This window comes from Frigidibacter sp. MR17.24, from assembly GCF_037095655.1.
Classification (GTDB): domain Bacteria; phylum Pseudomonadota; class Alphaproteobacteria; order Rhodobacterales; family Rhodobacteraceae; genus Frigidibacter.
The window spans coordinates 1-57,671 of record NZ_JBAWKE010000010.1 but is presented as its reverse complement, the minus strand read 5'-3'; the positions used below and the strand labels follow the sequence as shown (position 1 = coordinate 57,671).

The window sequence follows — 57,671 nt, the reverse complement described above, 5'->3', positions numbered from 1 at the left end:
GGCGCGTCAGCAGGTTCGCGGTGACCGAAAACCCCTTCTGCTCGATGTAGCCGCGGTTGTCGAAGGCGAAGACCGCCTCGAAGGCCTCGGCGCCCGAGCGCGGGCCCGGGGTCTCGTCGAAGAGCGTGATCGTGCCGCCCACGAGGTCGGCGTCGCCCCCCGGCGCGAGCCGCGTCGCCCCGATCGCGAGCGCGCGGGCGAGCCAGTCGGGATCGGGCAGGCAGTCGCAGTCGAGAAAGCAGATCAGTTCGGGGCCCTCGGCGCCGCCGGTCTCGGCCACGCCGCGGTTGCGCGCCTCGGCCGCGCCCTTCTTCGTCTCGGTGACGAAGCTGACGGCCGGATGGGCCGCGCGCAGGGCCGCCAGCGCCTCGGCCTCGGCCCCGGTCGAGCCGTTGTCGACCACGATCGCGGCCACCTGCGGCGCCGCGGCCAGTTGCGGGGCCAGCGCCGAGAGGCAGCGCCCGAGCCGGGTGCTGTCGTTGTAATGCGGGATGACGACGACGGCGTCGCGACCCTGGAAGGCGGTCATCGTCCGGCGCGCTCCATCACCGCGCGCAGCGCGCCTTCATAGACCGAGAGCTTCTCGCGCCCGAGCGCCAGCGCCGCATCGGCCTCGGCCTTCAGCGTGGCGCGGTCCTCGAAGGCCTGCACGATCTTGGCATGGATCGCCTCGCCCGGCTCGGCGGTGCAGTCGACGGTGCGCCCGTAGCCGAGCGAGCCGAACATGCCCGCGAACTTGCGGCTGTAGGCCATCGGCATCACCGGCACGCCCGAGGAGAAGGCGGCGATGCAGGCATGCATCCGCGCGCCCATGAAGAAGTCCATCCCCGCGATGTAGCTCTTGGCCTCGGAGGGCGAGGCGAAGGCCGGGGCGAGGTGCAGGCCCGGGATCTCGTCCGCGAGCTTCGCCGAGGCGCGGTAGTCGTCCTCCATCGACATCGACACGCCCTCGGGGACGATGACATGGGGCACGAGATGCACTTCGCAGCCCGCGGGATGGGCCTGGAAATGCGCGATCAGGCCGCGGATCAGGCCCGGGTAGTCCATCGTCAGCCCGAAGTCGTTCTTGCCGGAATAGCCGCCGTTCAGCAGCAGCCCCGAGACGTTGATGCCGACCTTCACCGGCCCGCCGGGGGCGCGGGGGGCGGGCGGGTCGTAGGGCAGGCGCAGCGCCACGTCCGAGGCCTCGATCACCTTGGCGATGCCCATCTTCTTCGCGGCCTCGGTCGAGAGCCTGTCGCGGCTCGCCACCACCGCCGCGCGCCGCATCGTGAGCCTGGCGAGGAAGGTCGAGAGCGGCTTGGTGAAGGGCCCCACGGTCTGGGGCGCCATCACCAGCGGCGTGCCGGCCATGTGGGTGAGGAACTTCATCACGAACATGCGGTTCAGCCGGCCCGCGCCGTAGATGTCGGCGAAGCTGTCGCCGGCGCCGATGTCGATCACCAGGTCCGAGCGGCGGGCGAGCGCGAAATAGCCCGAGGGGCTTTTCAGGAACCTGCCGTCGAGGTCGATCAGCCGGATGTCGGGGCCCGAGACGTAGCTGTCGCGCTTGTCCTTGAAGTCGACGACGGTGATCTCGATCCCGCGGCCGATCTCGCGCCCGAGGGCGCGCAGGATCTCGATCTCGGAGATGGTGAGGGCGCCCACGCCGAGATTGTCGGAGCGGGTCGAGTGCATGATCAGGCAGATACGGATCGGGCGCATGGGTCCTGTCGGTTGGGGCAGAGCCTGCGGCCGGCGGGGCCTGGCCCCGGGCGTCGGGAGGAACTCTTCGGGCGACAGAACAATGCATGTGCAGCATGGCGTCAAGGCCGCGGGCGCGCGCCCGGCACAGGCGGTGCCCGTTTCGTCATCGAATTTTCGCTCGTTCGTTGCTTTCTTGATCTCGGCGGGAGAGAACGTTCGGCGAAAAGCTCATGGCATTGGGGGCTTGTCTGCCCGATGCTATGCATGTGCTGGCTTTGCCGGCGCGCCGGCAGGCGGGCAGGCACAGGAATTTGAGACCAAACGGATTGGATCTGTCATGAGCAATCGGCCCCCGCGCGGCTCTGCACTCTTTCTCGATGCGGCGACGCTGATCCTCGCGACCTGCCTTGCGCATCTGCCGCTGCTGATGGGCGTGATCGCCCAGGCGACGGACCATTTCATCCACTACCGCTGGGCCAGCACCTTTGCCGACAGCCTGGCGGCCGGGGTGCTCAGCCCGTCCTGGGAGGCCGTGAGCCGCGGCGGGCTCGGCGATCCGGTCTTCGTCTACTACGTCCCGCTCTACTATTATCTCGTCGCGCTGCTCGACCGGGTGACGGGGGACATCTGGCTGGCGATGCGCATGCTGCTGATCGGCATGAGCCTGCTGTCGGGGCTGGGTGTCCTGGTCTTCTCGCGTCGCTGCGGCCTCGGGTTCTGGACCGCGCGGGCGCTGGCCGGGCTCGCGGTGCTGGCGCCGATGCCTGTGGCGGTGGGCGAGCTGCTGAACTCCTATCCCTGGACCGTAGCCTCGGGGCTGCTGGTCTTCGTGGTCATGGCGCTGGTCCGGGTGCTGGGCGCGGAGGGGATGCCGCGGGCACGCGACCTCGCGCTGCTCGCGGCGCTGTGCGGGGCGCTCTCCTGGCTGCACAGCCTGACGACGCTGACCTTTGCCTTCGTGCTGTTCTTCGCCTGCGCCGCAGACTGGGCGCTGCACCGGCTGCGCTGGCGGCTGGGACTGGCCTATCTTGCCTGCGGCGGGGCGCTTCTTCTGGGCATGCTGCTGTCGGCCGCGAATTTCTGGCCCGCGGTCTCGGCCTTCGACCTGGTCACGCCGACGGCCTTCCTGAAGACGGTGAACGTCGCCTGGGACAACAGCTTCGCGCTGCCGGTGCTGACGCCTGTCTACCGCTCCGCCGTCAGCTACATCACCCCGCTCGGGATCGGGATGGTGCTGGCCGCGCTCGCCGCCCTCGCCTGGCGGCTGCGGCCGCTCGGCCGGGCCGAGCGGCTGCTGCTCTGGGCCGCGGCGATCGGCTTCTTCCTGAGCATCGAGCCGTCCTATCCGGTCTGGGCGGTCTTCAAGCCGCTGCAATACGTGCAGCGCCCGTTCCGCTTCCTGACCCCGACCGTGGCCTGTCTTGTCGTGCTGGCGCCGCTGCTGCTGGCGCGCTGGTCGCGGCAGGGACGCCCCGTCGCGGCGGCTCTGCGCGGTTTCGGGTCTGCCCCGGCCGCGCTCCTGATGCTGGGGGCCTGGGCGCTGACCGATGTCGCGCTGCATGCGCGGCTGATGCAGCAGGCGCTGCATGATCCGCAGACCTATTTCGCGGCGCCGACGCCGGCCGTGCGCGCCGAGTTCTACGAGACCCCGGAACATCTGCTGCGCGGCGCGGGCGATGGCTGGAAGGCCTTCCTCGAGGCCGGGGGGTGGCCGGCCTATTGCGCAGAGGCTGGGGCGGAGTGCAGGGCAGAGCCGGTCTCGCCCGAGCACCCGGTCTGGACGGTGACGCTGTCGGCGCCGCAGCGGTTCCGCCTGCCGATGATCGCCTTTCCGGCCTGGCAGCTTCAGGTGGACGGAGAGTCTGTGGCACTGAACTGGGCCGAGGGGGTCGGCCTTGTCGAGCTGGACCTGCCAGCGGGTACCAGCCGCATCGAGGCGGTCTGGGCGCCGCTGCCGCAGCAGTCCGCGGGGCGGATCATGAGCCTCGCAGCGCTGGCGATCCTGGCGCTGCTGGTGATCGCGCCGGGGGTGATCGCCCTGCGCTCGCGCAAGGCGGCGCTTCCGTCGGGCAGCACGCCCACGGCGTGAGATCGCCACGACGGGCGGCTGGGACGGGCGGCTCGCCGGAGCTTCCCGTCCGCGGCCCCCGTCCGAACACCAGACACGACCCTCGGGACCGGTCCCGGGGTGGCTCAGGCGCGGCGCAGGACTGCCTCGACAGGACGGCGGGCGGACTGGGCCGCCTGGAAGGTCTCGGGCAGCTCGCCCACGGCGATCATCATCACGATCACCTCGCTCTCGGGAATGCCGAGCGCGGCCTTGGTCTTGCGGTCGTGCTCGGGGGCGGCGTTCCAGGCCAGCATGCAGCTGCCGTAGCCCTGGGCATGCAGCGCATAGACCAGCGCCATGGCGAAGATGCCGCCGTCGACATAGGCCTGGTGGCGTTCGCCCGCGCCCGAGAAGCACTGCAGGTCCGAGGTCACGACAAGGCCGTAGCCGGCCGAGGCGCCGAAGCCCGCGTTGCCGGGCTGGTACTGCAGCGCGTCGATGGCATTGGCGAAGGCATGGACCCGCGGACCCTGGCGGTTGCAGGCCGAGGGCGCGCGCTGGGCGCGGCGCACCGCCTCCTCGATCACCGCGGCCGGCACCGGGCCGGGGCCGAACTGGCGCATCGAGTGACGGGTCTCGAAGAAGGCCGCGCCGGTGCCCGCGACCGCCTCGAGGATCTCGTCCCGGCTGCGGGTCCGGGTGCCGCCCAAGGCGCAGTGCTGCTCGACGCTGCCGGCGGGCAGGTGGCCGCCCGAGACCCGGGCGCGGGTGCGGCGCAGCCAGTCCTCGAGCCAGGGCGAGGCGGCGTCATGGGCCGCGTTGAAGCGCTGGTAGCTCTCGAGGCTGCCGATCGCCGACAGGATCAGCGGGGTCGCCGGGTTCTTCGCCAGCCAGTCGTCGATCTTGCGCGTCAGGTGGCGGATCTTGACCTTGCCGAAGCCGGGGCGCGGTTCGGCCAGGCACAGGCCCTTCTCGACGCCGTGGTACATCTTGACGATGGCGTTCTCCTGCTGGGCGCGGGCGCGATCGGTGCGGCCGTCGTGGGAATGGCGCAGGAAGGCCAGGCTGTCGAGCCAGTTGTCGCGCAGCAGCGCGCAGAAGAATCTCGCCCGCACCACGCGATGCCACAGGTGGCGCGCCGTGCGCTGGGCGGGAGCGGGCAGGGCGGCATGAAGGGAGGAGAGGGACATCACGTCAGGCACCCGACTGTTTGCTGTTGCAGAAACGTCGGCAATCGGGGGGCAAAGATCAAGTCGCTAGTTCCCGCTGGCCGTGAACCGGCGCCAGGGCGGCGCCGGCTGGCGGCCGTCCAAGCTTGCTGCGGCGCGGCGGTGCGCTATGGTCGCGGCGACTGGGTCCAAGGGAGAACCGGGTGCTACGTTCCGCCGTCCTGCTGTTGTCGAGCAATCTCGTGGCCTCTGTGCTGCTTCTGGCCCGCAACCTTCTTCTGGCCCGTCTGGTTCCCGTGGCCGACTACGGGATCGCCTCGACCTTCGCGGTGGTGATCGCGGTGATCGAGATGATGACCCAGCTGGGGCTGCAGCAGCAGATCGTGCAGTCGAAGGACGGCGACGATCCGCGGCTGCAGGCGGTCCTGCAGGGCTTCCAGCTGATCCGGGGCCTGATCGCCGGCGCGGTGCTGGTCGCGATCGCGGGGCCGGCGGCGCAGTTCATGGGCGTGCCCGGCGCCACGGCCTCGTACCGGCTGCTCGGCCTGGTGCCGGTCCTGAACGCGCTGGTGCATTTCGACATCTACCGGCTGCAGCGGCGGATGGTGTTCCTGCCGCAGGTTCTGTCGACCAGCCTGCCGGCGGCTCTGTCACTGGCGGCGCTCTGGCCTCTCGCGACGGTCGCGGCCGATTACCGGATCCTGCTCTGGGCGATCCTTCTGCAATATGCCGCGATGGTGGTGATCTCGCATCTGCTGGCCGAGCGGCGCTGGCGGCTGGGCTTCGATCGCCGGATCATCGCCGAAAGCAGCCGCTTCGGCGCGCCGCTGCTGATCAACGGCATCCTGCTGTTCGCGGTGTTCAACGGCGAGCGGGTGATCGTCGGGCGCGAGCTGGGGATGGAGGTGCTGGCGATCCTGTCGATGGGCCTGACGCTGACGCTGACCCCCACTCAGGTGCTGGCGCGCAGCGTCCAGAGCCTGTTCCTGCCGCGCCTGTCCTCGGCCCGCCCGGCCGCCGGCGCGGAACCTGCCACGGCGGGGGGGCGCTCCTGGGGGGCGGCCTTCGACCGCCTGGCGCTGGCCAGCTTCCAGCTGCACCTGCTGCTGGCACTGGCGGTGATCGTGGCGGTGGCGGTCCTGGGGCCGCCGGCGGTGCTGTGGCTGTTCGGCGAGAAATATGCGGCGCTGCCGCCGATCCTGATCTGGCTCGCGATCCAGCAGGGGCTGCGGCTCTATCGCGGCGGGCCGACGACGGTGGCGCTGGCGCGCGGCCAGACCGGCAACGCGATGTGGGCCAACCTGCCGCGGGTGGCGCTGATCGGGCTGGCCTGGTGGTGGCTGGTGCAGGGCGCGGGCCTGCTCGAGGTGGTGCTGCTGGGCGTTCTGGGCGAGGCGGTGGGCTGCCTCGTGGCCTTCGCGCTGGTGCGCCAGAGGCTGGGGGTGCCGCTGCTGCCGCTGCTGCCCTCGACCCTGGCCGCGGTGCTGGTCATGGCGCTTGCAGGCGGCGTCGCCAGCCCCGAGCTACGCCCCGCCGCGCTCTCGCCGCTCTGGTTCGAGGCAGGGGTCGTGCTGGCCTTCCTCGCGGCGCTGGCCTGCTTCCGGCCGCTCTGGCGGGTCGGGCTGCGCCGCCGGCGCGCCGAGGGCCGGCAAGCTTGAGCCGACGGGCCTGAGCCGCCGGTGCGGCCCGGCTCCCCGGCCTCAGGCCGGGGCCGGCAGCGCGCCGACGAAGCCGGTGCCGTCGTCGGGGATCGCCCGGCCCAGCAGGTCGAAGCCGAAGGGCGCCATGCCCGCCGGCAGCCGCATCACCTGCGAGCCCGTCACCAGCCGGTAGTCGCCGCCCCCCGCATTGCCCGCGGTCAGGCTCTGGTCGCTGACGAAGCCCGCCGCGGTCATCTGCGCCTCGCCTGCGCCTCCCCACTGGCTGAGCGGATAGTCGGTCTCGCGCCGCCAGCTCTCGGGGCCGAGCCAGGCCTGGCTGGCGGCGCCGCCGTCGAGCGCGAGATTGCCCAGCGAGCTGACGTGGAACACCGCCGGCCAATTGCCCACGGCATTCGGATCCTGGGCGAAGGCATCGGTCTTGCAGGCCGAGCGGCTGTAGATGTTGAACCGCCGCGCCCCGTCCTTCGGGGTCGAGATCCCGGCCTGGTCGTTGTAGAGCCAGTTCACCCGGCCCTCCTCGTTCAGCGCGGGGCTGGTGTTCATCGTCAGCAAAAGCCCGTGCACCTCGGTCGCGTCGCCGTCGGCATAGGCGCGCACCGCGCCCTGCGCGGTGGCGGTGCCGAAGCGTTCGATCACGTTGCCCGCGACCGAGAACACGCTGTCGGGCGCCCCGAGGTCGGTGGTGCCGATGCCCATCAGGAAGCCCGTGGTGCTGGTGCCCGAGACGATGTTGAAGGCGAAGGCCCCGCCCTCCATCGACAGGGTCTGGCCCGAGGCCGGCGTGCCGATCTGGTCGGTGCGGCTGGCCAAAAGCGTCGAGAGCGCGTTGTTGCCCGAGACCGTCAGCCCGCTGCAGCCGAAGGCCACCATGTTCTTGGCGTTGCTGGCATAGGTCATCGCGACGCCGGTGCGGCCGTTGGGCTGGCTGCAGCCGATGAACCAGCACCGCCCGGTGTTGCGCAGCCAGTAGTTCAGCTCGGCCACGCCATTGGCGTCGAAGGCCACGCGCTCGAAGCACAGGCTTGCCGCGACGGCGGTGTTGTGGCGGATGATCGAGCCCGCCGTCGCCGACTGCCGGCGCAGGGTCAGGTCGCGGAACACCACCCGGTCGGGGACGTTGTTGGCCGATTTCGTCGCCGAATTGTCGGTCAGCACCGTGGTGGCGCGCTGCGCCGGATCGGCGGCCTCGTAGACCAGCGGCCCGCCCGGCGTGGCATAGCCGCCGCTCTCGGCGCTGCCCGCGCCCAGCACGTAGACCCCCGGCTGCAGCCGCACCACCCCGCCCGAGACATGGCCGGCCAGCGCGTTGATCGCCGCCACCGCCGCGCCGGTGGTCAGGAACGGGCTCGCGGCCGCCGTGGCCGGGTCGGTGCTCGCGACCCCGGTCGCGTTGCTGCCCGCGGGCGAGACATAGGCCAGGGGCCGCGCCGCCAGCCGCTTGTGCACCGTCATCGTCGCGCGGCGCAGGTGCGGGGCGGGATGGCCCATCACCGACAGCTGCTGCGCCGGGCCGCGCCAGGGATAGAGGATCACGTCGAGCGTCACCGGCCCCTCGGCCAGCGCGGTCAGGTCGGGGGTCCATTCCAGGCAGGGCACCGACAGGCCCGAGACGGCATAGTCGGCCTTGCCGAACGCGGCCATCGCGGTGACCTGCGCGCCCTGCGCGTCGGTGGCGATCAGCCGGGCGGCGGCGACGGGGCGTCCGGCGCGGCCGTGCAGGTGGTCGACATAGGCGCGCAGCACTGGCAGGTTGCCGGTCTCGGCATGGTCGGGCTGCAGCCAGACGAAGGCCGCCTTCGGATAGGGCCGGGTCGAGAGATTGTCGCCGCCCTCGACCAGGTCGCCCTGGTAGACGAAGTCCGACAGCCCGACCGGCGAGACCGCGCCGCCGGTCGCTGCGCTGCGCGCGAGCGGCCAGCTGTCGCCGCCATTGTCCCAGGCCGCGTTCCAGGGCGCGCGGATCTCGCTCAGCGGGCGGACGAGGTCGTCGTAGCTGCGGGCGAGGCCGGCGGTGTCGAAGCCCGGGCGGCGCACGCTCAGCGCGGCGGCGTCGCTGTCGGGATCGAAGGCCTGGCGCGTGCCCCAGGTGCCGGGGACGGCGGCGCCGGCGAGATAGAGATCCGCCCGCCAGCCGTCGGCGCGCACGCTGGGGCGCGGGGTGACCGGCACCGGGGGGCCGGGCGGCAGCTGGGGCAGGGGGCGCGCAGTCTGCAGGCAGATCGCGAGTTGCAGCATGAAATCCTCCGGTTTGCGCGCGATTGTCATCGGATGGACGCGCAACTGGCGCGGGAATCCGCGGGGAACCCTTGCCTTGCCGGACAATCGCTGCAGGATAGCATGCGATCTGAACCTTGTCGGAACCCTGCGCCGGCGAACGCCTTGATAGGGGTCCGGCAAGATCCCGGTGACGCAACACGGAGCGCGGCATGCGACAGCACGAACAGAGGCAGATCCCGCTTTGGTCCCGAGGAAGCAGGATGCGGCCTCTGGGATCGATCGTGATGCTGCTCGTCGTCCTTGCCGCCCTGCCCGCCGCAGCCACGATCGCGATGCCCGGCCCGGTCCTGCCGATCAGGATCGACGCTGCCGCCGACACGGTCGATGTCGCCGATGCCGCTGCACTGCAGCGTTTTCTGAAAGATCCGGGGCGGCTCGGGGGCAAGATTTTGTTGCTGGCACCGGGAAACTACGGCGCGCTGGCGGAGTCTGGTCTTAGCTCGCTGACGCTGCGGTCCGCGGATCCCCGCAACCCTGCCGTCTTCTCGGAGGTCTCCCTGCGGGACGCGCGCGACGTCACCTTCGAGAATATCACCGTGAAATATGACTTTGCCGACGGCGACAAGGCGCACACCGTGGCATTCTCGATTGCGGGCGGCGAGCGGATCATATTGCGGGGCATGACCCTGACCGGGGATCTCGCCCGGAGCGTCGATCCTTCCGACGACGGATATCCCACCGGCTTCGGCCTGCGCGTCCGCGGCGCCAAGGGCGTGACCGTCGAGGACAGCCGGATCTCGATGTTCTTTCGGGCGGCCCTGTTCGGCGACAGCGACGATGTCGTGTTCCGCCGCAACGACGTGCATGACATCCGCATGGACGGGCTGAATTTTGCGGCGATCCAAGGTGTCGAGATCGCCGACAACTGGATCCACGACTTCCGCCGGTCACTGACCTCCAAGGATCATGCGGACATGATCCAGTTCTGGACCAACAAGACGAAGCGGCCCTCGACCGACATCGTCATTCGCGGCAACGTTCTGGATTCCGGTGTGGGGAAATACACCCAGTCGATCTTCATGCGCAACGAGGAGGTCGATACCGGCCGCGCCGGGCACGAGATGTACTACCGCAACATCGTGATCGAGCAGAACGTGATCATCAACGCGCATCTGCACGGGATCTCGCTGGGCGAGACGGACGGGCTGACCATCCGGAAGAACACGCTGATCCACAATCCGGTCTCGGACGGTGAGAAGCCGAAACCGAAGCTCTGGCGGCCCCGGATCAACATTCCCGACGCTGCCGTCAACGTCGTGCTGCGTGACAATGCGGCCGCGGGCTTTCCGGACGCGCGGCCGGGATGGGACGTCGGGAACAATCTTGCCATTCAGGACATGACGCGTGTCGATGGCAACTTCTACAGCCTGCTCTTCAGCGATCCTTTTCATCGGGCTGCCGACGGAGTTTCAGGCTATACTTACCTGCCCGACGGTCCGCTCCAGCAGCGAGGCATCGGGGCGGACAGGCTGCGGGAGCCATCGTGAACGGGGCTTTAACGGGTGCCCTGCCCGGGACAGAAGTGACCCGAAGACGGTCGAGAACGAAATGGGCAAGGGTCTAAGGTGACGGCACTCCTCTCCGCCCCCGCTGTCGGGGGCTTCATGCCAGAGGCGATGCGCAAGTCGAGGCGGTTGCACCTCGGCATCGTCGTCTACATCTTCGGGGTGATGGTCCCGATCGGGTTCCCGACCGGGGCTCTGCAGCTCAACGTGATGCGGCTGGTGCTGCTGATCCTCTTCGCGCCGATGCTGATGCGGCTGCTGTCGGGGAAATGCGGCCGGATCCTGCCCGTGGACATCCTGTTCGTGCTGCACATGGTCTGGGCGGCCGTGGCTCTCGGGTACAACAACCCCAACCTCGTGGTGGCGAATGTCGGTTCGGCCGCGCTCGAATTCCTGGGGGGATACCTTCTGGCGCGGGTCTACATCCGCACGCCCGAGGATTTCCTCGCGCTGTCGAAGGGGTTGGCGCTCGCCGTCGGCCTGACCCTGCCGCTTGCCCTCTACGAGACGGTGACCGACCGGTCCCTGGTGATCGAGTTCCTGCAGCGGATCCCGGGCATCTTCACCGTGCACGAGGTCATGGGCTACGAGCGGCGCATGGGCCTGGCGCGGGTCCAGCTTGGCTTCCCGCATCCGATCCTGTTCGGTGTCTTCTCTTCGATGGTGATCCCGCTCGCGCTCATCGCCCTGCGCGGGGCGGTCTCGAACACCCGGCGCTACCTGACCGCGGCGGCGGTGGCGATCTGCTGCTTCACCTCGCTGTCGAGCGGGGCGCTGCTGGCGATCGTGCTGCAGCTAGGACTTCTGACCTGGTCGCTGATGATGGCGCGGTTCGAGGCGCGCTGGAAGATCCTCGTCGGGATCTTCGCGCTGATGTATGTGGCCATCGACATGGCCTCGAACCGCGCGCCGCTGCAGGTGTTCATGAGCTATGCGACCTTCTCGCCGCACAACGCCTACATCCGGCAGCTGATCTTCGAATGGGGCATGGTCAACGTCTGGGCCAATCCCTGGTTCGGCATCGGCCTGAACGACTGGGTGCGACCCGGGTTCCTCGGCGGCAGCGCCGACAATTTCTGGCTGGTCATGGCGATGCGCTACGGCTTCCCGGGAGTGCTGACACTGATGGCGGGCTGGCTCTGGCTGCTGTGGAAGGTCATGCGCGCCGATCTTGGCACGAATGCGTCGCTCAACAACATGCGTCTCGCATGGGTGTTCTCGATGATCGCGCTGAGCTTCAGCCTGGCGACAGTCCATGTCTGGACCGCCACCTACTCGGTGGTGTTCTTCTTCGTGGGCTCGGGCGTCTGGATGATCGGCTACCGACCCCGCGAGGACGACGCGGGTCAGCCGGCCGAAGCCGCGCCGCAGCGGCGCAATATCTTCGCCCGCGATCTGCGCGGCACCGGCTTCGCCCGCCCCGCATCGGCAGCCAGCCCGGTCGTTGCCCTCGCCACAGCTCCGGCCTTCAGCCGGTTTGCCGTCCGGCCCGCGCCGCAGCCGGCCGCGCCCGAATCCCACGACCCTGGGGCCACGGGGACGCTCTTTGCCCGCCCCAGATCCTCTCTCGCCAACGACCGGAGCCCCGATGGCCCTTCCTTCCGACGCCGCTGACCCCAGCCCTGCCGGCCCGCTGCCGGCGATGGGGGTCGTCCTCGTCACCTACAATGCCGCCGACGTCATCCTCGACAGCCTCGAGGGGCTTCTGGCCTCGCCCGGCGTGGCGCTGACCATCGCGGTCGTCGACAACGATTCCACCGACGGCACCGCGCAGACGATCCGCGACTGGGCCGCGGGCCGCACGGCCTATGCCCCGCCCGAGGACCTGCCCTTCGAACTGGCCCCCGCCGCCAAGCCGTTGCCCCTCGCACCCGGTGCCGAGGCGCTCGGGCCCGTCGCGGCCGGGGCGATCACGACGGGGGGGACGCGCCACCGGGTGATGCTGATCGAGACCGGGGTGAACTCGGGCTTCGCCGGCGGCGTCAACCGCGGGCTCGAGGAGCTGGCGAAGCTGCCCGAGCTCGACCGGTTCTGGATCCTCAACCCCGATGCCACCGTGCCGCCCGAAACCGCGCGCGCCTTCGCCACCGCGCCGGGCGGCTTCTCGCTGATGGGCGGGCGGGTGCTGTATCTGGAGACGCCGGACGTGATCCAGATCGACGGCGGCACCCTGCGCCGGCGCGACGGGGTCACCGGCAACATCCACCTCTTCGCCTCGCACAGGGCCACGCCCGCGCCGAAGGTCGAGGACATGGCCTTCATCACCGGCGCCAGCATGGTCGCCTCGCGCGACTTCTACGAGGCGACCGGGCCGATGGCCGAGGACTACTTCCTCTATTACGAGGAGGTCGACTGGGCGCTGCGGCGCGGCGCGCTGCCGCTGGCCTATTGCGCGCAAGGCATCGTCTACCACCGCGGCGGCACCGCGATCGGCTCGCCGACGCCGGGCCGGCCGGCCTCGCCCTTCTCGCTCTACTTCAAGCACCGGGCGCGGATGATGTTCATGCGCCGCCACCTGCCGGGCAGCGTGATGACGGGCCATCTCTTCACCATCGCCAAGGCCGGGCAGTACCTGCTCAAGGGCTTCGTGCCCGAGGTGGGCGCGATGCTGGCCGGGGCCTTCGGCCTCGCGCCGCCGGCCGCGATCCGCCGCCGGCTCTCGCCCGAGGCGCTGCGCCGGATCGGCCGCTGAGCAGCGCCTGCCCGGCGCCCGATCCGCAGGTCGGCCACGGGGGTCAGCGGGCAGTGGGCAGCACCGCGTCGATGTAGCCGCCATGGCCATCGATCCAGAGCGGGTTCAGATGCGACGCGTCCTGGAAGCGGCGCAGGTCGTCGGGACCTCGCAGCGGGCAGCGGCCCTCGGGGCAGAGCGTGGCGAGCGGATCGACCACGGTGATCCCCAGCGGTCCGGACCAGGCGGCCATGAGGTCGCGCGCCGTGCGGTCCGGATCCGACAGCGGTTCGGACAGGGCAGGGCGGCGCCCGCCCAGAAGACTGGCAGGTAGCAGCCGGGTCGCGATCGGCACGGCCTCGGGGGCGCTTACGCTGGGATTGTCGAGCACGAGCGCCACGGTCGTGCCGGCCCGGGTCCAGTCGCCGATGTGCCGGGCCAGTTCGGCCAGCGCGGCCTCGCGCCCTGCCGGGGTGGCCAGCCGCGTCTCGCTCCCGTCGATCCGGCTGAAATTCACCGACTCCAAGAGGTGATAGCGCCAGGCCGCGCCGAGGATGATGCCGTCGTAGCCGTTCTCTCCGGCGCGACGGAAGGCCTCGTCGATCATGGCGTGGCAGGGACGGAACGCGATCTTGCCATAGTCCCATCCCGGTACCGGGAAGCAGCCGCCACCCACGGCGAAGGTCAGTCCGGGCAGGGTCGGATCCTGCCCGACCAGCCGGCCGAGCCGCGAGGCATATTGCGCAAGGTGGGAATCACCGATCAGCAGCAGCTGGGTCGGGCGTTCGGGGTGCAGCACGTAGAACCCGGTGAGGTTGTCGTTGTCCTGCGGCGTGCCGGCGGTCGTGGTCAGATAGTCCCACTCGTTGACGCTCGCCATCGGAAAGCCGGCGAGACGGGGTTGCAGATGCCCACGGATCGCCAGGGCCGAAGTCGCGACGATGGCCAGCATCGCGCAGGCCAGCAGGGCGGGACGCAGAAGGCCCTGGTGCCCAGGCCCCCGGAACGGCCATTCGATCCACCGGAAGGTCGCCTGCGCCAGCAGCACCGACAGCAGCAGGCCCAGGACTGCGTACCAGGCCGGAAGCGTGCCGAGCACGATGCGTCCGAAGCTCAGGATCGGCCAGTGCCAGAGATAGAGCGGATAGCTGATCATCCCGAGCCAGACCGCCGGGCCCGAGGACAGCAGCCCGCGCCCCCACCAGCCCACCGCGACCTGATCCTGCGCCGCGACCGGTCCGGCCCCGGCCGACAGCAGCAGCAGCGTGCCACCGACCGGCAGCAGCGCCCAGGCGCCTGGGAAGGCACTGTTTGGCCCGATCAGCACGAGGCCCGCGACCAGCGCGGCCAGGCCCGTCAGCGCCCTCGCCGTGCGGCCCCACGCCAGCCAGTCGCGGGCGCCCGAGCGCTCGAGCGTGGCCAGGCCGGCGCCGGCCAGCAGCTCCCAGGCGCGGCTCGTCGGCGCGTAATAGGCCCACGCCGGCTCGGTGACGGCGAGATGGGCGGACTGCGCGAAGCTCGCGACGGCCAGCAGGGCGACCATCGCCGGCACCGGCACCCGCATCCTGTGACCGGCGATCAGAAGCAGCGGCCAGACGATGTAGAACTGCTCCTCGATCGCGAGGCTCCACAGGTGCAGCGTGGGCTTGAGCGCCGAGTCGAGATCGAAGTAGCTCGCCTCTCCCAGGAGGCGGACATTCTCGAAGAACAGGGCCGAGGCCGCGACATGGCGCACGAACCAGTAGGCTTCGGGACCGGTCAGCACCCAGCCCCCCCACGAGGCCGGTCGCGGTCAGCACGCACAGGAGCGCAGGGAAGATCCGCAGGATCCGGCGGCGGTAGAATTCGACCAGCAGGCCGGGGCGGCGCTCGGCCAGTCCGCGCAGCAGGATTGCGGTGATGAGATAGCCGGAGAGAACGAAGAACATGTCGACGCCGATGAAGCCGCCCGGAAGTCGGTCCGGGAAGGCATGGCAGATCAGCACCGACAGGACGGCCACGGCGCGCAGGCCGTCGATCTCGGGTCGGTAGGGCTGGCTGTGCAGTGCCGCGGCGCGGCTGGTCATGTCGAATGTGGTCGCGGCCATCGCGGGCGAACTCGTCAAAAGGGGGGATCGGCGGGACCGAAAGGGGGGACCGAAAGGGGGGATCGGAAGGCGGGACGAAGGCTGTCGCAGGAGCCGCCGGAACGGCGTGGCGGAGGGCAGCCTCGCGGCGTCGGGTACAGGTTGTCAAGCCACGCCGGATGCCGGCGGAAGATAGCCTGCGCCGGTGTTTCGCCACGGCCCCGGGCTGGCAATTTCCACCACGGTATCGGCCCGGCAGGGTCATGACCCAGCCCCGAAAGCGCCCCAATTTCCCGCGATGTTGCCCCCAACGGCGAGCCCGCTGCCCGCGCGGCCCGCGATGATCCGGGGAAACATCCATGTCGCATCCCGCACTGGAAGGCTCGCCCTACCGGCGAGCCATTTCTGCCATTCGTCCTGCCCTCTGGATGGCAGCGGTGTTCAGCGCCGCGATCAACCTGCTGATGCTGACCGGCTCGGTCTACATGCTGCAGGTCTACGACCGGGTGATCCCCTCGGGCTCGGTGCCGACGCTGGTCGGGCTCTTCGCGGCGGTGCTGCTGTGCTACGGCTTCCTCGGGCTCTACGACCTGCTGCGCCTGCGGCTGCTGTCGCGCGCCGGCTACCGGTTCGAGCGCGCGCTCGACCGCGCCGCCTTCGCCGGCTCGATCGGGGCCGAGGGCAGCGACGAGGCCGAGGCCGGCCGCCGGCGGCTGGCGCTGCGCGATCTCGCCACGCTGCGCGCCTTCCTCGGCGGCCCGGCGATGCCCGGTCTGCTCGACCTGCCCTGGATCCCGCTCTACCTCGGGATGCTGTTCCTGCTGCACCCGCTTCTGGGCTGGCTGACCGTGGCCGGCGCCGGCGTCGGCCTGGCCTTCGCCCTTGCCGGCCAGCTTCTGGCCCGCGCCCCCGGCCAGCGCGCCGCCCGCGCCGAGACCCAGGCCGAGCTCTTCGCCGAGCAGGCCCGCGGCAACCGCGAGCTGGTCGTGGCCCTGGGCCTCGCCGACCGGCTGACCTCGGTCTGGGCCGGCCACCAGTCCGCCGCCCAGGCCGCCAACCAGGCCGGGGCCGAGCGGGCCGAGATGCTCTCGGCCGCCTCGCGCAGCTTCCGCATGCTGCTGCAGTCGGCGCTGCTGACGCTGGGCGCCTATCTCGCCATCACCCAGGAGATCTCGAGCGGCGCGATCGTCGCGAGCTCGATCCTGTCGGGCCGCGCGCTCGCCCCGGCCGACCAGGTCGTCGGCCAGTGGCGCGCCCTGGCCCGGGCCCGCGACGCCCGTCGCCGGCTGATGGCGACCTTCGGCCGCGCCGCGCCCGCCGCCCGCGCCATGGACCTGCCCGCCCCCACCGGCGCGATCACCGTCAGCCGCCTGACCAAGCTCGCCCCCGCCGCCCATGCCGGCCAGGGCGTCGCCGAGCGCGCGCGCCTGCTCGAAGGGCTCGCCTTCTCGATCGAGCCGGGCACCGTGCTCGCGGTGATCGGCCCCTCGGCCTCGGGCAAGTCGAGCCTGGCGCGGGTGCTGACCGGGATCTGGAGCGCCGACATCGGCGAGATCCGCCTCGACGGCGCCACGCCCGAGCAGTGGGACCCCGAGACGCTGGGCCGCCACCTGGGCTATCTGCCGCAGGTGGTCACGCTGCTGCCGGGGACGGTGCGCGACAACATCGCCCGCTTCGACCCCTGGCTCGAGGATGCCGCGGTGATCGCGGCGGCGAAGCTTGCGGGCGTGCACGAGATGATCCTCGCGCTGCCTCAGGGCTACGAGACCCGCGTCGGCGGGGCCGAGGTGCCGCTGTCGGGCGGCCAGATCCAGCGCCTGGGCCTGGCCCGCGCCATCGTCGGCCGGCCGCGGATCCTGGTGCTCGACGAGCCCAACGCCAATCTCGACCAGGAGGGCGATGCCGCGCTGGCCCATGTGATCTCGACCCTGGCCGCGGCGGGCTCGACCGTGGTGGTCATGGCGCACCGGCCCAGCGTGCTGGCGGTGGCGAGCCACGTCATGGTGCTCAACCAGGGCCGCATCGCCCAGTTCGGGCGCCGCGACGAGGTGCTGGGCGCGCGGCCGCAGGCGGTCCCGTCCACGGGTCCCTCCGCCGTCGCCTCCGCCGGCCCCGCAACCGCCCCCTCCGCCAAGCCGCAAGCGGTGGCCGGGCGTGCCCTCGGCCCGCGCGCCCCGGCGGCGTCTGCGGCCCCGGTTGCCGCGCAGGCCGTGGCACCGGCACCGGCCCCCGCCAAGCCGATCCCGGCCCTGGTCGCCGCGCCCAAGCCCGCCCCCGACCAGCTCCTCAATCAGGCGGGCGATGCCGCCGGGAGCGAGCCGATCAGCTTCGCGCTCGTCGAGCGGGCGCGGCGGGTCAACGCGAGCAAGCCGTCCGCCCCGCGGCCCGAGCCGGTAACGGAATGGGAATGGGATGCGCAGGAAGATCGTGACTCCACTGCCGCCGCCGCCGCCGACCCGGTGCGGCTGCGCAAGGAAGCCTGACCACGACAGCCTGACCACGACAGCCCGACCAGGAAAGCCCGACCAGGAAAGCCCGACCCGATGACCTCGATCTCCGCCCTGCCGCCCGCCTCCGCCTTCACCGAGGCCGCCACCGGATCCGGTTCCGACGCGGTGTCCGATGTGGGGCCGCGCACCGGGCTCGGCCGGCTGGGTCTGGTCGGCGCGGGGCTCAGCCTCGGGGCGCTCGGGGCGCTCCTGCTCTGGGCCTGGCTCACGCCGATCAGCGGCGCGGTGATGGCCTCGGGGCAGGCGACGGTGCGCGGCCAGCCGCGGGCGGTGCAGCATCTCGACGGCGGGATCGTGCGCGAGATCGCGGTGGCCAATGGCGACCAGGTCGCGGCCGGGGCGGTGCTGCTGCGGCTCGATCCCAGCCAGATCGCCGCCAGCCTCGGCATCGCCCGCAGCCAGCTGGCCGAGACCCTGGCCCAGGTCGCGCGGCTGAAGGCCGAGGCCGCGACCCTGGGCGATCCCGGCCGCCATCCCGCCTTCACCCGCGACGCGATCGGCGCGGCCCCCCAGGCGGGCCTGGCCGAGGCCGCCGATCTCGACCGCCAGTTCGCGGCCCAGGCCCGGATCCTCGAGGCGCGCAACGCGGTGCTGGTCAACCAGATCGCCCAGCAGGACGAGCGCATCGCCCAGGCCGAGAGCCAGGGCCAGGGGCTCGAGGGCGTGATCGCCGCGCGCGAGGAGCAGCTGGCCTTCGTCGCGCGCGAGCTCGAGACGCTGAACAAGCTGTCGGACCGCGGCCTGACCCGGCTGACCGACGTTCTCGACGCGCAGCGCCGCCAGTCGGAACTGACCGGCCAGCTGGCCAGCGACCGCGCCCAGCAGGCGCAGCTGGCCGGCACCCGGCGCGACGCCGCGCTGGCCAAGGCCCAGGCCGAGCGCGAATTCCAGGAACAGGTGGTGACCGACCTGGGCGAGGCGCAGGCCAAGGCCGACGAGCTGGCGCTGCAGATCAGCACCCTCGGCGACCAGCTCGACCGGGTCGAGATCCGCGCCCCGGTGGCGGGGATCGTGCACGAGCTTGCGCCCACCGGCACCGGCAGCGTGGTGACCCCGGGCGAGACGGTGCTGCAGGTGGTGCCCACCGGCGAGGGGATCGAGATCGACCTGCGGCTCGAGCCGCGGGCGATCGAGCAGGTCCATCCCGGCCAGCGCGCGCGCCTGGTGCTGCCGGCCTTCGACAGCCGCACCACGCCGCAGATCTTCGGCCAGATCGACCGGATCTCGGCCACGGTCGTCACCGACGAGGCGACGCGCACGAGCTACTACCGGCTGACCGTCTCGGTCCCGCCCGAGGAGCTTGCCCGGCTCGGGACCCGCAGCCTGGTGCCGGGGATGCCGGTCGAGGCCTATCTCGAGACCGGCGAGCGCACGGTGCTCGACTACCTGCTGCACCCGGTGACCACCCAGATCGACCGGATGTTCCGCGAACGCTGACGGCCGGCGGGCCGGGCCCCCGGCCCGGTCGGTGTCGCGACGGAAGGACCGGGGGATCGGGGGACCTGCGGGAAACCGGTTCAGGCTGGGAGACCGGCGAAAGGCCCCTTCGGACCCGTCCGCCGTCCGGTACCCGGCCCGGGATCCGGCTCGGGATCCCGGTCTGGGCCCGGTCTGGGCCCGGGCCGGGTGTCCGGTGCGGGGTGATCTGCGATGTGCGGTCGTCTTGGTCCCCGGACCCGGTTTTCGGCTCTGGTTACCGGTTCCCGTCCCGGTTCCGGTCCTGCACCCTGCGCCGCCATCCGCGGCGCCTCCGGCGATGGCCGCTCCGGGTCGGGCCGGCGGCGGGCCTTTCCTCTCCCCGCCCGACAGGATCGCAGACGGGGTTTTCGGCCTGTTTCGTGACCGGTTTCATGACTGGGGCCCGTGACCGGGGCCCATGATTGGGCCCGTGATTGGGCTCGGGGGAGGGCGCCGCGCCCGTCGGGGAAGGCCCCTTCCCGAGGCGCCAGCCCGGCTCGAGGGCGGCCCGCAGCCCGCAGCCCGCAGCCCGCAGCCGGCAAGCCGCGGGCCCGCAGTTCCCTCGGCGCAGCCTCAGGAGGCCGCAGGAGCCGCCGCCGTCTCCGCGACAGCCTCGGCGCCGGCGACGCGGGGGGCCTGGGCCACCGGGTCCCAGTCCTCGGGTTTCATGCCGCGGTCGGTGATCTTGCCCCAGTTGGTGGTCATGATCCCCGAGCGGATCACCTTGCCCGGATTGCCGACGACGATCGAGCGCGGCGGCACGTCCTTGACCACCACGGCGCCGGCGCCGATCACGGAGTGGTCGCCGACGGTGATGCCGGGCATGATGATGCTGCGCGCCCCGATCTGGCAGTATTTCCCGACATAGGTGTGGGTGTGCTTGCCGGCGATGTGGTCATGGGTCAGCACCACCGCCTCGAACGAGATCGCCGAGCCTTCGCCGACATGCATGCCGCGCGGATAGGTGCGGTCGAGCAGCGCCTTCATCGAGATCAGGGTGAAGGGGTGGATGTCCATCTTCCACACCTTCACCAGATAAAGCCGGCGGATCAGCAGCACGACATCGCGCATCCGGGTCCGGCAGGTGGCCAGGAAGCCATAGTTGCGCACGGCTTCCATGAAGCTGTCGGGATAGCGGCCCGTGTAGCGGAAGGTCATCGGCTCTCTCTCGTTTCAGGGTCCGTCGGCCGGGGACGGCGGACCGGGTGGTCGGACCTGCCCGGCCCGAATCCCGGACCCGCCAGCGGTCCCGCACCCGGCCAGGGTCTGGCGGCGACGATCCCCGATTGACCGGCGGGTGGCAAGCCCGCCCTGCGCGAGCGGCCGCCCCGGGGCACCGCCCTTAGGGTTAATGAAACATTGAAGCCGGGGGCGGAGGATTGTCTAGGCTTGGGTTTTCCCTCCTTTCAAAGGCCGCATTTGCGCCCAGCCCATGCGCGAACTTGCCCGCTAGACACGTCCGACGGCGGCCGTTCGACCCCGGCCCTTCCTCCCGGCATCAGATGAGGCACCCTTCCATGTCCAGCACGACCACGATCCAAGTCTCCACCGCCGCCGAACTGCAGACAGCCCTTGCGAACTGCACCGGCGGCGAGACCATCCTGCTCGCTCAGGGAGACTACGGCTCGTTCACAGTACCCAGGGGATACGGCACCGGCTTCTCCTCGGCTGTGACCATCGCCTCGGCCGATCCCGAGACGCCGGCGGTCTTCTCGGGGATGCGCTTCGCCGATGCGGCGAACCTGACCTTCGACGGGCTGACCTTCGACTACACCTTCCAGGAGGGCGACAAGGAATACACCCAGCCCTTCGCGGTCTTCGGCAGTTCCAACATCACTATCGCCAACTCGACCTTCGACGGCGACGTGGCGAGCGGGATCTCCACCGCGGCGGACGGTTATGGCTCGGGCTGGGGCCTGCGGATCTCGGGTGGTGACAACATCACGCTGTCGAACAATGAGATCTCCGGGTTCATGCGCGGCATTGTCGCCGCCGACGCGACCAACCTGACGTTCTCGGACAACGACATCCACGACCTGCGCATGGACGGGATGAACTTCTCGGCAGTCCAGGGCGTGGTGATCGAGAACAACTACATCCACGACTTCGCCGGCTCGCCCACCTCGGGTGATCACTGCGACATGATCCAGTTCTGGACCAACGGCACGACGGTTCCGAACACCGACATCGTGATCCGCGGCAACGTGCTCGATATCGGCGACGGGACCAAGACCCAGGGTATCTTCATGCGCAACGAGGAGGTCGACCTGGGGCGCGCCGGGACCGAGATGTACTATCAGAACGTCGTCATCGAGCAGAACACGATCTACAACTCGATGGTCAACGGGATCGCGCTCGGGGCGGCGACGGGCGTGCTGATCAGCGACAACACCCTGCTGCAGGTCACCGGCTCGGACGGCGTCGTCGCCAAGCCGACGCTCGGGACAAGTGCGCTGTCGACCGACGTCACGATCACCGGCAACCTGACCACCGGCCTGTCCTCGACCCAGCCCGGCTGGACCGTAGCCGACAACCTCGTGGTGCAGAACACCTCGTCCAACGCGGCGAACTACTACGGTGAGGTGTTCCTGACCTCCTCGCTCGAGGCCGGGGCGACCGGGGCGCATGGCTTCGTCCTGCAGGACGGCTATGCCGGCTTCGGCTCCGATCTTGTTCAGAAGGATCTCCTGACGACTGCCACGGCGCTCTTCGAGGTGACGAAGGATGCCGGCGACAGCTACCGGCTGGTCTTCGACGCCTCGGCCTCGGTCGGCGAGGGCGGGGCGGCGTTGCCAGAGAACGCGACCTACATCTGGACCTTCGGCGACGGCACCACCGCGACGGGCAAGGTGGTCAGCCATGCCTATGGCACGATCGGCAATTACGATGTGTCGCTGCAGGTTCTCGTCGGCAACGCGACGCTCGACACCGCGACGCTCGCTCTCGCTTCGCCGGACACGACTGTGCTACGGCTGGACACGGCCTCGGGGCTGCTCGTCAAGGGCAGCGCGGCGGTCGACGACATGGCTCTGCGCGCGTCTCTGGCCGATGGCGAGGCGATCCATCTCGCCGGCACCGGGATGCCTGCGAAATCCAGCGTCGCGGAACTGCAGACGCTGGTCGGGGCCGATGATTTCACGCTCGACTTCACCCTGCAGGCCACTGCGGCGCAGGCGAACGGCGGTCACCTGTTCAGGCTCTCCAATAGCTTTACTGCCTATGTGACCCCGGCTGGCGCACTCTCGTTCACGCTCACCACCGCCGATGGCCAGGTGAGCAAGGTCGGCTCGGTCGGCATGTCGTTCCTCGATGGTGGCGCGCATTCGGTCTCGCTGGCCTATGATGGCGATGCGGGCACGCTATCGCTGCATGTGGACGGGGTCGACATGGGCAGCGTCTCGGCCGGCGATGGCCTGTCGGCGCCGTACTCGAGCGGCCTGTACTTCGGCAACCCTTGGGGCCAGACCAACTTCTCCGGCGACATCCTGGACTTCAGCCTGTCGACCAACGACATCGGCTATGAAGACTATGCCGGGACGGTGCCGCAGACCGAGGCGCTGCCGATCTGGGCCGTGCAGCCGATCGAGGCGGCACCGTCCTTCGAGGCCATCGAGGCCGCCCCCGTCGAGGTCGCGCCTGTCTTCGACGACTACCATCTCGATCTTGCCGCCTTCACCGGCAAGCTGTCGGGCAATGTCGCGCTCGAGACCGGGGCGGATGGCAAGCTCGCGATCGATTTCGACGGCGGCAGCAAGGCCGTGGCCGATCTCGGCCGGCTGACCCAGTTCGAGCAGAGCGAGCATCTCGCGGTTTCGCTCGACTACAGCCGCGACACCGCCGACGGCAGCTACCAGCGCCTGCTCTGGAACCACATGAAAATGGGCATCGAGGTCATCAACGACGGGCTCTATTTCCGCATCGCCACCAGCGAGGGCTTCACCCAGTACAGGCTCAACGACCTCGGGCTGAACGACACCGACAACCACAACATCTCGGTCTATGCCGATGCCGAGACCGACGAACTGCAGCTTTACGTCGACGGCACCCTCGTGCTGCACGACACCACGAAGGACATCGACTTCGTCGGTGCCGGCGGCCGGGAATGGGGCTGGATGATCGGCACGCCCTGGAACGGCAATTTCGACGGCAAGGTCTCGGGCCTGGCGATCGACGACGACATGCCGATGCCGCAGCTCACCGACCATCTCGCCTGAGGGACCTCTTGCCTGACGGCCGACCCGCCACGGGCCGGCTCCGCGGCCGAACCATCCCGGTCCTGCCAGAACGGCCCTGTCCTGCGGGACAGGGCCGTGTCGCATTGCGCAGGACCGGCGCGGGCGTTCGGAACTGAAAATCAACCCCGGGTCGATCTTCACGGAGAGGGCCGGACTGCCGGATTTCTCGCGAAATGGGCGCTTTGTGTTCAAGTTTTAAGCATTTTTCCGGCCAATTCCCCGAAATCCGGCCAGCCGCGTCACTTTTCCGCTAGGTGGGATTTCGTCGCTGAGGTATCGTCATGGTTGTGCTTCGCAAGCCAATGCGGCGCCTGTCTGGCCTTGTGGCCGGGCGGGTGGTTCATCGCATGCGGTGGCATGTCGTCCAGGCACCTCCGCCTGGGGTCCTGTCCTCTGGAGACCTCTCGATGAAGACGTTCCTCATTGCCATGGCCCTTGCCCTGGCGTCCATGGTCGGGGTTGCCAGCGCGGCGACGGTCACGGCCAACGAAACCGTCACCCTGGCGGCGCCCTTCACCCTCGCGGCCGGGGCGAGCCAATCCCTGACCTTCTCCAACATCGCCGGCGCCCCGCTGACGATCAATGCCCTGAGCTATGGCGCCATCGCGGCCACCGCGGCCGATCTCGCGGGGCTCTCCGTGTCCTTCGGAAGCTCGACGGGCAGCGGTTCGATCACGACGACGACGCTGTTCCCCGGCTTCTCCTTCGCGACCCTGACCGGTTCGGCCAGCGGCTTCGCGCTCGGCACGGGCGCAAGCTTCACCCTGACCTTCAGCCTGGCCGCGGGCGTGAGCCCGGTCTCGGTCAGCAGCTTCGCCTTCCTTGCCACGCCGACAGGCGTCGTGGTCCCGACCGTGCCCGCCGCGGTTCCGCTGCCGGCCGCCGCCCCGCTGCTGCTCGCAGGGCTTGCCGGGCTTGGCCTCGCGGCGAAGCGCCGGCGCAGGCCAGCCGCCTGACCGGGGCGCCTGAACCGGGGCGCCTGAACCGGCCGCATGGCCGGCGCGTCGCATCCTGGCGCCGCATCCTGGCGTCGCGTGCCTCTGAGCCGGCGCTGACCCGAAAGGCCCCCGGAGCGCTCCGGGGGTGTACGTTCGTTTCAGGGCCGGCCGTCCTCGGGGCCTCCGTCACGGGGCCCTTCGTCGCTTGGCCCTTCGTCGCTTGGCCTGCGGCTCAGCTGCGGTAGTAGTCCCGGTACCAGTCGACGAAGCGCTGCACGCCCTCGGGCACCGAGGTCCGCGGCCGGTAGCCGGTGAGCCGCTCCAGAAGCGTGGTGTCGGCCCAGGTCGCGGGCACGTCGCCGGCCTGCATCGGCATCAGGTTCAGCTGCGCCTCGACCCCGGTCGCGGCCTCGATCGCGCGGATGAAGTCCATCAGCTGCACCGGCTCGGAATTGCCGATGTTGACGATGCGCCAGGGCGCCACCGGCGACAGGCTGTCGCCCGCAGGCACGACACCGTCCGCGGGCCGCTCCGGGGGGGTGTCGATCAAGAGCCGGATGCCCTCGACCAGGTCCTCGACATAGGTGAAGTCGCGCTTCATGTCGCCGTGGTTGTAGACGTCGATCGGCAGGCCCTGCAGCACGTTCTTCGTGAACTTGAACAGCGCCATGTCCGGCCGCCCCCAGGGCCCGTAGACGGTGAAGAACCTGAACATCGTCACCGGCAGCCCGTAGAGATGGGCATAGGAATGCGCCATCGCCTCGCCCGCCTTCTTGGTCGCGGCGTAGAACGACATCTGCGTGTCGGCCTTCATCGTCTCGACATAGGGCATCTCGGTATTGGCGCCGTAGGCCGACGAGGTCGAGGCCAGAAGCAGGTGCTCGGGCGGATGGGCGCGCGCGGCCTCCAAAAGCTCCGCCACCCCCACCAGGTTCGCCTCGACATAGGCGCGCGGGTTCTCGATCGAATAGCGCACCCCGGCCTGGGCCGCGAGGTTGATCACGATCTGCGGCCTCTCCTCGGCCATCAGCCCCATCAGAAGGCCCGGCTCCTCGAGCTTGCCCTGGACGAAGCGGAAGCCTTCGGACTGCTGCAGCTGCGCCAGCCGGCGCTCCTTCAGCGCGACCTCGTAATAGTCGTTGAGGCTGTCGAGCCCGATCACCCGGAAGCCGTCGGCCAGCAGCCGGCGGATCAGGAAGAAGCCGATGAAGCCCGCGGCCCCGGTGACGAGCGCGCTGCGCGGGGCCGGTGCGGTGGACGGCTGTGCGGTGGACGGCGGGGCGGGGACATCTGCGGTCATGACGGATCTCTCGGGGGTCTGCACGGAACGGCGCGGGCGCGGGCGTCGGGGCCTTCTGGCCCCCCGCTTCCCCGCTGGCAAGGGAAAGCTGCGCCGCGGGACGGCCCCCGCCGGCGATGTTTCGCGCGCGAAACATCGCCACAGCCGCGCCCATAGCCCGCCGGGGCCGCACGTCCAGCCGTCAAAATCCGGTTGAGACCCCCCGCGCGCTCGGGCAGGTTGCGGGAAATGTCGGTTCTCCCGGAGTGACCATGAAGATTGCCGTTGCCGGCCTCGGATACGTTGGCCTGTCGAATGCGCTGCTGCTTGCCCAGCACAATGAAGTCGTGGCCCTCGACGTGGTCGCCGAGAAGGTCGAGATGGTCAACAAGGGCCTCTCGCCGATCGTCGACGCGGAATGCGAGGCCTTCCTGAAGCGCGATGACTTGAACTTCCGCGCCACCACCGATGCCACCGACGCCTTCACCGGCGCCGACTACGTCATCATCTCGACGCCGACCAACTACGACACCGTGACCAACCGCTTCGACACCCGCACCGTCGAGGCGGTGGTGAAGATGGTCACCGAGATCGAGCCCAACGCGGTGATGGTGGTGAAGTCGACGATCCCGGTGGGCTTCGTCGAGGCGACCTCGGCCACCTACAACACGAAGAACCTGATCTTCAGCCCCGAATTCCTGCGCGAGGGCCGCGCGCTCTACGACAACCTGCATCCCTCGCGCATCGTCGTGGGCGAGCAGTCCGAGCGTGCCCGCGTCTTCGCCGACCTGCTGCTGCAGGGCGCGGTCAAGAAGGATGTGCAGATCCTCTTCACCGACCCGGCCGAGGCCGAGGCGGTGAAGCTGTTCGCCAACACCTTCCTCGCGATGCGCGTGGCCTATTTCAACGAGCTTGACAGCTATGCGCTGTCGCGCGGGCTGAACGCCAAGCAGATCATCGACGGCGTCTCGCTCGATCCGCGGATCGGGGCGCATTACAACAACCCCTCGTTCGGCTATGGCGGCTATTGCCTGCCCAAGGACACCAAGCAGCTCTTGGCGAACTACCACGAGGTGCCGCAGGTGATGATCGGCGCGATCGTCGATGCCAACCGCACCCGCAAGGATTTCATCGCCGACCAGATCCTGGCCCGCAAGCCCAAGGTCGTGGGCTTCTACCGGCTGGTGATGAAGGCGGGGTCCGACAACTTCCGCCAGAGCTCGATCCAGGGGATCATGAAGCGGATCAAGGCCAAGGGCATCGAGACGGTGCTCTACGAGCCCGCCTATCCCGAGGCCGAGTTCTACAACACCCCGCTCGAGCACGACCTCGCGGCCTTCAAGGCCAAGGCCGACGTGATCGTGTCGAACCGCATGGCCGAAGAGCTTGGCGACGTGGCCGACAAGGTCTTCACCCGCGACCTCTTCGGCTCGGACTGAGTATGGCCGATCGGCCGCGACCATGTGACGGCCCCGTGCGGCGGGCCTATTGCCGTACAGGGCGGCGGGTCGCGGTTCCGAGGCGGGCGCCGTTGTCGTTGGTGAACGGCTCAGGAGTGGCGCTGCTGCCCTGAGCCCCAACCCGGGAAATCGCAGGTCCTGCGGTCCGATGCCCGGTAGCAGTCCAAGGGGATCAATCCCATCCCGGCCGATGGGTCACCTCAGCGGATGCAGGCTGCGGAGGGGACCTCGTTCCAGTCGTCCGCGGGGCCGGAGAGCAGTGTCGGGGAGGGGCGCCGATCGTCTCGGGCAGGTCGGTCGCTGTGGCTCTCTCCCGGGGGGCTCAGCCAGGGATCGGGGCAGACGTGCCGCTGCCGATGGCATGCACTTGGGGAAACGGCTCGCCGGCCGGGTTTCCGACAAAGTTGTTCAAGCTTCATCATTTTGACAGGAAGCTCGGTGCGTCCCGGCGAAAACATGCTCCTGTCTTGCACAATCGGAGACCCGCCGCCGTATCGTTGCCTGCAATCGGCGCCGCAGCACGCCGAGCGACATTAACGATTGTCGCATCCGCCGACTGACGACACTGTGGCGCAGGACAGGGCCGCCCCGGGCTGCCGTGCAGGATCAGACCCTTTGTGACGAGCCCCGTGATGCGTCCCGTGATGCGCCCCGTGACATCTTCCGTGACGTCTTCCGCGGCGGGCCGCGGGGCCGGGCTTTCCCTGCGCGACGCTGCCGATGCTGATCGTGGTGTTGAACCTTCCGACGCTGGTGACGATCCCGTGGCTCAGCGACACCCGGGCAGGCTGGTCGATGCTGGCGGTGCAGTTCGCGCTGACGCTGGCGGGCAGTTGCCTGGCCGCGGTGAACAACGTCCGCTTCCGCGACCTGCAGCACATCGCGCCCCCGACACTGCCCGCCCGCGCGCCGCCAGGCCTGCAGTTGCCCTTTCTAGCGACTCGTTCGGAGACCTGCCGTCGGTGATCCGGGGCGAGGGCTTGGTCGAGGAATTCCGCCAGCGCCGCGCGCCCGGCCCGCGCATCTTCCCCCACCGGGGAGAGAGCGGCTTTCGCGGTACCCACCGCGAGGCGCGGTTCCGCGCCCTCGACGGCGCGGGCTTCGCGCTGCGTCCGGGCGAGATGCTGGGGATGGTCGGGCACAACGGCTCGGGCAAGTCGGCGCTGCCGCGGCTTCTGGGCTGGAGGAGGGCGCCCGGCGGCGGCGTGACCGTCCGGGCTGGCCCCGGGGCTGGCCCCCCCACCGCAACCGACACCACCGTCTCAGCCACCGGAGTGCCCTGCACGTGACCCTGCTTCTGACCGGAGACGCCGGCCTCATCGGCCGCGAACTGAAGACCGCGCTTGCCGCCGCCGGACACGAGGTCCGCGGCTTCGACATCGGCACCGACCCGGCCCAGGACCTGCGCGACCCCGCCGCCGTGGCCGCCGCGCTCGAGGGGGTGACGGGGGTGCTGCACCTGGCCGCGATCTCGCGCGTGGCCTGGGGCGAGGACGACCCCGAGCTGTGCCACGCGGTCAACGTCGCCGGCACCGCGCACCTGCTGGACGCGGTCGCCGCACTGGGCGCGCGCGCGCCCTGGGTCGTCTTCGCCTCGTCGCGCGAGGTCTACGGCGATCCCGACGTCTCGCCGATCCCCGAGACCGCGCCGCGCGCGCCGCTCAACCACTACGGCCGCAGCAAGGCCCTGGGCGAGGAGCTGGTCGAGGCCTTCGTCGCCCGCGGCGGCCGCGCCGGCATGGTGCGGCTGTCGAACGTCTACGGCACGGTGCACGACCATCCCGACCGCGCGGTGCCCTCGCTGCTGTGGCGCGCGATGCAGGGCGAGACCCTGAGGATCACCGGCGAGGCGAACTTCTTCGACTTCGTCCATGTCGAGGATTGCGTGCGCGGGCTGATGGCGATGGCGGACCGGCTGGCCGCGGGCGAGACGGCGCCGCCGACCGTGCACCTGGCCACCGGCATCCCGACGAGCCTCGGCGCGCTGGCGAAGGCCGCGATCGCCACCGCCAGATCAGGTTCGGGGTCAGGTTCGGGGTCCGGTTCTGGAATCGAGGTGCTGCCGGCGCGCAGCTTCGACGTGAAGGGCTTCTGCGGCACCCCCGACCGCGCCGCCGAGGTGCTGGGCTGGCGCGCGCGGATCCCGCTCGAGGCGGGTCTCGCGCGGCTGCGCGACGCGATGGCGGTCGCGGGCGCGCCGAAGCCCGTGACCATGCCCGGACGCTGAGAGGGGGGCGGGATGATCGGACGCGCCTCCTCCCGCATGCCGGGCGCCGACGCCGGGGCGGGACCACGCCCGGCGGTGCTGGTGGCCGTGGCGGTGCTGGGCGGGCTCGCCCTGGCCTGGCCGATGCTGGCCACGGGCGGGCCCTTCGCCTTCCACGACACGCCGGGCTACCTGCGCGGCGGGCGCACGGCGCTGCAGATGGCGGCCGACCACCTTGGCCGGCTGCTGCCGGCGTCTCCCGGCGCGGCGGGCGGCGGTGGGGCCGGGGGCGGGGCAGGGGCCGGGGCCGTCGAGGAGGGGCCGCATTTCATCCGCTCCTTCGTCTATTCGGTCGGCGGCTACCTGGCGGTGGCGCTTGGCGGGCCGGGGTTCCTGGTCTTCCTGCAGGGGCTGATGACCACGGCGATGCTGCTCGCGCTGCCCGAGCCCGCGGACCTGCGCCGCCCGGGCCTGTGGCTTGCGGGGGCGGTGCTGGTCGCGGCGACGCCGGTGGCCTTCTTCGCCAGCTACCTGATCCCCGACATCTTCTCGGCCCTGATCGTGCTGCACGTGATGCTGCTGGTCGGGCGGTTCGACCGGATGGGCCGGGGCGCGCGCATCGTCACCACGGCGATCGGCTGCATCGCGGTGGCGGCGCATTACGGCAATCCGCCGATGGCGATGGCGCTTTACGGCGCGGCGCTGGCCTGGCTGGCGCTGCGCCGGCGGCTCGGGGTCTGGGTGCTGGTCTGCGGGCTGGCGCCGCTGGCCTTCTCGCCGGTGGCGAACCTGACGGCCAGCACGGTCGCGCTGAAGGAGACCAGCACCGCCCCGCTCAGGATGCCGATCCTGCTCGCGCGCTCGATCGATGACGGGCCGGCGCTGTGGTACCTGCAGGCGGCCTGCCCGACCGAGCCCTTGGCCTTCTGCGAGGCCTTCGGCGGCCGGCTGCCCACCAACCTGCGCGAGCTGCTGTTCGATCCCGCCGGCGTGCGCTCGCTCACCGAGGCGCAGATGACCGCGATCCGCGCCGAGGAGCCGCTGATCCTGTGGCGCGCCTTCAAGGCCTATCCGCTGCAGCAGCTCGACAGCTTCCTCGGCAATTCCCGGCGCCAGTTCCTGCGCATCGGCACCGAGGACCTGCGGCCCTCGGCCGGGCTCGATGCCGAGATGGCGCCGCTGCCGCCCGCCACGGCGCGCGGCGCGGCGCTGCTGGCGGCCTATGACCCGGTGTTCCGCCTCGGGGCGGGGCTGGCGGCGCTGGTGCTGGCGGGGCTGGCGCTGACCGGGCGGCTTTCGGGGCGCGAGCGGGTGATGCTGGGCTTTCTGGTGCTGGGGCTTGGCGTGAACGCGATGGTGTTCGGCGGTCTCTCGGCCCCGGCCGACCGCTACCAGACCCGGGTGATCTGGCTGGTGCCGGCGCTGGCGCTGCTGGCACTGGCGCGCCGCCGGGCCCCGTGATCGGGCCAGATCACCGGGCCAGAGCACCGGGCCAGAGCACCGGGCCAGAGCACCGGGCCAGAGCACCGGGCCAGAGCACCGGGCCAGAGCACCGGGCCTGCGACCGGGCACGCTGATCCTTGCCCGCCAGTCGCGCCTGCCGATCCGGGCTGGGCATCTGGATCGGACTCGACCGGTCTGGCCCTCCCGGTCTGGCCCTCCCGGTCCGGGCTTGCCAGCCAGAGCCGCCCGTCGCGACAGCCGCCGCGCACCAGGGGACCGTCCTCGGCCCCCCGGGGGCCGGTCTCCAGTTTCGGAAGCGATCGCGGCTCACGGCCGGGGCGCCGCGATCGCGCGGCGGCCAGCATCCGGTCACGACCGAGACCCAGTCGCCGGGCCGGCACGGCACCGTCCTGGTCACCGACAGAACATCCTGCTCACCGGTGCGCCTTCCTCTCGCGTGCGTCCGGCGCCCGAGAGGCGGCTTGTGCCCTTTCCGCGCTGTGGTAACGTCACTTCGATTGAACGGTTTCTTCGGGGCATCCTCCCCACGTTGCCCCCGCCCCTGCACCTGTCCTGCCGCAGCTGCCACGCCAATGCGAGCGTATCGCGCGGGAGAGTGCCCCGATGGAAGCCCGTCTCTTGATCAGTCGCATGTCTTCGTTTCTGTCGTTTTCTTTCGCGCGATTTCTGACCGTTGCATCCTGCCGCCGGGTCCGGGGCTGAGCCCTGCGATGTCCCCCTCCAACCCTTGCTTCAAGTCCTCCGCCATGCACTCTTCCGTCTCCCCTTCCGCGGCCTCCGGCGCTTCGTCGGCGCAGACCATGGCGATCCGTGAACTTGAATTCACCGCGCTGCCCGAGACGCTCGAGGCGCGACCCAGCGATGTCGCGGCACTGGTGCTGATCCGGTTGCGCGGGCGTCCGGTCGGGCAGGCTCTGCTGCCGCTCGAGACGGGGCGCTGCACAGGGTTGCGGGCGCGGCTGCTGGCGGCCGCGGATTCTGCCTTTTGGGAGGCTTGGCTGGCCGAGGACCTGGGCCTGCCGCCGGCCCCCCGCCCCGCCCCCGCGCCCGCCGCCACCATCGCCGTCTGCACACGCGACCGGCCCGAGGACCTCGAGCGCTGCATCGCCGCGCTGCTGGCCCTGCCGGACGACGGGCAGGAGATCATCATCGTCGACAATGCGCCGCGCACCGAGGCCACGCGCGACCTGGTCGCCCGCTTCCCGCAAATCCGTTACCTGCGCGAGCCGCGCCCCGGGCTCGACGTGGCGCGCAACCGCGCCCTGTCCGAGGCCCGCACCGAACTGGTGGCCTTCACCGACGACGATGCCGCACCCGATCCCATGTGGCTGCGCGCGCTGCTGCGCAATTTCGACGATCCGCTGGTGATGGCGGCGACGGGCCCGACGCTGCCGCTTGAGCTGGATTGCCAGGCACAGATCGACTTTCAGCATTACGGCGGCTTCCTGCGCGGCTACAAGCGGATGCTTCTCGACGCCGCTGTGACTGACCCCTTCCTGGGGTGGCATGCCGGGGCAGGAGTGAACATGGCGCTGCGCCGCACGGTGATCGACCAGGTAGGTCTCTTCGACGACGCGCTTGATGCGGGCACGAAGACCCGGGCCGGAGGCGATGCCGACATGTTCCGCAGGATGCTCGCCGCCGGCTACCGCATCGCCCATGATCCGGAAGCCCTGAACTGGCACCGGCACCGGCGGTCGCTGAAGGAACTTGGCGAACAGCTCCATGGCTACGAGGTCGCCGGCGGAGCGGTTCTGGCCAAGGCGATGTTCCATGAGGGAAACTGGGGAGCGGGGCTGCGGTTCATGCTCTGGCTGCGCGGCGAGTTGACCCTGGTCGCCGCCCGCCTCCTTCGCCGCGGTGGATCACCCTTGGCAGTCTCGCGCACCCGCATCGCGGGCGGCTTCATCGGGCTGAGGGCCTATGGCATCGCCCGGCGCATCGCCGATGGACAACAGCGGGCCGAGACGGCGCCCAGGTCGGGCCCCGTGCCCGGACCCGTCACCGGAAAGGACCGCTGACCATGGACCCGGTCCTGTCCCTGATCATCCCGACCCACAACCGGCGGGCCCTCTTGATGCGCCTGCTCGACGCGCTGGCGGCCGATCCGGGGCGACCCGACCCGATCGAGATCCTGATCTTGGCCGACAACTGCCACGACGACACTGTTGCGGCGGCGCAGGCGCGCGTCGACCTGCCGCTGAGGGTGATCGAACTGCCGGGCCTCGGCCCGGCCGGCGCGCGCAACCGGGGCGCTGCCGAGGCGCGGGCACCGCTTCTGGTCTTTCTCGACGACGACGTGATCCCCGAGCCGGGATTTCTGGCCGCACATCTCGCGGCCCATCAGGACACCGGAACGATGGCCGACGGGGCAATGGTCGTCGGGTCCTATCCCTCCGCGCCCCATGCCTCACCGGACTATTTCCAGCTGCTGCTGCGTGCGTGGTGGCGCGAGCATTTCCTTGAACTGGCGCGTCCCGGACACCGGATGCGCTACACTGACGTCCTGACCGGCAATCTCTCGGTGCCGGCCGCGGTCTGGGACCGGCTCGGCGGACTCGATGCTGCCTTCCAGCAGGCGCATGAGGACTATGAGCTCGGCCTGCGGGCGCTGACGGCGGGCGTGCCGCTGGTGCATGCCCGCGGGGCACGAGGGCTGCATTACGAATATCTCACCAAGACCCCCGCCGCCGCGCTGCGCCGTGCCCGCGATGAAGGACGTGCCGGGGTCGCGTTCTGGCGCAAACATCCCCAGATGCAGGCGGATCTCAGGCTCTACGCGATGCGCCCGCGCGGGCTTGCCCTGCGCCATCGCGCCCTGTGCGCGGCAGGCCCCGTGCTCGATGCCGGTGCCGGCATCCTCGCGCGGCTGCTTCCAGGCTTCCAGCGGCGGGGATTGCGCGGAGCCTATATCTCGGTGTTCGGCCTTCTCAATCGCTACTGGTATTTGCGCGGCGCCAGCGAAGTTCTGGAACGGTTCTCGGCCTGGTCAGACCTTCCGGCCGAACCGCAGCGCGCGCCGCCGCTCCCGCTCAAACTCGATCTGGCGCAGGGCCTGGGGGTCTGCGAGGCACGGATAGAGGTCGAGCGACCGCTTCAATTGGCTCTGCACCATGGTGATCGCCAGCTGACGACCACCGATCTCGATCCGGGCGCCGAGCCCTGGCGCGGCCACCATCTGCGCCCCTTCCTGTTGCGTCACTGTGGGGCGGCATGGATCGAGGCGCGTTTCGCGGGGGCCACCGGCACGGAGGACGTGGATGCCAGGGAACGCGAGGCGGCCACCGAGGGCCTGGCCCGTGCCGCGCCGCATCTGAACCAGAGCGGGGCGCCCTGGGTCTGGCATGAGCAGTATGCGCAATGGGCCCGTCTCCTGGCCCGCCTTCGCTAGGCCCGGGCCATTCGCCGGGAACGGGTCTCAGATCTCGAGACCCAGGTTCCGCGCGAAGTCTTCCAGCGTCCAGTCGCCCCGCACCTCGATCCGGGGCACCTCGAAACCCAGGCCGTCGATGCCCGCCACCCCGTGCAGGCAGGAATGGCAGGCGGTGTAGCCCGCCGTCTGCAGCAGCTGGCGCACCCGGGTATCGCTGGCGCCATAGGGCGTCGCCAGCGTGGTGACTGACTGGCCGAGCCGCGCCTCGATCGCCGTTCGTGCCCGGAAGGCCTCGTCGAGCAGGGCCCCGCTCGACAGGCCAGTCGCGGGGGCATGGGTCGCAAGATGGCTGAGGAAGGTGCAGCCCTCCTCGGCCAGTCGCCGGATCTCGGGCCAGTCCATGAGCGGGGCAGGCGGGCCCGCAGCGAGGTCCCAGCTGGCCGCGGTGCCGATGAGATCGGTCACCAGGAACATCTCGGCGCGGAAATCCTCGGCCTGCAGGATCGGCCAGGCCTCGGTGGCGAAATCGAGATAGCCGTCGTCGAAGGTGATCAGCACCGGCCGCCCCGACAGGGGAACGCCTTCGCGGGCATGGCGCGTCAGTTCCTCGGTGCTGGTCGAGCGGAAGCCGTTGCGCCTGAGAAGCCGTAGCTGGTCACGGAACATCCTGGGCGCGACGCGCCACTGCGCCAGAGCCGGCGGGCCCTCGGCGGCGATGCGGTGATATGTCAGCACGGGCACGGTCCGGGCCGCGTGGTGCTCGACCTCGCGGCGACGGGCGAAGGCCCCGTTCCAGACGATGTGGCGCGCCACTCGGGGCTCAAGCGGGTGATCGAGCTCACGGCGCTGGTGATCGATTTCCGGTGGGGGCAAGGCCGGATCGCTTCGGCGGAAACGATCGACACGATACAGCTCGGTCTCGATCACCGCGTCGGACACCAGCCCCTCGGTCGCGGTGAAGGCTTCGGCGATGACCTTGGCGCCATAGGCCTGGTCCCAGTCGAAACCGGTGCGCGACGGATCGTCGCGTAACAGGAAGTGGTTGGCCATCACCACCACCCCCCCGGGCGCCAGCGCGTCGCGGATCTTCGCGGCCACCGCCGCAAGCGTCTCGGGACCGTCGAGATAATAGAGAAACTCGGAGCAGGTGATCAGGTCCTGCCCCCCGGGGATCGCGTCACGCGCGACATCGATCTGCCGATAGAGGACGTTGTCATGCCCAGCACAGCGCGCGGCCGCCCGCGCCAGAGCTTGGTCGGAGATGTCGGCCGCCAGAAGCGCATCGACCTGTCCGGCCAGCTGCATGGTGAAATGCCCCTCGGCACAGGCCAGCTCCAACGCCCGCCCGATCCGCCCCCGGGGCAGCAGTTCCAAGGTGCGTTCGTATTTCACCTGCTCGTAGGCCGAGCTGTAGCCGAAGGGATCCTCGGTGGCGAAGACCTGCTCCCAGGTGGCGACGCGGGTGTCGTCTGCGGCATGGAGTTGCATGCAGGGCTGCGCGACCGCCTCCGCGCCTCCGGCCGGCTGCCGGTGCGCGGCGATCAGATCCAGCTTCGCCAGACGGCTTGCTTCCGCCCGCGTCGAGCCGCGTCGCGATCCGCGACGGCCCGGCCCGCAACGCGGCCAGGGCGGAGGCGGCGCCGGGGCGCTCGAGAGTCGACCGTGTCCGGTGCCAGTGACGGATCCCGCGCCACCCCTGCCGCCGCAGTGCCCGCGATATCTCTCGCAACCCGGGCGCCCCGCCGAGGCCGAAATAGTGTGCGACCGCGGGTTCGGGCAGCGCCGATCCCAGATGATCGACAACATCCCGGCGTGCCAGCCCGCCAAAGGCCGGTCCCTCGCGCCGCGCCAGCGGCCCGCCGTGGTCGAGGATGTCTATCAGCAGCCAGTCGATGTGATCGGGCAGGTCGATGTCTTGCGGCGGTCCCGGTAGGATCGCGATCTTGCCCATCTGCGACAGCAGCACTGCAGAGCCTGCGGGCGCCTTGTCGAGCAGGCGATGTTCGAGGCGATAGACCAGATCGCGCGCGATGCCGACGCGGGACTGCCCGGCGCAAAGGGCGGTGATCATCCCGGCCAGAACCCCGGGCTGCGGGGCCAGATGCCTTGCGACCTCAGACAAGGGAAGGCAGGCCCCGATGCCCAGAGCGCTGAGCATGCAGTCAACCAGCGGATCTTCCCAGCCCAGGATCTCCAGCGGCCCATCCACCCCTGCAAGAAGCCCTGCGCCGTCGCGCCCTGCTCCGATCTCGGCCGCGGCACACCAGGCCGCAAAGAAGGTCTCGCACATCGGCAGCCTGCCCGGCTCTTCGCCGGCGGCATGCGCAGGGTCGGGCTCCGCCACCCGGGGATCCGGACCATGGCCGATCCGCAGCACGCGCAGCCCGTTCTCAAGCATCCGCAGCCGATTGCCCGACAGCGTGCCTGGTGTCGTCCGGTAGATCGCCAGGATCTCGGGCACACCACGGAAGCGCGCGCCTGTGCGGGCGAAGCGCTGCCACAGGTCCCAGTCTTCGCAGGCGGAGAAGCTCGCGTCGAAGCCACCGAGCGCCAGCAGGGCTTCACGGGGTACCAGCAGGCTGTGGATGACGGTCGCGCACTGGCGTGCGAAAAGCGCGAACCCGCCGGTCTCGAGTTCGGCATTGAAAGCCTCGCTCAGCGTGACCCCCGAGGCGTCGACCCGGCGATACCCGCAGTAGACTGCGTCCGCGGCCTGCCGGGCTGCCAGCATCGTCTCTAGAAATCCGGGCAGCAGCCTGTCGTCGGCATCGAGAAAGGTGATCCAGTCGGCCCTTGCATCGGACAGGGCCCGGTTGCGGGCCGCGCAGACCCCGGCGTTGGGTCCACGCAGCACGCGGATGCGGGGATCGCGAGCCGCCCGCGCTGCCGCGATCGCAGCTGTGTCGTCTGTGGAACCGTCATCAACGATCACGGCCTCCCAGTCGGGGCAACCTTGTGCCAGCAGGCTGTCCAGAGTGGCGTCAAGGGTGGCTGCGGCATTGAATGCGGCGATCAGGAAGCTGGCCTGCGGCCTCGCGGAGCTTGGAGCAGCATCGATAATGATGGCCACGCTATCGCCGCGCTACTCGATTTGCGACGGGCAACATGCGGCTCGCCGGTCCGCCCGGATCTCGATCCGTTCGATCCGTGGGCAAGCGGTGTCGTGGCCCCGATGTGGCTTTCTGCGGCATGCGCGGCGGGGCCCGGCTGCCGCAACGGCCTGAAACGCTGGAAACCCTTAAGCATTGGAAACAGAGTATTCCCGGCCTGTGCAGGGATCCGCAGCGGGACGGCAACAGCGTGCTTGCGCGGGGTGGGCGATGTGCTACCGTCGCCCGACATTGACCGGTCTCCTTCAGAATTCGGCGCACACCGGAGGGGACATCGCGTATGGCTGCACACTGGTCGCGCGCAGCGGACCGTCAGCCACGAGGATCATGAGCGATACCCGCCACTCTTCAGTGACACATCGAGATGGGATCGATCCGCTGCAGGTCGCCGACTTGTTGTGGGAACTGACCCTGAGGGATCTGCGCATCCGCTACAAGCGGTCGTCCCTGGGGCTGTTGTGGGCGCTGCTGAACCCTCTGGCGCAGATTGTCATCTTCTCGTTCCTGTTCGTGCATGTGATGCCGCTTGGCGTGGAGCATTACACGACCTTCGTCTTCTGCGGCGTGCTGTCCTGGAGTTGGTTCAGCACGGCCGTGATCGGGGCGGCCGGATCGGTGATCGCCAATCCGGAGTTGGTGAAGCGCCCGGGTTTTCCCGTCGGTGTCCTGCCCGTACTGAGCGTCACCAGCAACGCGGTGCATTTCCTGATCGCACTGCCGGTGCTGCTGGTTTGGGCCGCTTTCGACGGCGGCCGCCTCTCGGTCTCGCTCTTGGGACTGGTCCCGCTGATCGCGGTGCAGTTCCTGCTCTCCCTTGCCTGCGCCGTGCCGGTGGCGCGGCTCAACGTACGCTTCCGGGACACCCAGCATCTGGTGGCCGTCATCTTCATGGCCGCCTTCTACCTGACCCCGATCTTCTACAGCGCAGATCGCGTGCCGGGCGCTCTGCGTTCGGTCTACATGCTCAATCCGATGGCCATCCTGCTCGACGGGTACCGCAAGATCCTGATCTATGGCGAATGGCCCGATGCAGGGCCCATCATCGTCGTGGCAGCCATCGCCGCCGTGCTGCTGGCATGGTCATATCGTTCCTTCACCCGCGCCAGCATGCGCTTTGCCGAGGAACTGTGATGCGCGGGGCGATCCTTGCAGAGGGTGTGGGCAAGCGCTACCGCCAGCATCCGCCAAACCGGGCCAACACTCTGGCCGAAGCGATCCTGCAAGGCCTGCGGCGCACCCCCTCCACCTGGTTCTGGGGCCTGCGCGGGGTCAGCTTCAGCGTCGCGCCGGGGCGAACGGTCGGGGTCATCGGGCGCAACGGAGCCGGCAAGTCGAGCCTGCTGCGTTTGATCGGAGGGGTGGGTCGCCCGGACGAGGGACGGATCAGCGTCGTCGGACGGGTCGGGGCGCTGCTCGATCTGGGGGCCGGGCTGACCGACGATCTCACCGGGCGAGAAAATGCGGTGCTGGTGGCGATGATCGCCGGGATGCGGCGCTCTGAAGTGCTTGCGAAGCTCGACAGCATCATTGCCTTCGCCGAACTTGAGCCTTTCATCGACCAGCCGTTGCGCAGCTACAGCTCGGGTATGCGACTGCGGCTGGCCTTCGCGGTGGCCATCCATGTCGAGCCTGACATCCTGCTGGTCGACGAGGTCCTGGCGGTCGGTGACACCGCTTTCCAGCGCAAGTGCCTGGCGCGGATCGAGGACATCAAGCAGGCGGGCTGCACGATCTTCTTCGTGTCGCATGACGAGTCGATGATCCACGCGCTCTGCGACGAAGTGCTGTATCTGCGCCGGGGCGAGGTGGTGGCATTCGGGCCGACGGCAGAGGTGATGGCGCGCTATCGCGGCGACACCGACCACGCCGAAAGCGAGCCGGTGCGCGAGGTTGCAGAGGTGGCCGTCATCGGTGGTCGGCGCCTGCGTCTGCACGAAAACCGGTTCGGCACTCAGGAGGCGCAGATTGCCGCGGTTCGTCTGCTCGATGCGGCCGGCGCACCAGCCGAGCGTATCCTGAGCGGCGCCGCGCTGACGGTGGAAATGGACTGCCGGCGCATGAACGTTGCCGGCGGGGTGGTTCTCGGAGTGACGATCTGCACGGAAGATGACACCCCGGTCTTCGATACCAACACCGCTCTTCACGAGGTGGACGTCCTGGTTGCCGAGACCGAAGGACGGTTTCGGCTCGAGATCGCCCGGCTCGATCTGGTTCCGGGCCGCTACTTCGTCGATGTCGGCCTCTATGAGGCGGACTGGGAGAGGCTCTACGACAGGCATACGCATGTCTACGAGCTGGAGATCGTGGGAATCGGCTATCATTCCGGCAAGGGGGTGCTCGCGGCACCCTGTGCCTGGCAGCGCGATTTCTCTGATGCCGAGCAAGCCCGGCCCGGGCCTGCGGTTCGGATGTCGAAGCCGCCCCGGGAAGGTGCGGCATGACCGGCTCCTCTCCCCGGTACCGCCTGGCATCCCTTGATGAAGTCGCGGCGGATGTCCGGCCGACCATGGCCCTCGTTCCCGCCGGGGGAGAGGTCTGGGAAGACTTCCTCGACACGATCGGTCTCGATCTGGACAGGTTCTGCACCGAGGGGCCCGGCGGCTGGATCCTCGGCCATGTCCGGGCGCTGTCGTCGGAGGGTTGGCGCACAGCGATGATCCTGTTCTCCGGACGGATCAAGGCGGCCCGCTACTATCTTCAGCCGGAGAGCGGCGCGGTGATCGCCGTGCTGCCGGCGCCGCGATGGTATTTGGCCTTGCGCGGCCCGTTCGCGACCTACCACCAGGTCAACTTCGGCCCGCGGCGCCAAGGGGCGGTGGCAGTGCTGCGCCAGGTCATCGGTGCCGGGCTGTCGTTGTGCAGCACGCCGCGGCAGAGGTTCGACGCCACGCTGAGCCGCTTGGGTTGCCGAGCGATCATCGCCCAGGAATACGAATATTTCCGGCTGGATGCCTGTCTCGCGGCCGGACGGCGCAGCGGTCTCCCGGTCTTCGCCAGCTTTCAGGGCGGCACCCAGGACAGCAACGTGCTGAGCCGACGCTGGAAGCGTCGATCGCTCGAACGTTGCGCCGCATTGCTGATCGCCGCCTCCGACGAGGTTGCCCGGGTGCGTCGTGCCTACGGCAGCAGCGTGCGGATCCGGCAGATCTTCAACCCGGTCGACCTTGCTGACTGGCCCGGTCCGGAGGGCCGCGACGGCGAACGTCGGCGGCTCGGCCTGGCCGACGACGAGATCGCGGTGATGTGGCACGGGCGTATCGCAATCCATTCCAAGGGACTGGACGTGATGGTCGCGGCCTGGCGCCGGATGCGCGCCAGCCATCCGCATCTGAAGGCTCGCCTGTTTCTGAAGGGAACCGGTGAGGACGCGGGGGCCTTCGCGGCTCTGCTGACCGAAGCGAATTGTCCGTCGATCGACTGGGATGACCGGTTCGACACCGATCTCTCCTCGATCCGGCGCTTCCTGTCGGCCGGCGACATCTACGCCTTTCCCTCGCGCCTCGAGGGGTTCCCGGTCGCGCCGATCGAGGCGATGTCCTGCCACCTGCCGGTGGTGGGCGCGGATGCCTCGGGCGTGGCTGACATCGTCGGACCGGACGCGCCGGCCTGTGTGCCCTGCGGGGATGTCGAAGCGTTTGCCACGGCGCTCGCGGCGCTGATCTCCGAACCGGAGACGGCACGTGCGCGGGGCCTTGCCGCGCGCCGTCGCGTGGAGACCGCGCTGTCGGCCGCGGCTGCGGGAAAGGATCTGATGGCGCTGCTTCGTGAGCATGATGCCACGGGCGGAGGAACGGCCCATGCGCGACCTTGAGGCGGCCCTGCGCGACATGCGTCATCGCGGAGCTGTCCCGCCGGTGCCCACAGCGGCCGCGCGCCCGCTGTGGTCGGTGATGATCCCCGTCTTCAACGGGGCGTCCGACCTCGCCCAGAGCCTCGGCAGCGTTCTCGCTCAGGACCCGGGCCCCGAAATCATGCAGATCGAGGTGGTCGACGACTGCTCGACGGCCGACGATCCCGAAGCCGTCGTGCGCGCCTTGGCCGGTGATCGGGTGGCCTTCTACCGCCAGCCGGTCAACGGCGGCCATGCACGAAACTTCAACAGCTGCATCGCGCGTTCGAGGGGGCGGCTGGTGCATATCCTGCATGCCGACGATTGGGTCGGCACAGGCTTCTACCAGCACATGCAGGATCTGCTCGCGGCCTCTCCCGAGGCGGTGATGGGGTTCTGCCGTCACACAATCGTGGGACCGGACGGGCAGACCCAGCACGTCTCTCCGCTCGAGGTCGAGAAGCCGGGACCGATCCCGGGCTGGCTCGAGCGCATTTCCGGCCAGCTGCGCCTGCAACCCCCGTCGGTCGTCGTGCGCCGGGACGTCTATGAGGACGTCGGCGGGTTCGACACGCGGATGAAGAGCTGCGGCGAGGACTGGGAGATGTGGGTCCGGCTTGCCGTGCTCGGACCCGTCGTCTTCGAGCCGACCCCACTCGCCTTCTATCGCGATGCGCCTGCTTCGCTGACCAAGCGTTCGGTGCGCAGTGGCCAGAACATTCGCGATGTGCGCCGCGCGACGGACATTGTCGCCGGCTATCTGCCCGGGCCCACGGCCCCGGCGCTGGTGCGGCGCGCCCGCTTCTCCTGGGCAGAGTGGGCGCTTTACTGGGCCTGGCAGCAAGTCGAGGCCGGCGACCTGCGGGCCGGGTTCACGGCCCTGCGCCAGGCGGTGCTCTGCAGCCAGGATCCGTCAGTCCTTGGCCGTGCCGCCCGCATTGCCACGATCGGTGCACGGCGGCGCCTGCGTCATGTCTGGGCCAAGCCGAATGTCTGATCCTTCTTCCCATCGCGAGATATTGGCGCCGGTTGCCGACGGGCCGCGCCCGCTCTGGTCGGTGATGATCCCGACTTACAACTGCGCACACTACCTGCGCGAGACGCTTGCCTCGGTTCTGGCGCAGGATCCGGGACCAGAGGTCATGCAGATCGAGGTCGTCGACGATGCCTCGACCCTGGACGATCCGGAGGCGGTGGTGGCCGAACTGGGCCGAGGCAGGGTCGGGTTCCACCGCCAGCCGCGCAACGTGGGTCATGCCCGCAACTTCCGCACCTGCCTCGAGCGGTCGCGTGGAGAGATAGTGCATCTGCTGCACGGCGACGATGCGGTGGTGCCGGGCTTCTATGAGCGGCTTGGCGCGGGTTTCGCTACCCGGCGCGATGTCGGCGCGGCCTTTTGCCGGCATGTCATCGTCATGCCGGACAACCGGCCGGTCTGGACCTCGGAGCTCGAGCGCGAGACGCCGGGCGTGCTCGAGAACTGGCTGGAGCGCATCGCCGTGCGGCAGCTGATTCAGACACCTTCAATCGCGGTGCGCCGGGAGGTCTACGAGAGGCTGGGTTTCTTCGACACCCGGCTGACCTGGTCGGAAGACTGGGAGATGTGGTGTCGCATCGCGGCCAACTATCCCGTCTGGTACGAGCCGGAATGTCTTGCGCACTACCGGTTGCACGAGGGGTCGAGCACCTCGAACAAGATGCGCACCGGCGAGACACTTCGGGACGTGCGCCGCGCGGCAGGGATCATCGCCGGATATCTGCCATCGACCGCGGCACGGAGGGTATGGCGCATCTCGATGCGGCACTGGGCGCGCGATGCGCTGACCGTTCGGGTGCCCATCCTGCTGCGCGACGGCGAGATCAGGGGCGGTCTTGCCCAGTTGCGCGAGGCGCTGCGCTGCGACAGTTCCGCGCCGACGCTGCTGCGTGCCGCGTCGCTGGCCCCGCGTTTCGGGCAGGCGGCCCTCCGGGCCCTGACCGAACGAGTGGGCCAACGGGGGTGACGGGCGGGGTCGGTTCCGCGGGGACATCAACACGCCCGGGCTTGCGCGGCCCCACCGGGGCCACGGTCTCTCTCTCATCGGCGGGCCCTGACGCCTTCATGCGCCCCCGTCCCTCGCCCGGCCGGGAAACCGCAGCGGAAGACGTGAGCGTCGGACGATTCCGGGTCTCGGGGGGGGCTGGTCGATACCGGGAAGCCCGAACATTCCGGTTGTCGCCCTTCACGCCGCAGGACAGTGTGGCGCAGTGGGATGGCGACGGGATCGTTTCGGAAATGTCGGGGTCGAGTGTGAGGGTCCGGGGAGACCGGATGCGCTGCCATCCCGCCGCCGCGCTGTCGGTGATCGCAGCGCTGACCCCTGTTCCGGACGCCTGATGTCATCGACGACCGTCGCTTCGCCAGTGATCTCGGTGGTGGTGCCCTGCTACAATTCCGGATGGTCGGTGGGTGACACGCTGCTCTCGATCCGTGCTCAGAGCTTCCGCGATTTCGAGATCATCCTGATCGATGACGGCTCCACGGAGGATCTGTCCGAGGCACTGGCATCGCATCGTGCCGATCCGCGGCTGCGCGTCGTTCGCCAAGAGAACCGTGGGCTCGCCGGGGCCCGCAACCGGGGCCTGGCCGAAGCCCGCGCTGGTTACGTGGCCTTCATCGATGCCGATGATCTCTGGCACCCCGACTTCCTGAGCCGGTCGCTCGCCGCGCTCCGAGCCGACCTTGCGGCCCCCTATGCCTTCGCCCTCTGTTTCCATCTCGATGAGCGCAACCGTTATCTGGCGCCGTCGGTCTGGGAAGGATTGTCCCCCCGACACGACCTCATCGGTCTCGTCGACGTCAATCTCGTCGGAAATGGCAGCGCCTCGCTGTTCCGCACGGACGCGGTCCGTGCTGCCGGCGGCTTCGACGAGACGCTGCGCCTGCGCGGAGCCACCGGGGCCGAAGACTGGAAGCTCTGCCTGCAGATGGCCGCGCTCGGCAGGCCCGCGATGCTTGGCGATCCGCTGGTCGGCTACCGGCGCGTGCTGGCCGGGATGTCTCAAGGAGACCCACGACGCCAGATGCGCTCGGCCGAGCTGGTGATCGCCGACTTGGCGCCTCTGCTGCCCCAAGTGCCGCGCAGGTCCTGGCGCAATGCCCGGCTCATCATGGCGGGGTGGCTGGTGCCGGCCTATCATCGGGCCGGGCTGCATCTCGATATGGTCCTGCTGATGGCAGGGGCCTACCTTGCGGACCCGCTTTTCCTCCTCTCGGTCAATGTTCGCCTCGCGCATCGCCGCAAGCTGCGACAAGTGCTCGACGGGCTGCTGAAAAGAGTCCCGGACCAGCACGGCCAGCCGGTCGCGGCCCTTCGCGAGCCGGACGGCCGTCGTCCTTTCGCTTTCCTGGGCCCTTCCTGCGCGGCTGGCTCCTTGCCCGTTGCCGCAGGGCCCGCGCCGCCAAACGGCCTCTGACCGGAGAGGCCTGCCCCATCAGCCGCGCACCGAGGACCGCAGGTCTTGCCGTCGTGCGTGACGCCGCGGCTTCGACATCGACGGACCCCGCACAGGATCCGGAGCACCCTCGCCGCGGGGGGCTGCCTGCGCGCAGCTTTCACGTGACGGGCTTTGCGGCATTCACGACTGCGCGGCCGAGGTGCCGGGCCGGCTGGCGCGCCCAGATCCCGCTCGACGAGGATCTCGCATGGCTGCGCGACGCGATGGCTGTGGCCGGCACACCGAAAGCCGTCACCGTTCCGGGGCGATGCCGGTCGAGACGTCACAGGAGCCGACCGCCGACCCCGCGATCATGTCATGGGGTCAAGCTGACGCCTTGCTCCCGGACTGCTCGCACGAAGTGGTTTTTGCAGGCTTGGCCGATCGCGGCGGTTCCTTGACCTCGAATTCCTCGTGATACGAGCGCTCGACATTGACCTCCCACAGGTCGTGGCACTCGCCCATCAGGTTGCGCGCGGCATAGAGCGCCGAGAGCATCGAATGGTCCTGGTTGTTGTAGCGGTGCAGCCCGTTGCGGCCGACCGTCTGCAGGTTCTCGAACCCGTCGAGCCAGCCGCGCACCACCCCGAGCGCCTCCTGGTAGTCGGTGTCGTAGACCGGATAGGCCTTGGGCTGGCGGATCACCTTGGCCTTCACCACCGCCTCGGCCCGCCCGAGCCCCAGCTCCTCGAGCTCGCGCGCGGCGAGGTCGCGCAGGCCCTCGTCCGACATCGTCCAGAGATCGTCGCCCTCCTGGCAGAAATACTCCATGCCGATCGACGAGGTGCCGGGATCGGGCACCATGTCGGCCGACCAGGCGCGGAAGTTCTGGATCCGCCCGACCTTGACCCTTGTGTGGACGTAGATCCAGTTGTCGGGGAACGGGTCGGGATCCGCGAGCACCAGCGTCACGATCAGGAAGTCGCGATAGCGCAGCTTCTCGGCCGCGGCGCGCACCTCGGGCGGGGCCGGCGGGTCCATCGCCCGCACCAGCCCGCGCAGGTCCATCGAGTTGATGAAGCTCTCGCCCGCGATCTCGACCCCGGCCGGGGCGGGGCCCGGCTGGTCTTCCGGCTGCTCTCCCGGCTGGCCGCCGTCCTGAAGCGGGGTGGGCCGGGTCACGAGGCCGGTGACCCGCATCCCCTCGCGCCGGACCGTCACCACCTGGGTGTTCAGCGCCACCGTGCCGCCGCGGTCCTCGATCGCCGCCGCGGTCATCTCCCACATCTGGCCGGGGCCGAGGCGGGGGTAGTTGAAGGTCTCGATCAGGCTGCGGGTGTCGTTGCCGCCCTTGATCGAGACCATGATCGCCTTCCACAGGGTCAGGTTCTGGATCCGCTGCGCGGCCCAGTCGGCGCGGATCTGCTGCGGCGGCGTGCCCCAGACCTTCTGGGTGTAGCTGTGGAAGAAGTGCATGTAGAGCCGGCCGCCGAAGCGGTTGGTCACCCACTGGGTGAAGGTGTCCTCCTGCCGGTAGGGGCGGACCTTCCATTTCAGCAGGCTCAGCAGGATGCGGACCGTTTCATACAGGCCGATGTTCCTGAGCGCGTTCAGGGGCTTGAGCGGATAGTCGTAGAACTTGCCGCGGTAGAAGATCCGGCTGAGGCGCTTCACGCGGATGAATTCCGCGCCCAGCACCTCGTGCCACATCGCCTCGACCTCGGGGACCTTGGTGAAGAAGCGGTGGCCGCCGATGTCGAAGCGGTAGCCCTCGAGGCTCTCGGTGCGCGAGATGCCGCCCACCAGCCCCAGCGCCTCGAGCACGGTGACCCGGGTGCCGGGGCGGCGCTTCAGCAGCTCGTAGGCCGCCGTCAGCCCGGCGGGACCGCCGCCGATCATCACCACCCGGTCGCCGGGCGCCAGGCGGGCCGGAGTCTGGGCCGGGAGGGCGGGTGTCGGGGGACTGGTGTCGCGCTCACTCATGAACGTCTCCGTCGGCTGGCGGCGGCGGGGGCCGGGGCGAGGCGGGCCTCGGCCAGGCACCAGACGAAGCTGGCGGTGGAATAAAGGTAGTAGAGCTGGTGGAAGGCGAGCCCGCCGAGCGCGGTGCCGGGGCCGGCGGCGCGCAGGAGGTGAAGAAAGAGCGCGGCATTGGCGGCCAGCGCGGCCAGCGCGAGCGCCCCCGCGAGCGCGAGGCCCGGGCCCCGCGGCACCACCCCGGCGAGCGCCGCGACCAGCGCCAGCGCCAGAAGCCCGGCAAGGCCCGCGCGCGCGCGCTCGGCCCGGCCGATGTTGAGCGTGTCGCCCAGGCCCTCGCGCCCGGCGATCAGCCGGCCCCAGGGCAGGGCGCGGTTGCGGATGTCGTTGCGGATCGTCGGCAGCAGGCGCCAGCCCTTCAGGTGGCAGCCCTGCAGGCCCGGGTCGACGGCGATCTCGTGCCCGGCGCCGGCGATGCGGTAGCCCAGCTCGATGTCCTCGATCGAGGGGCGGGGATAGGCCTGGGCGTCGAAGCCGCCGAGCCGGGCGAAGAGATCGGCCCTGACCGCGCCGCAGCCGGCCCAGAAGGTGGTGGCGCGGGGCGCGGCGCGCAGGTGGTAGAAGCGGTGCGCGAGGTTCTTGTAGCGCGAGAACCAGTGCGGATCGGCGGGGTGGTCGTCATAGGCGCCGAAGACCGCGCCGACGGCCGGGTCGGCCAGCGCGGCGCGGATCCGCGCCGGGCCGGCGGGATCGGCGACGACGTCGCTGTCGACGAACCACAGGATCGCGCCCCGGGCCCGGGCGGCGGCGGCGTTGCGCGCCGCGGCGGGGCCGGCGTTGCGCGGCAGGCTCAGCACCGTCGCGCCGAGATCGCGCGCGATCGCGGGCCCGCCGTCGGTGGCGGCATCGTCGGCGACGATGACCTCGAGCACCTCGCCCGCCCGCTGCAGCGCGACGAGCGGCGGCAGCGCCCGCGGCAGGAAGGCGGCGGCGTCATGGGCGGGCATGATGATGCTGATCGTGCGGTCCGGGCCCTTGGATGGGGTCTTGTCTTCCATCAGCCGACCGAGCGCACCTTCCGCGACGCCGTGACCAGCCCCTGGCGCCCCAGGAGATCGTGGAAATGCGCGATGGTGCAGTCGAGCCCGCGCTCGAGCCCCACCTTCGGCGACCAGTCCAGAAGCCGCGCCGCCTCGGAGATGTCGGGCTTGCGCCGGGTCGGGTCGTCGGAGGGCAGCGGGAAGTGCCGGATCTCGGAGCGCGAGCCGGTCATCGCCACCACCATCCGCGCCAGCTCGAGCACGGTGAACTCGTCGGGATTGCCGATGTTGACCGGGCCCGTGACCTCGGGGGCGGTGCCCATCATCCGCACGATCCCCTCGAGCGTGTCGTCGACATAGCAGAACGACCGGGTCTGGCTGCCGTCGCCATAGAGCGTGATCGGCAGGCCCTGCAGCGCCTGGATGACGAAGTTCGACACCACGCGGCCGTCGTTGACCAGCATCCGCGGCCCGTAGGTGTTGAAGAGCCGGACCACCTTGATCTGCACGCCGTGTTCGCGGTGGTAGTCGAAGAAGATCGTCTCGGCGCAGCGCTTGCCCTCGTCGTAGCACGAGCGCATCCCGATCGGGTTGACGTTGCCCCAGTAGGCCTCGCGCTGGGGATGCTGGTGGGGATCGCCGTAGACCTCGGAGGTCGAGGTCTGCAGCACCGGCACGCCCAGCCGCTTGGCCAGCCCCAGCATGTTGAAGGCGCCGAAGACCGAGGTCTTCATCGTCTGGATCGGGTCCTTCTGGTACTGCGGCGGCGAGGCCGGGCAGGCGAGGTTGTAGATCATGTCGACCTCGACATGCAGCGGCAGGGCCACGTCGTGGCGGCGCAGCTCGAAGCGCGGATGGTCGAGCAGGGGCGCGACATTGCCCTGGCTGCCGGTCGAGAAGTCGTCGACGCAGATCACGCTTTTGCCCTCGTCGAGCAGCCGGCGGCACAGATGCGAGCCGATGAAGCCGGCGCCGCCCGTCACGAGCACGCGCTCACCCGAATAGGTCATGTCGACAACCTTCAAACCAAAGCCCGGGGGGGGCGGGGACAAAAACCGTCGCGGCTGGGGCCCAAATCCGTGGGGCCGCAAATGTGACGATCATGGGGCATTTATGTTTCGTAAACCAATTTGTGCGGTCTGGGCGGAGCATGCTTCAACGCGCGGGTCCCGCCCATGGGTTCCTTCGCCGAAGGTCCGGATCCGGCGCCGCGCGGCGTGCCGTCCGCGGCCCCGTCCGGCCGGCAGGGGCGGCGGCGCCCGCCGGGATGCATCCATTTGATACATATTTATTTTATTGGCGCCGCATCCCGGGGGCGACCGGGCGGAAACATGCCTAACAACCGGGGATTGTCGGGTTCTGGCGCCGCCGCGACGCAGCGGGATTTCGCGCGGACCGGCCGCGGCGCCCGCCGGAAACTATCACCGGGCTGGCAACACGATGTGAAATGCAATCGGATGGTTTCCATCTCAGGGTTAACGGCCCGCCGCCCGATCCCGCGCAAGCGGCCGGCGCGAATCGGTCCCGCTCCCGCGTCCACCACCGCGTCCACCATCCCCGGCCTCCCCCCGGCCTCCCCCCGGACCCCGAAAACCGCGCCGTCCCGCCGGGCCCCGGCCAGGTTTTTTGGGGGGATCGTCCAGGCGATCCCCCGGGCAGCATGGCCGGGACGGCCTCCGGCGCGCGCCACCGCGGTCATCGGCGGCGGCGCAGGGCCGCGGGCAGGGAGGCGGGGAGGGCGCCGAACGGCCGGGGGCGGCCCTTCAGGCTGACGGGGCGGGATCGCCGGGGGCCGTCAGTCGACAACCGAAAGCCGGGCGAAAGCCGGCAGAAAGCCAGGCGAAAGCCGGCCGAAAGCCGGACCGGAGAGAGAGCGGAAGACGGGAAAAGACGGGTCAAAAATTAACGGAAATTAATTATTGCTAAATTCGAAAACCGGGACCTATCATCGGGACATTCTCTCCAGAGCCCGGTGTCATGAAACCGGGCTTGGGCCAAAACCGGAATACTTTCTCGAAATAGATCCGAGCCGCCCTTTCCCCGGGGCGGACCAATCCCTGCTGTCCCAGCAAGCCCTGTTTTCTCAGGCGGTGTCATATGTATTGCAACCAGCAACTTCGTTGGACTTCGTAACGTGCGTGTCCTCATTACGGGAAACCTGGGATATGTCGGTCCCGCGGTCGTCCGCCAGCTGCGCCAGTCCAGGCCGGACGCCATCCTCCACGGCTTCGATACCGGGTATTTCGCCCATTGCCTGACCGGCACGGTGCGGCTGCCCGAGCGCGACCTCGATGCCCAGCTCTTCGGCGACGTGCGCAGCCCCCCGCCCGGCCTGCTCGAGGGCTATGACGCGGTGGTCCAGCTTGCCGCGATCTCGAACGACCCGATGGGCAACAGCTTCGAGGCGGTGACGCTCGACATCAACCAGGGCACCACCGTCAGCCTCGCCGAGGCCGCCGCCGCCGCCGGGGTGAGCCATTTCGTCTTCGCCTCGAGCTGCAGCGTCTACGGCGTGGCCGAGGGCGGCGCCCGGCGCGAGGAGGACCCGCTGAACCCGGTCACCGCCTATGCCCGCTCGAAGATCGGGGCGGAGCGGGCGCTGGCCGCGATCGGCGGCGGGGGCGGCGGCGGCATGACCGTCACCTGCCTGCGCTTCGCCACCGCCTGCGGCATGTCCGATCGGCTGCGGCTCGATCTCGTGCTGAACGACTTCGTCGCCTCGGCGCTGGCCTCGGGCAGGCTCACGGTGCTCTCGGACGGCTCGCCCTGGCGGCCGCTGATCGACACCGCCGACATGGCCCGCGCCATCGACTGGGCGATCGACCGCCCCCGCGCCGCCGGCGGGCCATGCCTGTCGGTCAACGTCGGCTCGGACGAGCGCAACTACCAGGTGCGCGACCTCGCCGCCGCCGTGGCCGCGGCCCTGCCCGGCACCGAGGTGTCGATCAACACCGCCGCCCCGGTCGACAGCCGTTCCTACAAGGTCGACTTCGCGCTCTGGCGCCACCTCGCCCCCGCGCACCAGCCGCGGGTGACGCTGGCGCAGTCGATCGCCGAGCTGATCGAGGGGCTGTCGCGCATGGGCTTCGCCGATGCCGAGTTCCGCGGCTCGCAGATGATGCGGCTCAAGGTGCTCGAGGCGCACATGGCCGCGGGCCGGCTGGACCGGACGCTGCGCTGGCAGGCGCCGGCGGCCGGGATCGAGGCGCCGCCCGAGCAACCGCCGCTGGCGATGGCCGCGGGAGGCCGGGGATGAAGGTCGCGATCCTCGCCGGGGGCTTCGGCACAAGGCTCAGCGAAGAGACCCAGATCCGGCCCAAGCCGATGGCCGAGGTCGGCGGCAAGCCGATCCTGTGGCACATCATGAAGATCTACGCCCACCACGGGCTGAAGGACTTCGTGATCCTCGGCGGCTACAAGGTCGACTTCATCCGCAACTACTTCATGGACTACCGCACCGCGCGCAGCGACTACACGATCGACCTCGGGACCGGGGCGGTCGAATGGCTCGACGGGCCCTGCGAGGACTGGCGGGTCACCGTGCTCGACACCGGGCCGGACTCGCTCACCGGCGGGCGGATCAAGCGGGCGCGCAAGCATCTCGAGGGCGAGACCTTCTGCCTGACCTACGGCGACGGGGTCAGCAACGTCGACATCCCGCGCCTGATCTCCTACCACAAGAGCCAGGACGTCTGGTGCACGCTCACCGGCGTCACCCAGCCCGGCCGCTACGGCGTGATCCAGATGGCCGAGGACGGCCAGCGCGTCGCGGGCTTCGGCGAGAAGCGCCAGGGCGACGGCGGCACGATCAACGGCGGCTTCTTCGTCTGCGAACCGCAGGTCTTCGACCTGATCGACGACGACCAGACCACCTGGGAGGCCGAGCCGATGGAGCGGCTGATCGATCGCGGCAAGCTTGCGAGCTATGTCCACGACGGCTTCTGGCAGAGCATGGACACGCTGCGCGACAAGCACGTGCTCGAGGCGGCCTGGGCCAGGGGCGACGCGCCCTGGAAGGTCTGGGCCGACTAGACCCCGGGCAAGCAGACCCCGGGTGAGCGTATCCCGGGCGACCATCCGGCCGGCCGACCCGGCCAAGCGGTCTTCGCCGGCGGGGCGCAGGTCCCCCGGCGAAGGCGATCCTGACCACAGTAGCGGTATAAGTTGCGGAGAGACCGACACCGATGATCATCGTCGACACGGTTCTGAAGCGGCGCGAGGCCGAGGGGCGACCGATCCGGGTCGCGATCATCGGCGCGGGCCAGCAGGCGCGGGGCATCGCCCGCTCGATCGAGCATTCGACGCCCGGCATGACGGTGGTCGCGGTCGCCAACCGCACGCCCGAGCGCGGGCTGAAGGTGCTGGGCGAGCTGGGGCTCGAGAGCGTGAGCTGCACCACCGCCGGGCAGATCTCGGCCGCGATCGCGGCCGGGCAGCGCGCCTTCACCACCGATGCCTGCCTGCTGGGCCAGGCGCAGGGCATCGACGCGGTGGTCGAGGCGACGGGGCAGCTGGAAAGCTCGGCCCGCGCGATCCTGGCGGCGATCGAGGGCGGCAAGCACCCGATCCTGATGAATGCCGAACTGGACGCCACCGTGGGCCCGGTGCTGAAGCTGAAGGCCGAGGCGAGGGGCCTGTGCTACACCGCCGCCGACGGCGACCAGCCCGGCGTCGCGGGCAACCTGCTGCGCTTCGTCGAGGGCATCGGCGTGCGCCCGGTCTGCGCGGGCTCGATCAAGGGCCTGCACGACCCCTACCGCAATCCCGCGACCCAGGCCGCCTTCTCGGCCAAGTGGGGGATGACCCCCGCCATGGCCGCCTCCTTCGCCGACGGCACCAAGATCTCGTTCGAACAGGCGATGATGGCCAATTCGCGCGGGCTGAAGGTGGCGAAACAGGGCATGACCGGCCCCGATTTCTCGGGCGGCGACCCCTATGCGCCGCTGGTCACGCTCGAGGAGGCGACGGCGGCGCTGCACCCGGTGCTCGACGCCCATCTCGCCGCCGGCGGCCCCGGGCTCGTCGACTACGTGATCGGCGCGCGCCCCAATCCCGGCGTCTTCGTCATCGGCACGATGGAGGACCCGGCGCAGAAGCACCTCCTGGCCTATTACAAGCTCGGCCCCGGCCCCTACTACCTGTTCTACGCCCCCTATCACCTGTGCAACTTCGAGACCCCGTTCTCGATCGCGCGCGCGGTGCTGTTCGGCGACCCGACCCTCGCCCCCTCGGGCGCGCCCTCGGTCGCGGTGGCGGGGCTGGCCAAGAAGGACCTGGAACCGGGCGAGATCATCGACGAGCTGGGCGGGTTCGAGGCCTACGGCGTGCTCGAGAACATCGAGACGATGCGCGCCGAGGGGCTGATCCCGCTTGGCATCGCCGTCGGCGGCAGGCTGCGCCGCCCGGTTGCCAAGGACCAGCCGCTGACCTTCGCCGACATCGAGCTGCCCGAGGGCCGCACCATCGACGCGCTCCATGCCGAGCAGGAGGCGCTCTTCGCCCCCGCCACGCCCGAGGAGGTGCCGGCATGATCTTCCACCCCACCACCCTCGCCGACTGCTGGCTGATCGACCTCGAGCCGCGCGGCGACGAGCGGGGCTTCTTCGCGCGCACCATGTGCCGCGACGAATTCGCGGCCCATGGCATCGTCACCGACTATGCCCAGCAGAACCTGTCGCTGTCGCGCGAGACCGGCACGCTGCGGGGCATGCATTTCCAGCGCGGCGAACATGTCGAGGCCAAGCTCGTGCGCGCGATCCGCGGCACGATCCTCGACGTGATCGTCGATCTGCGCGAGGGCTCGCCGAGCCACATGAGGCACGAGGCCTTCGAGCTGTCGGGGGACAACCGCCGCGCGCTCTACGTGCCGCCGGGCTTCGCGCACGGGTTCCAGACGCTGACGCCCGACTGCGAGGTGCTCTATTCGGTCTCGGCGCCCTATGCGCCGGGGGCCGAGGGCGGGCTGCGCCACGACGACCCGGCGCTCGGGATCTCCTGGCCGCTGCCGGTCGCGGTGATCTCGCCCAAGGATGCCGCCTGGCCGCTGCTGGCCGAGCGCGCGGAAGCGCTGCCGTTCTGATCCGCCACCGGGAGAGGGTCGCAGATGACGACGCAAAGACGGTTCCTGGTGCTGGCGCGGACGGGCGACAAGTCGCTGCACGAGCGCTGGCTGGACGATGACGGCCCGGGGCGGAGCTGGGACCTGCAGCTGAATTCCTATGCCCGCGACCCGTCGAAGGCGGCCGACCAGGACCTGCCCACGGTCTTCGACCACGGCACCAAGTGGGACAGCATCGTGCGCCACTTCCGCGCCGACCCCGGGCTGCTCGAGCGCTACGACTACGTGATGCTGCCCGACGACGACGTGCTGATGACCACTGCGGGCATCGACCGGCTGTTCGCGATCGCGGTCGAGCATGCGCTGGTGATGGCGCAGCCGGCGCTGACGCTCGAGAGCTACATCTCCTATCCGATCCTGCTGCAGACCCCGGGCTTCGTGCTGCGCTATTCGACCTTCCTGGAATCGATGGCCTGCTGCATCCGCTCGGACTACCTGCGCCGGCTGCTGCCGATGTTCGAGCGCCATTACACCGGCTGGGGCACCGACCTGGTCTGGGCGCTGCTGATGGAGAGCCCGGCCTGGCGCGCCGCGGTCGTCGACGCGGTGCCGATGACCCATACCCGGCCGCTCTATACCGGGCCGCTCTATTCCAGCTATGCCGAGGGGATCTCGCCCCAGGCCGAGATCCAGGCCTTCCGCGGCGCCTTCGAGAACTTCCCCGAGGCGATGCAGGTCTATGGCGGGGTGCTGGCGAACGGGCGGCGCGTGCGCTCGACCGAGGCGCGGCTGCGCAACGCGGTCGGGCTGGCGCGGATCGCGGGGCGCTCGAAGCTGCCGAAGAATGGCTATCGCATGGCGCTGGCGCTGGCCGGGCGCGCGGTGGTGACGCCGCATTTCCGGCCCAAGCAGCTGATCGCCCGCACCGGGTCGGAAATGGCCGAGCTGGGCCTCGGGCGCAGGCCCACCCAGCCCTGAGCCCGACCCCAAGCCTGGCCCCGAGTCTGGCCCCAAGCCTGGCTCCGGCCGACCCGGCATGCCCCGGGGACGGGCCGCGCGCGCACACCCGGGGTCGGGCGGCGCGCGGGGCGCCGCAATCGAGGGTGGCGCGCCGTTTCCGCGGGCATTCGGTGCGGATAGCTTGTGTTATGTCACCAGATCCCGGTTGTCGCTTGCTGCACTGCAACATCACCGCGTGGACATGGCCCGCGTGCGTGTTAGGTTGCGCGCGACGTGAACGAACGGAGATCCTGGTCAGGTGCAGATCCAAGACACGACCCTTCCCGGGGTGAAGATCCTCGAGCCGCGCCGGTTCGGGGATGATCGCGGCTACTTCTCGGAAGTCTGGAACCGCGCCACCCTCGCGTCGCATGGCATCGACATCGACTTCGTGCAGGACAACCATTCGCTGAGCCGGATCCAGGGCACGGTGCGCGGCCTGCATTTCCAGGCGCCGCCCCATGCCCAGGACAAGCTCGTGCGCTGCGGCGCCGGCGCGGTCTGGGACGTGGCCGTCGACATCCGCCGCGGCTCGCCGACCTACGGCCAGTGGTTCGGCACCGAGCTTTCGGCCGCGAACGGCCGCCAGCTGCTGATCCCCAAGGGCTTCCTGCACGGCTTCTCGACGCTCACGCCCGATGCCGAGCTTCTGTACAAGTGCTCGGACGTCTATGCCCCCGACTGCGACGGCGCGGTGCGCTTCGACAGCCTCGGCATCGACTGGAAGATCGACACCGCCGCGGCGCTGCTGTCCGACAAGGACGCCAGGGCGCCCCTGTTCGCCGATTTCGACAGCCCGTTCGTCTACGAGGGAGAGACCGCATGAAGATCCTGATCACCGGCGGCGCCGGCTTCATCGGCTCGGCCGTCGTCCGTCTCGCCGTCGCGCGCGGCCACGAGGTCGTCAATCTCGACGCGATGACCTATGCCGCCTCCGAGACCAACGTGGCCTCGGTCTCGGGCTCGAACCTTTACAGCTTCGAGAAGGCCGATATCCGCGACCGCGCCGCGCTTGACAGGATTTTCGCCTCCCACAGACCCGATTGGGTGATGCATCTGGCTGCGGAAAGCCACGTGGACCGGTCGATCGACGGGCCCGCGGACTTCATCGAGACCAATGTCACCGGCACGTTCAACATGCTCGAGGCCGCGCGGAGCTACTGGGTGGCGCAAGGAAAGCCGGACAGCTTCCGCTTCCACCACATCTCGACCGACGAGGTCTTCGGCTCGCTGCCGAACGACCCGCAGGTCAAGTTCACGGAAGACACGCCCTACGATCCGCGCTCGCCCTATTCGGCCTCGAAGGCCTCGTCCGACCACCTGGTGCGGGCCTGGCACGAGACCTATGGCCTGCCGGTGGTGCTGACCAACTGCTCGAACAACTACGGGCCGTTCCACTTCCCCGAAAAGCTGATCCCGGTGGTGATCCTGAACGCGCTGGCCGGCAAGCCGCTGCCGATCTACGGCCGCGGCGAGAACATCCGCGACTGGCTCTACGTCGAGGACCATGCCGACGCGCTCTTGCTGGTGGTGGAAAAGGGCGAACTCGGGCGCAGCTACAACATCGGCGGCGAGAACGAGCGCACCAATCTCGAGCTGGTGAAGACGCTGTGTTCGATCCTCGACACGCTGAAGCCGGCCGCGAAGCCCTATGCCGAGCAGATCACCTTCGTCACCGACCGCCCCGGCCATGACGCGCGCTACGCGATCGACCCCTCGCGGATCCGGTCCGAGCTGGGCTGGCGGCCGAGCGTGACGGTCGAGGAGGGCCTGACGAAGACCGTGCAATGGTATCTCGACAACGAGGCCTGGTGGCGCCCGCTGCTCGAGCGCAAGGGCGTGGGCGTGCGCCTGGGCGTGCAAGCCGCAGGCGAGACGGCAGCCTGAACGGTCGGTCACCGGCCCATTTCCCGCCTGGATTGAAATCTTGCCCAGGAATCGCCTCTTTGCACGGAAGCGGCGATGGAACCGTTTTCTCTTCTGAAGCGATATCCAATGCCCCCAAGACGAACCGTCTTGGGGAGCAGGCCGCAAATCCCTCCCAGGCGTGTCTATGTGCATGAACGGAAACGGAAACCATATCATGCAAGCGCGCGGCGGCACGGGGATGGGAGGCATCGCGAGGTTTTTTTTCTGCGCTGCGGAATGATTAGACCTAGACATGCAGCCACCTCCTGCGACCTCATCCTCCTATTGAGTGGATCAACGAAAATTCATTGAAGGCCCGAAGTCAGCACATGTCCGGACTCTCCATCGTCGTCCCCGTCCTCAATGAGGAGGAGGCGATCCCGCTCTTCCTGGAACGGATGACCCCGATCCTTTCCGGCCTCGGCCTGCCCTACGAGATGGTCTTCGTCGACGACGGCTCGAAGGACCGTACCTGCGAGGTGATCGCGGCCGCGCATGCCGCCGACCCTTCCGTCCGGCTGGTGCGGCTCAGCCGCAACTTCGGCAAGGAGGCGGCGATGACCGCCGGGCTCGAGGCCACCTCGGGCGCCGCGGTGATCCCGATGGATGTCGACCTGCAGGACCCGCCCGAGCTGATCGCCGACTTCGTCCGGCTCTGGCGTGACGAAGGTTTCGACGTGGTTTGCGGCAAGCGGGTCAGCCGCGATGCCGACACCGGCACCAAGCGCGCCACCGCGGGCCTGTTCTATCGGGTCTTCAACCGCGTCTCCTCGCTGCAGATCGAGCCGAACGTGGGCGATTTCCGGCTGATGAGCCGCGCCGCGGTCGACGCCACGCTGCGCCTGCGCGAGCGCAACCGCTTCATGAAGGGGCTCTTCGCCTGGGTGGGCTTCCGCACCACCACCGTGCCCTACACCCGTCCGCCCCGCGCCGCGGGCGAGACCAAGTTCAACTACTGGAAGCTGTGGAACTTCGCCATCGACGGGCTGACCAGCTTCTCGACCGTGCCGCTCCGGGTCTGGACCTATGTCGGCGGCCTGGTCGCGGCGATCGCGGTGACCTACACGCTGATCATCATGGTGCGCACGATGATCTTCGGCACCGACGTGCCCGGCTATGCCTCGCTGATGGTGGTGGTGCTGCTGCTCGGCGCGGTGCAGCTGATCTCGCTCGGGGTGATCGGCGAGTATCTCGGCCGGCTCTACATCGAGACCAAGCAGCGCCCGATCTACCTGGTGCAGGAGACGCTGGGCCTCGGCGCGCCCGACCCGCGGCGCGAGACCGGCGAGAGCCGGCCGCCGGTGGCGGCGCGGGCGGCCGAATGA

The 57,671-nt window shown here is 69.8% G+C and carries 41 protein-coding genes and 2 pseudogenes (1 of these 43 running past the window's edge); 30 read left to right on the top strand and 13 right to left on the bottom strand.

The window, feature by feature from the left end; all coding sequences use genetic code 11:
• Both V8J39_RS20620 and V8J39_RS20615 read right to left on the bottom strand, forming a co-directional pair.
• Nucleotides 1–529, bottom strand: partial view of a glycosyltransferase family 2 protein gene (locus V8J39_RS20620; protein WP_336462856.1) — the 5' portion only. 395 nt of this gene lie to the left of the window's left edge; only the first 529 of its 924 coding nucleotides appear in the window; its start codon is at nt 527–529; the stop codon falls past the left edge of the window.
• A complete protein-coding gene (locus tag V8J39_RS20615; RefSeq protein WP_336462855.1) occupies nt 526–1,704 on the bottom strand; it encodes a polysaccharide pyruvyl transferase family protein in 1,179 nt (392 codons plus the stop codon). Before V8J39_RS20615 ends, V8J39_RS20620 begins: the two co-directional genes overlap by 4 nt.
• 319 nt (nt 1,705–2,023) lie before the next feature.
• On the opposite strand from V8J39_RS20615, the gene V8J39_RS20610 reads away from it, so the two are divergent.
• Complete coding sequence (locus tag V8J39_RS20610; protein ID WP_336462854.1) at nt 2,024–3,775, top strand: hypothetical protein; 1,752 nt, start codon at nt 2,024–2,026, stop codon at nt 3,773–3,775.
• Nucleotides 3,776–3,879: 104 nt separating this feature from the next.
• Here the strand turns inward: V8J39_RS20610 and V8J39_RS20605 are convergent, their stop codons facing one another.
• Nucleotides 3,880–4,926 (bottom strand): nitroreductase family protein, encoded by a 1,047-nt coding sequence (locus tag V8J39_RS20605; protein WP_336462853.1) that lies wholly within the window; start codon nt 4,924–4,926, stop codon nt 3,880–3,882.
• A 182-nt stretch (nt 4,927–5,108) separates the two neighbouring features.
• Here V8J39_RS20605 and V8J39_RS20600 point away from each other — a divergent pair, with 182 nt between their 5' ends.
• Nucleotides 5,109–6,563, top strand: a complete 1,455-nt coding sequence (locus V8J39_RS20600; protein WP_336462852.1) for an oligosaccharide flippase family protein — start codon at nt 5,109–5,111, stop codon at nt 6,561–6,563.
• Between the two features lie 42 nt (nt 6,564–6,605).
• Here the strand turns inward: V8J39_RS20600 and V8J39_RS20595 are convergent, their stop codons facing one another.
• A complete protein-coding gene (locus tag V8J39_RS20595) occupies nt 6,606–8,801 on the bottom strand; it encodes a hypothetical protein (protein ID WP_336462851.1) in 2,196 nt (731 codons plus the stop codon).
• 266 nt (nt 8,802–9,067) lie between these two features.
• On the opposite strand from V8J39_RS20595, the gene V8J39_RS20590 reads away from it, so the two are divergent.
• From V8J39_RS20590 to V8J39_RS20580, 3 genes are all read left to right on the top strand, one after another.
• Nucleotides 9,068–10,330, top strand: a complete 1,263-nt coding sequence (locus V8J39_RS20590; RefSeq protein ID WP_336462850.1) for a right-handed parallel beta-helix repeat-containing protein — start codon at nt 9,068–9,070, stop codon at nt 10,328–10,330.
• A 117-nt stretch (nt 10,331–10,447) separates the two neighbouring features.
• Nucleotides 10,448–11,962 (top strand): O-antigen ligase family protein, encoded by a 1,515-nt coding sequence (locus V8J39_RS20585; protein WP_336462849.1) that lies wholly within the window; start codon nt 10,448–10,450, stop codon nt 11,960–11,962.
• On the top strand, nt 11,937–13,040 hold the full coding sequence (locus V8J39_RS20580; protein WP_336462848.1) for a glycosyltransferase family 2 protein: 1,104 nt from the start codon (nt 11,937–11,939) through the stop codon (nt 13,038–13,040). The genes V8J39_RS20585 and V8J39_RS20580 overlap by 26 nt, the downstream gene beginning before the upstream one ends.
• 43 nt (nt 13,041–13,083) lie before the next feature.
• Here the strand turns inward: V8J39_RS20580 and V8J39_RS20575 are convergent, their stop codons facing one another.
• Both V8J39_RS20575 and V8J39_RS23585 read right to left on the bottom strand, forming a co-directional pair.
• Nucleotides 13,084–14,784, bottom strand: a complete 1,701-nt coding sequence (locus tag V8J39_RS20575) for an acyltransferase family protein (RefSeq protein WP_336462847.1) — start codon at nt 14,782–14,784, stop codon at nt 13,084–13,086.
• 52 nt (nt 14,785–14,836) lie between these two features.
• Nucleotides 14,837–15,085: pseudogene (locus V8J39_RS23585) on the bottom strand (acyltransferase family protein); the annotation flags it as partial.
• Between the two features lie 359 nt (nt 15,086–15,444).
• Between V8J39_RS23585 and V8J39_RS20570 the strand changes: the two are divergent.
• A complete protein-coding gene (locus V8J39_RS20570; RefSeq protein ID WP_336462846.1) occupies nt 15,445–17,568 on the top strand; it encodes a type I secretion system permease/ATPase in 2,124 nt (707 codons plus the stop codon).
• Nucleotides 17,569–17,628: 60 nt separating this feature from the next.
• The gene (locus tag V8J39_RS20565) at nt 17,629–19,032 is read left to right on the top strand and encodes an HlyD family type I secretion periplasmic adaptor subunit (protein ID WP_336462845.1); all 1,404 of its coding nucleotides are present in this window, start codon (nt 17,629–17,631) and stop codon (nt 19,030–19,032) included.
• Nucleotides 19,033–19,626: 594 nt separating this feature from the next.
• On the opposite strand, the gene V8J39_RS20560 is transcribed toward V8J39_RS20565, so the two are convergent.
• Nucleotides 19,627–20,211 (bottom strand): acyltransferase, encoded by a 585-nt coding sequence (locus tag V8J39_RS20560; protein ID WP_336462844.1) that lies wholly within the window; start codon nt 20,209–20,211, stop codon nt 19,627–19,629.
• Between the two features lie 359 nt (nt 20,212–20,570).
• Here V8J39_RS20560 and V8J39_RS20555 point away from each other — a divergent pair, with 359 nt between their 5' ends.
• Nucleotides 20,571–23,267 carry a right-handed parallel beta-helix repeat-containing protein gene (locus tag V8J39_RS20555; RefSeq protein ID WP_336462843.1) on the top strand — a complete coding sequence of 899 codons (2,697 nt, stop codon included), beginning with the start codon at nt 20,571–20,573 and terminating at the stop codon, nt 23,265–23,267.
• 428 nt (nt 23,268–23,695) lie between these two features.
• The gene (locus V8J39_RS20550; protein WP_336462842.1) at nt 23,696–24,244 is read left to right on the top strand and encodes a VPLPA-CTERM sorting domain-containing protein; all 549 of its coding nucleotides are present in this window, start codon (nt 23,696–23,698) and stop codon (nt 24,242–24,244) included.
• Nucleotides 24,245–24,458: 214 nt separating this feature from the next.
• Here V8J39_RS20550 and V8J39_RS20545 read toward each other — a convergent pair whose 3' ends face one another.
• The gene (locus V8J39_RS20545; RefSeq protein ID WP_336462841.1) at nt 24,459–25,526 is read right to left on the bottom strand and encodes an NAD-dependent epimerase; all 1,068 of its coding nucleotides are present in this window, start codon (nt 25,524–25,526) and stop codon (nt 24,459–24,461) included.
• Between the two features lie 251 nt (nt 25,527–25,777).
• Here V8J39_RS20545 and V8J39_RS20540 point away from each other — a divergent pair, with 251 nt between their 5' ends.
• From V8J39_RS20540 to V8J39_RS20510, 7 genes are all read left to right on the top strand, one after another.
• The gene (locus tag V8J39_RS20540; RefSeq protein WP_336462840.1) at nt 25,778–26,944 is read left to right on the top strand and encodes a nucleotide sugar dehydrogenase; all 1,167 of its coding nucleotides are present in this window, start codon (nt 25,778–25,780) and stop codon (nt 26,942–26,944) included.
• Between the two features lie 741 nt (nt 26,945–27,685).
• Nucleotides 27,686–27,931: a hypothetical protein gene (locus tag V8J39_RS20535; RefSeq protein ID WP_336462839.1), complete on the top strand. Its 246-nt coding sequence runs from the start codon at nt 27,686–27,688 to the stop codon at nt 27,929–27,931.
• The gene (locus tag V8J39_RS20530) at nt 27,928–28,254 is read left to right on the top strand and encodes an ATP-binding cassette domain-containing protein (protein WP_336462838.1); all 327 of its coding nucleotides are present in this window, start codon (nt 27,928–27,930) and stop codon (nt 28,252–28,254) included. Before V8J39_RS20535 ends, V8J39_RS20530 begins: the two co-directional genes overlap by 4 nt.
• Nucleotides 28,251–29,192, top strand: a complete 942-nt coding sequence (locus V8J39_RS20525) for an NAD-dependent epimerase/dehydratase family protein (RefSeq protein ID WP_336462837.1) — start codon at nt 28,251–28,253, stop codon at nt 29,190–29,192. The genes V8J39_RS20530 and V8J39_RS20525 overlap by 4 nt, the downstream gene beginning before the upstream one ends.
• 12 nt (nt 29,193–29,204) lie before the next feature.
• On the top strand, nt 29,205–30,632 hold the full coding sequence (locus V8J39_RS20520) for a hypothetical protein (protein WP_336462836.1): 1,428 nt from the start codon (nt 29,205–29,207) through the stop codon (nt 30,630–30,632).
• 803 nt (nt 30,633–31,435) lie between these two features.
• Nucleotides 31,436–32,656, top strand: a complete 1,221-nt coding sequence (locus tag V8J39_RS20515) for a glycosyltransferase family 2 protein (protein WP_336462835.1) — start codon at nt 31,436–31,438, stop codon at nt 32,654–32,656.
• Nucleotides 32,657–32,658: 2 nt separating this feature from the next.
• Nucleotides 32,659–34,026: a glycosyltransferase family 2 protein gene (locus tag V8J39_RS20510; protein ID WP_336462834.1), complete on the top strand. Its 1,368-nt coding sequence runs from the start codon at nt 32,659–32,661 to the stop codon at nt 34,024–34,026.
• A gap of 27 nt (nt 34,027–34,053) precedes the next feature.
• Here the strand turns inward: V8J39_RS20510 and V8J39_RS20505 are convergent, their stop codons facing one another.
• A complete protein-coding gene (locus V8J39_RS20505) occupies nt 34,054–35,496 on the bottom strand; it encodes a polysaccharide deacetylase family protein (protein WP_336462833.1) in 1,443 nt (480 codons plus the stop codon).
• 940 nt (nt 35,497–36,436) lie between these two features.
• Nucleotides 36,437–37,078 (bottom strand): annotated as a pseudogene (locus V8J39_RS20500) (glycosyltransferase family 2 protein); the annotation flags it as partial.
• 367 nt (nt 37,079–37,445) lie between these two features.
• Between V8J39_RS20500 and V8J39_RS20495 the strand changes: the two are divergent.
• The 6 genes from V8J39_RS20495 to V8J39_RS20470 all read left to right on the top strand — a co-directional run bounded on the left by V8J39_RS20495 (nt 37,446) and on the right by V8J39_RS20470 (nt 44,403).
• Entirely contained in the window at nt 37,446–38,249 is an 804-nt protein-coding gene (locus V8J39_RS20495) for an ABC transporter permease (protein WP_336462832.1), read from the top strand.
• Entirely contained in the window at nt 38,249–39,559 is a 1,311-nt protein-coding gene (locus V8J39_RS20490; RefSeq protein ID WP_336462831.1) for an ABC transporter ATP-binding protein, read from the top strand. Before V8J39_RS20495 ends, V8J39_RS20490 begins: the two co-directional genes overlap by 1 nt.
• Nucleotides 39,556–40,929 carry a glycosyltransferase family 4 protein gene (locus V8J39_RS20485; RefSeq protein ID WP_336462830.1) on the top strand — a complete coding sequence of 458 codons (1,374 nt, stop codon included), beginning with the start codon at nt 39,556–39,558 and terminating at the stop codon, nt 40,927–40,929. The genes V8J39_RS20490 and V8J39_RS20485 overlap by 4 nt, the downstream gene beginning before the upstream one ends.
• Nucleotides 40,916–41,944, top strand: coding sequence for a glycosyltransferase family 2 protein (locus V8J39_RS20480; protein WP_336462829.1), 1,029 nt, complete (start codon nt 40,916–40,918; stop codon nt 41,942–41,944). The genes V8J39_RS20485 and V8J39_RS20480 overlap by 14 nt, the downstream gene beginning before the upstream one ends.
• Entirely contained in the window at nt 41,937–42,950 is a 1,014-nt protein-coding gene (locus V8J39_RS20475; RefSeq protein ID WP_336462828.1) for a glycosyltransferase family 2 protein, read from the top strand. Before V8J39_RS20480 ends, V8J39_RS20475 begins: the two co-directional genes overlap by 8 nt.
• A 373-nt stretch (nt 42,951–43,323) precedes the next feature.
• The gene (locus tag V8J39_RS20470; protein WP_336462827.1) at nt 43,324–44,403 is read left to right on the top strand and encodes a glycosyltransferase family 2 protein; all 1,080 of its coding nucleotides are present in this window, start codon (nt 43,324–43,326) and stop codon (nt 44,401–44,403) included.
• A gap of 345 nt (nt 44,404–44,748) precedes the next feature.
• Here V8J39_RS20470 and V8J39_RS20465 read toward each other — a convergent pair whose 3' ends face one another.
• Genes V8J39_RS20465 through V8J39_RS20455 form a run of 3 tightly spaced genes read right to left on the bottom strand, consistent with a single transcriptional unit; the run spans nt 44,749 to nt 48,391 of the window.
• The gene (locus tag V8J39_RS20465; RefSeq protein ID WP_336462826.1) at nt 44,749–46,347 is read right to left on the bottom strand and encodes an NAD(P)/FAD-dependent oxidoreductase; all 1,599 of its coding nucleotides are present in this window, start codon (nt 46,345–46,347) and stop codon (nt 44,749–44,751) included.
• Nucleotides 46,344–47,399: a glycosyltransferase gene (locus tag V8J39_RS20460; protein ID WP_336462825.1), complete on the bottom strand. Its 1,056-nt coding sequence runs from the start codon at nt 47,397–47,399 to the stop codon at nt 46,344–46,346. Before V8J39_RS20460 ends, V8J39_RS20465 begins: the two co-directional genes overlap by 4 nt.
• Nucleotides 47,399–48,391 carry a UDP-glucuronic acid decarboxylase family protein gene (locus V8J39_RS20455; protein ID WP_336462824.1) on the bottom strand — a complete coding sequence of 331 codons (993 nt, stop codon included), beginning with the start codon at nt 48,389–48,391 and terminating at the stop codon, nt 47,399–47,401. The genes V8J39_RS20460 and V8J39_RS20455 overlap by 1 nt, the downstream gene beginning before the upstream one ends.
• A 1,124-nt stretch (nt 48,392–49,515) precedes the next feature.
• Here V8J39_RS20455 and V8J39_RS20450 point away from each other — a divergent pair.
• The 8 genes from V8J39_RS20450 to V8J39_RS20415 all read left to right on the top strand — a co-directional run bounded on the left by V8J39_RS20450 (nt 49,516) and on the right by V8J39_RS20415 (nt 57,671).
• Nucleotides 49,516–50,637 carry an NAD-dependent epimerase/dehydratase family protein gene (locus tag V8J39_RS20450; protein WP_336462823.1) on the top strand — a complete coding sequence of 374 codons (1,122 nt, stop codon included), beginning with the start codon at nt 49,516–49,518 and terminating at the stop codon, nt 50,635–50,637.
• Nucleotides 50,634–51,413 (top strand): glucose-1-phosphate cytidylyltransferase, encoded by a 780-nt coding sequence (gene rfbF, locus V8J39_RS20445; RefSeq protein WP_336462822.1) that lies wholly within the window; start codon nt 50,634–50,636, stop codon nt 51,411–51,413. Before V8J39_RS20450 ends, rfbF begins: the two co-directional genes overlap by 4 nt.
• A 152-nt stretch (nt 51,414–51,565) precedes the next feature.
• Nucleotides 51,566–52,912, top strand: a complete 1,347-nt coding sequence (locus tag V8J39_RS20440) for an NAD(P)H-dependent oxidoreductase (protein WP_336462821.1) — start codon at nt 51,566–51,568, stop codon at nt 52,910–52,912.
• The gene (rfbC, locus tag V8J39_RS20435) at nt 52,909–53,460 is read left to right on the top strand and encodes a dTDP-4-dehydrorhamnose 3,5-epimerase (protein WP_336462820.1); all 552 of its coding nucleotides are present in this window, start codon (nt 52,909–52,911) and stop codon (nt 53,458–53,460) included. The genes V8J39_RS20440 and rfbC (V8J39_RS20435) overlap by 4 nt, the downstream gene beginning before the upstream one ends.
• A 24-nt stretch (nt 53,461–53,484) precedes the next feature.
• Nucleotides 53,485–54,417 (top strand): hypothetical protein, encoded by a 933-nt coding sequence (locus V8J39_RS20430; RefSeq protein ID WP_336462819.1) that lies wholly within the window; start codon nt 53,485–53,487, stop codon nt 54,415–54,417.
• 280 nt (nt 54,418–54,697) lie between these two features.
• On the top strand, nt 54,698–55,264 hold the full coding sequence (gene rfbC, locus V8J39_RS20425; protein WP_336462818.1) for a dTDP-4-dehydrorhamnose 3,5-epimerase: 567 nt from the start codon (nt 54,698–54,700) through the stop codon (nt 55,262–55,264).
• Nucleotides 55,261–56,325 (top strand): dTDP-glucose 4,6-dehydratase, encoded by a 1,065-nt coding sequence (gene rfbB / locus V8J39_RS20420; protein WP_336462817.1) that lies wholly within the window; start codon nt 55,261–55,263, stop codon nt 56,323–56,325. The genes rfbC (V8J39_RS20425) and rfbB overlap by 4 nt, the downstream gene beginning before the upstream one ends.
• 350 nt (nt 56,326–56,675) lie before the next feature.
• Nucleotides 56,676–57,671, top strand: coding sequence for a glycosyltransferase family 2 protein (locus V8J39_RS20415; RefSeq protein ID WP_336462816.1), 996 nt, complete (start codon nt 56,676–56,678; stop codon nt 57,669–57,671).

Coding starts and splice junctions, on each gene's coding strand:
- V8J39_RS20615 (WP_336462855.1), bottom strand. CDS start 1,704: ATGCGCCCGATCCGTATCTGCCTGATCATGCACTCGACCCGCTCCGAC.
- V8J39_RS20610 (WP_336462854.1), top strand. CDS start 2,024: ATGAGCAATCGGCCCCCGCGCGGCTCTGCACTCTTTCTCGATGCGGCG.
- V8J39_RS20605 (WP_336462853.1), bottom strand. CDS start 4,926: ATGTCCCTCTCCTCCCTTCATGCCGCCCTGCCCGCTCCCGCCCAGCGC.
- V8J39_RS20595 (WP_336462851.1), bottom strand. CDS start 8,801: ATGCTGCAACTCGCGATCTGCCTGCAGACTGCGCGCCCCCTGCCCCAG.
- V8J39_RS20590 (WP_336462850.1), top strand. CDS start 9,068: ATGCTGCTCGTCGTCCTTGCCGCCCTGCCCGCCGCAGCCACGATCGCG.
- V8J39_RS20585 (WP_336462849.1), top strand. CDS start 10,448: ATGCCAGAGGCGATGCGCAAGTCGAGGCGGTTGCACCTCGGCATCGTC.
- V8J39_RS20580 (WP_336462848.1), top strand. CDS start 11,937: ATGGCCCTTCCTTCCGACGCCGCTGACCCCAGCCCTGCCGGCCCGCTG.
- V8J39_RS20570 (WP_336462846.1), top strand. CDS start 15,445: ATGTCGCATCCCGCACTGGAAGGCTCGCCCTACCGGCGAGCCATTTCT.
- V8J39_RS20565 (WP_336462845.1), top strand. CDS start 17,629: ATGACCTCGATCTCCGCCCTGCCGCCCGCCTCCGCCTTCACCGAGGCC.
- V8J39_RS20560 (WP_336462844.1), bottom strand. CDS start 20,211: ATGACCTTCCGCTACACGGGCCGCTATCCCGACAGCTTCATGGAAGCC.
- V8J39_RS20555 (WP_336462843.1), top strand. CDS start 20,571: ATGTCCAGCACGACCACGATCCAAGTCTCCACCGCCGCCGAACTGCAG.
- V8J39_RS20550 (WP_336462842.1), top strand. CDS start 23,696: ATGAAGACGTTCCTCATTGCCATGGCCCTTGCCCTGGCGTCCATGGTC.
- V8J39_RS20545 (WP_336462841.1), bottom strand. CDS start 25,526: ATGACCGCAGATGTCCCCGCCCCGCCGTCCACCGCACAGCCGTCCACC.
- V8J39_RS20540 (WP_336462840.1), top strand. CDS start 25,778: ATGAAGATTGCCGTTGCCGGCCTCGGATACGTTGGCCTGTCGAATGCG.
- V8J39_RS20535 (WP_336462839.1), top strand. CDS start 27,686: ATGCTGATCGTGGTGTTGAACCTTCCGACGCTGGTGACGATCCCGTGG.
- V8J39_RS20520 (WP_336462836.1), top strand. CDS start 29,205: ATGATCGGACGCGCCTCCTCCCGCATGCCGGGCGCCGACGCCGGGGCG.
- V8J39_RS20515 (WP_336462835.1), top strand. CDS start 31,436: ATGGCGATCCGTGAACTTGAATTCACCGCGCTGCCCGAGACGCTCGAG.
- V8J39_RS20510 (WP_336462834.1), top strand. CDS start 32,659: ATGGACCCGGTCCTGTCCCTGATCATCCCGACCCACAACCGGCGGGCC.
- V8J39_RS20505 (WP_336462833.1), bottom strand. CDS start 35,496: ATGCAACTCCATGCCGCAGACGACACCCGCGTCGCCACCTGGGAGCAG.
- V8J39_RS20495 (WP_336462832.1), top strand. CDS start 37,446: ATGAGCGATACCCGCCACTCTTCAGTGACACATCGAGATGGGATCGAT.
- V8J39_RS20490 (WP_336462831.1), top strand. CDS start 38,249: ATGCGCGGGGCGATCCTTGCAGAGGGTGTGGGCAAGCGCTACCGCCAG.
- V8J39_RS20485 (WP_336462830.1), top strand. CDS start 39,556: ATGACCGGCTCCTCTCCCCGGTACCGCCTGGCATCCCTTGATGAAGTC.
- V8J39_RS20480 (WP_336462829.1), top strand. CDS start 40,916: ATGCGCGACCTTGAGGCGGCCCTGCGCGACATGCGTCATCGCGGAGCT.
- V8J39_RS20475 (WP_336462828.1), top strand. CDS start 41,937: ATGTCTGATCCTTCTTCCCATCGCGAGATATTGGCGCCGGTTGCCGAC.
- V8J39_RS20470 (WP_336462827.1), top strand. CDS start 43,324: ATGTCATCGACGACCGTCGCTTCGCCAGTGATCTCGGTGGTGGTGCCC.
- V8J39_RS20465 (WP_336462826.1), bottom strand. CDS start 46,347: ATGAGTGAGCGCGACACCAGTCCCCCGACACCCGCCCTCCCGGCCCAG.
- V8J39_RS20460 (WP_336462825.1), bottom strand. CDS start 47,399: ATGGAAGACAAGACCCCATCCAAGGGCCCGGACCGCACGATCAGCATC.
- V8J39_RS20455 (WP_336462824.1), bottom strand. CDS start 48,391: ATGACCTATTCGGGTGAGCGCGTGCTCGTGACGGGCGGCGCCGGCTTC.
- rfbF (WP_336462822.1), top strand. CDS start 50,634: ATGAAGGTCGCGATCCTCGCCGGGGGCTTCGGCACAAGGCTCAGCGAA.
- V8J39_RS20440 (WP_336462821.1), top strand. CDS start 51,566: ATGATCATCGTCGACACGGTTCTGAAGCGGCGCGAGGCCGAGGGGCGA.
- rfbC (WP_336462820.1), top strand. CDS start 52,909: ATGATCTTCCACCCCACCACCCTCGCCGACTGCTGGCTGATCGACCTC.
- V8J39_RS20430 (WP_336462819.1), top strand. CDS start 53,485: ATGACGACGCAAAGACGGTTCCTGGTGCTGGCGCGGACGGGCGACAAG.
- rfbB (WP_336462817.1), top strand. CDS start 55,261: ATGAAGATCCTGATCACCGGCGGCGCCGGCTTCATCGGCTCGGCCGTC.
- V8J39_RS20415 (WP_336462816.1), top strand. CDS start 56,676: ATGTCCGGACTCTCCATCGTCGTCCCCGTCCTCAATGAGGAGGAGGCG.